Source organism: Domibacillus sp. DTU_2020_1001157_1_SI_ALB_TIR_016, from assembly GCF_032341995.1.
GTDB classification, from domain to species: domain Bacteria; phylum Bacillota; class Bacilli; order Bacillales; family Domibacillaceae; genus Domibacillus; species Domibacillus indicus_A.
In genome coordinates this window covers 2,687,501-2,745,171 of sequence record NZ_CP135439.1, presented here as the reverse complement: position 1 = coordinate 2,745,171, position 57,671 = coordinate 2,687,501, and the positions used below count along the sequence as shown (strand labels likewise).

The 57,671-nt window shown below is 45.5% G+C and carries 49 protein-coding genes, 2 rRNA genes and 1 riboswitch (2 of these 52 running past the window's edge); of the genes, 32 read left to right on the top strand and 19 right to left on the bottom strand.

Annotated elements, in window-relative coordinates; translation table 11 throughout:
* On the top strand, window positions 1–1,657 hold the 3' portion of the coding sequence (locus tag RRU94_RS22120) for an MMPL family transporter (protein WP_315693008.1). The gene continues 425 nt to the left of window position 1, outside the view; the window shows 1,657 of its 2,082 coding nt (coding positions 426–2,082); its start codon lies off the left edge, out of view; it ends in the stop codon at window positions 1,655–1,657.
* Window positions 1,658–2,048: 391 nt separating this feature from the next.
* Window positions 2,049–2,204: a hypothetical protein gene (locus tag RRU94_RS22115; protein WP_315693007.1), complete on the top strand. Its 156-nt coding sequence runs from the start codon at window positions 2,049–2,051 to the stop codon at window positions 2,202–2,204.
* 9 nt (window positions 2,205–2,213) lie between these two features.
* On the opposite strand, the gene metH is transcribed toward RRU94_RS22115, so the two are convergent.
* From metH to RRU94_RS22095, 4 genes are all read right to left on the bottom strand, one after another.
* Window positions 2,214–5,657, bottom strand: coding sequence for a methionine synthase (gene metH / locus RRU94_RS22110; RefSeq protein ID WP_315693006.1), 3,444 nt, complete (start codon window positions 5,655–5,657; stop codon window positions 2,214–2,216).
* Window positions 5,638–7,497: a bifunctional homocysteine S-methyltransferase/methylenetetrahydrofolate reductase gene (locus tag RRU94_RS22105; RefSeq protein WP_315693005.1), complete on the bottom strand. Its 1,860-nt coding sequence runs from the start codon at window positions 7,495–7,497 to the stop codon at window positions 5,638–5,640. Before RRU94_RS22105 ends, metH begins: the two co-directional genes overlap by 20 nt.
* Before the next feature lie 92 nt (window positions 7,498–7,589).
* Window positions 7,590–7,695: riboswitch (SAM riboswitch) on the bottom strand.
* 88 nt (window positions 7,696–7,783) lie between these two features.
* Window positions 7,784–8,416, bottom strand: coding sequence for an SdpI family protein (locus tag RRU94_RS22100; RefSeq protein ID WP_315693004.1), 633 nt, complete (start codon window positions 8,414–8,416; stop codon window positions 7,784–7,786).
* Window positions 8,413–8,688 (bottom strand): autorepressor SdpR family transcription factor, encoded by a 276-nt coding sequence (locus RRU94_RS22095; RefSeq protein ID WP_315693003.1) that lies wholly within the window; start codon window positions 8,686–8,688, stop codon window positions 8,413–8,415. Before RRU94_RS22095 ends, RRU94_RS22100 begins: the two co-directional genes overlap by 4 nt.
* 119 nt (window positions 8,689–8,807) lie before the next feature.
* Here RRU94_RS22095 and RRU94_RS22090 point away from each other — a divergent pair, with 119 nt between their 5' ends.
* Entirely contained in the window at window positions 8,808–9,878 is a 1,071-nt protein-coding gene (locus tag RRU94_RS22090; RefSeq protein ID WP_315693002.1) for a nitric oxide synthase oxygenase, read from the top strand.
* An 87-nt stretch (window positions 9,879–9,965) separates the two neighbouring features.
* On the opposite strand, the gene mreBH is transcribed toward RRU94_RS22090, so the two are convergent.
* Together mreBH and RRU94_RS22080 are read right to left on the bottom strand one after the other, a co-directional pair.
* On the bottom strand, window positions 9,966–10,973 hold the full coding sequence (mreBH, locus tag RRU94_RS22085; protein ID WP_251271980.1) for a rod-share determining protein MreBH: 1,008 nt from the start codon (window positions 10,971–10,973) through the stop codon (window positions 9,966–9,968).
* Window positions 10,974–11,167: 194 nt separating this feature from the next.
* A complete protein-coding gene (locus RRU94_RS22080) occupies window positions 11,168–11,671 on the bottom strand; it encodes an acyl-CoA thioesterase (RefSeq protein WP_315693001.1) in 504 nt (167 codons plus the stop codon).
* Between the two features lie 153 nt (window positions 11,672–11,824).
* On the opposite strand from RRU94_RS22080, the gene argF reads away from it, so the two are divergent.
* Together argF and RRU94_RS22070 are read left to right on the top strand one after the other, a co-directional pair.
* The gene (gene argF / locus RRU94_RS22075) at window positions 11,825–12,778 is read left to right on the top strand and encodes an ornithine carbamoyltransferase (RefSeq protein ID WP_315693000.1); all 954 of its coding nucleotides are present in this window, start codon (window positions 11,825–11,827) and stop codon (window positions 12,776–12,778) included.
* A 235-nt stretch (window positions 12,779–13,013) separates the two neighbouring features.
* Window positions 13,014–13,874, top strand: coding sequence for a LysR family transcriptional regulator (locus RRU94_RS22070; RefSeq protein ID WP_251271978.1), 861 nt, complete (start codon window positions 13,014–13,016; stop codon window positions 13,872–13,874).
* A 131-nt stretch (window positions 13,875–14,005) separates the two neighbouring features.
* Here RRU94_RS22070 and RRU94_RS22065 read toward each other — a convergent pair whose 3' ends face one another.
* Window positions 14,006–15,484: a glutamate synthase subunit beta gene (locus RRU94_RS22065; RefSeq protein ID WP_315692999.1), complete on the bottom strand. Its 1,479-nt coding sequence runs from the start codon at window positions 15,482–15,484 to the stop codon at window positions 14,006–14,008.
* A 17-nt stretch (window positions 15,485–15,501) separates the two neighbouring features.
* Window positions 15,502–20,094 (bottom strand): glutamate synthase large subunit, encoded by a 4,593-nt coding sequence (gene gltB / locus RRU94_RS22060; RefSeq protein WP_315692997.1) that lies wholly within the window; start codon window positions 20,092–20,094, stop codon window positions 15,502–15,504.
* A 129-nt stretch (window positions 20,095–20,223) separates the two neighbouring features.
* On the opposite strand from gltB, the gene RRU94_RS22055 reads away from it, so the two are divergent.
* Complete coding sequence (locus tag RRU94_RS22055) at window positions 20,224–21,129, top strand: glutamate biosynthesis transcriptional regulator GltC (RefSeq protein ID WP_251271975.1); 906 nt, start codon at window positions 20,224–20,226, stop codon at window positions 21,127–21,129.
* Between the two features lie 38 nt (window positions 21,130–21,167).
* Here the strand turns inward: RRU94_RS22055 and RRU94_RS22050 are convergent, their stop codons facing one another.
* A complete protein-coding gene (locus tag RRU94_RS22050; protein ID WP_315692996.1) occupies window positions 21,168–22,397 on the bottom strand; it encodes an aminopeptidase in 1,230 nt (409 codons plus the stop codon).
* Between the two features lie 54 nt (window positions 22,398–22,451).
* Window positions 22,452–22,898, bottom strand: coding sequence for an RrF2 family transcriptional regulator (locus RRU94_RS22045; protein ID WP_242233797.1), 447 nt, complete (start codon window positions 22,896–22,898; stop codon window positions 22,452–22,454).
* 166 nt (window positions 22,899–23,064) lie between these two features.
* Here RRU94_RS22045 and hmpA point away from each other — a divergent pair, with 166 nt between their 5' ends.
* Complete coding sequence (gene hmpA / locus RRU94_RS22040) at window positions 23,065–24,264, top strand: NO-inducible flavohemoprotein (protein WP_315692995.1); 1,200 nt, start codon at window positions 23,065–23,067, stop codon at window positions 24,262–24,264.
* Window positions 24,265–24,306: 42 nt separating this feature from the next.
* Here the strand turns inward: hmpA and RRU94_RS22035 are convergent, their stop codons facing one another.
* Entirely contained in the window at window positions 24,307–25,677 is a 1,371-nt protein-coding gene (locus RRU94_RS22035) for a putative bifunctional diguanylate cyclase/phosphodiesterase (protein ID WP_315692994.1), read from the bottom strand.
* A gap of 206 nt (window positions 25,678–25,883) precedes the next feature.
* Here RRU94_RS22035 and motA point away from each other — a divergent pair, with 206 nt between their 5' ends.
* The 4 genes from motA to RRU94_RS22015 all read left to right on the top strand — a co-directional run bounded on the left by motA (window position 25,884) and on the right by RRU94_RS22015 (window position 29,574).
* Entirely contained in the window at window positions 25,884–26,687 is an 804-nt protein-coding gene (gene motA, locus RRU94_RS22030) for a flagellar motor stator protein MotA (RefSeq protein ID WP_315692993.1), read from the top strand.
* On the top strand, window positions 26,674–27,435 hold the full coding sequence (gene motB, locus RRU94_RS22025) for a flagellar motor protein MotB (protein WP_242233793.1): 762 nt from the start codon (window positions 26,674–26,676) through the stop codon (window positions 27,433–27,435). The genes motA and motB overlap by 14 nt, the downstream gene beginning before the upstream one ends.
* 105 nt (window positions 27,436–27,540) lie before the next feature.
* On the top strand, window positions 27,541–28,059 hold the full coding sequence (locus RRU94_RS22020) for a type 1 glutamine amidotransferase domain-containing protein (RefSeq protein ID WP_315692991.1): 519 nt from the start codon (window positions 27,541–27,543) through the stop codon (window positions 28,057–28,059).
* Window positions 28,060–28,179: 120 nt separating this feature from the next.
* A complete protein-coding gene (locus RRU94_RS22015; protein ID WP_315692990.1) occupies window positions 28,180–29,574 on the top strand; it encodes a methyl-accepting chemotaxis protein in 1,395 nt (464 codons plus the stop codon).
* Between the two features lie 39 nt (window positions 29,575–29,613).
* On the opposite strand, the gene RRU94_RS22010 is transcribed toward RRU94_RS22015, so the two are convergent.
* Complete coding sequence (locus RRU94_RS22010) at window positions 29,614–29,835, bottom strand: DUF1128 domain-containing protein (RefSeq protein WP_251271967.1); 222 nt, start codon at window positions 29,833–29,835, stop codon at window positions 29,614–29,616.
* A 74-nt stretch (window positions 29,836–29,909) separates the two neighbouring features.
* Window positions 29,910–31,259 (bottom strand): alanine/glycine:cation symporter family protein, encoded by a 1,350-nt coding sequence (locus tag RRU94_RS22005; RefSeq protein WP_315692989.1) that lies wholly within the window; start codon window positions 31,257–31,259, stop codon window positions 29,910–29,912.
* Between the two features lie 191 nt (window positions 31,260–31,450).
* Here RRU94_RS22005 and RRU94_RS22000 point away from each other — a divergent pair, with 191 nt between their 5' ends.
* Together RRU94_RS22000 and RRU94_RS21995 are read left to right on the top strand one after the other, a co-directional pair.
* On the top strand, window positions 31,451–31,804 hold the full coding sequence (locus RRU94_RS22000) for a hypothetical protein (protein WP_242233788.1): 354 nt from the start codon (window positions 31,451–31,453) through the stop codon (window positions 31,802–31,804).
* 15 nt (window positions 31,805–31,819) lie between these two features.
* On the top strand, window positions 31,820–32,665 hold the full coding sequence (locus RRU94_RS21995; RefSeq protein WP_315692988.1) for a YihY/virulence factor BrkB family protein: 846 nt from the start codon (window positions 31,820–31,822) through the stop codon (window positions 32,663–32,665).
* 39 nt (window positions 32,666–32,704) lie between these two features.
* Here the strand turns inward: RRU94_RS21995 and RRU94_RS21990 are convergent, their stop codons facing one another.
* A complete protein-coding gene (locus tag RRU94_RS21990; RefSeq protein WP_315692987.1) occupies window positions 32,705–34,612 on the bottom strand; it encodes a heavy metal translocating P-type ATPase in 1,908 nt (635 codons plus the stop codon).
* A 342-nt stretch (window positions 34,613–34,954) separates the two neighbouring features.
* Here RRU94_RS21990 and cax point away from each other — a divergent pair, with 342 nt between their 5' ends.
* The 5 genes from cax (at window position 34,955) to rlmD (ending at window position 40,279) form a co-directional block, all read left to right on the top strand.
* Window positions 34,955–36,007 (top strand): calcium/proton exchanger, encoded by a 1,053-nt coding sequence (gene cax / locus RRU94_RS21985; RefSeq protein ID WP_251271963.1) that lies wholly within the window; start codon window positions 34,955–34,957, stop codon window positions 36,005–36,007.
* A gap of 20 nt (window positions 36,008–36,027) precedes the next feature.
* Entirely contained in the window at window positions 36,028–36,207 is a 180-nt protein-coding gene (locus RRU94_RS21980; RefSeq protein WP_242233784.1) for an SE1561 family protein, read from the top strand.
* Window positions 36,208–36,446: 239 nt separating this feature from the next.
* Window positions 36,447–37,991, top strand: coding sequence for a fumarate hydratase (locus tag RRU94_RS21975; protein WP_315692986.1), 1,545 nt, complete (start codon window positions 36,447–36,449; stop codon window positions 37,989–37,991).
* A gap of 100 nt (window positions 37,992–38,091) precedes the next feature.
* A complete protein-coding gene (gene pdaA / locus RRU94_RS21970) occupies window positions 38,092–38,844 on the top strand; it encodes a delta-lactam-biosynthetic de-N-acetylase (protein ID WP_315692985.1) in 753 nt (250 codons plus the stop codon).
* 58 nt (window positions 38,845–38,902) lie between these two features.
* Entirely contained in the window at window positions 38,903–40,279 is a 1,377-nt protein-coding gene (rlmD, locus tag RRU94_RS21965; RefSeq protein WP_315692984.1) for a 23S rRNA (uracil(1939)-C(5))-methyltransferase RlmD, read from the top strand.
* 102 nt (window positions 40,280–40,381) lie between these two features.
* Here rlmD and RRU94_RS21960 read toward each other — a convergent pair whose 3' ends face one another.
* Window positions 40,382–41,290, bottom strand: coding sequence for a TIGR01777 family oxidoreductase (locus RRU94_RS21960; RefSeq protein ID WP_315692983.1), 909 nt, complete (start codon window positions 41,288–41,290; stop codon window positions 40,382–40,384).
* Window positions 41,291–41,378: 88 nt separating this feature from the next.
* Between RRU94_RS21960 and recX the strand changes: the two genes are divergently transcribed.
* From recX to RRU94_RS21945, 3 genes are read left to right on the top strand one after another with little or no spacing between them, the layout of a single operon-like run.
* On the top strand, window positions 41,379–42,185 hold the full coding sequence (gene recX / locus RRU94_RS21955) for a recombination regulator RecX (RefSeq protein WP_315692982.1): 807 nt from the start codon (window positions 41,379–41,381) through the stop codon (window positions 42,183–42,185).
* Between the two features lie 2 nt (window positions 42,186–42,187).
* Window positions 42,188–42,511, top strand: a complete 324-nt coding sequence (locus RRU94_RS21950; RefSeq protein WP_315692981.1) for a YfhH family protein — start codon at window positions 42,188–42,190, stop codon at window positions 42,509–42,511.
* Between the two features lie 5 nt (window positions 42,512–42,516).
* Window positions 42,517–42,786 carry a YfhJ family protein gene (locus RRU94_RS21945; RefSeq protein WP_315692980.1) on the top strand — a complete coding sequence of 90 codons (270 nt, stop codon included), beginning with the start codon at window positions 42,517–42,519 and terminating at the stop codon, window positions 42,784–42,786.
* Here the strand turns inward: RRU94_RS21945 and RRU94_RS21940 are convergent.
* On the bottom strand, window positions 42,780–43,769 hold the full coding sequence (locus tag RRU94_RS21940) for a metal-dependent hydrolase (protein ID WP_315692979.1): 990 nt from the start codon (window positions 43,767–43,769) through the stop codon (window positions 42,780–42,782). The genes RRU94_RS21945 and RRU94_RS21940 overlap by 7 nt on opposite strands.
* Before the next feature lie 93 nt (window positions 43,770–43,862).
* On the opposite strand from RRU94_RS21940, the gene mutY reads away from it, so the two are divergent.
* From mutY to RRU94_RS21915, 5 genes are all read left to right on the top strand, one after another.
* Complete coding sequence (mutY, locus tag RRU94_RS21935; RefSeq protein ID WP_315692978.1) at window positions 43,863–44,951, top strand: A/G-specific adenine glycosylase; 1,089 nt, start codon at window positions 43,863–43,865, stop codon at window positions 44,949–44,951.
* Complete coding sequence (gene fabL, locus RRU94_RS21930; protein ID WP_315692976.1) at window positions 44,951–45,694, top strand: enoyl-[acyl-carrier-protein] reductase FabL; 744 nt, start codon at window positions 44,951–44,953, stop codon at window positions 45,692–45,694. The genes mutY and fabL overlap by 1 nt, the downstream gene beginning before the upstream one ends.
* 88 nt (window positions 45,695–45,782) lie before the next feature.
* Window positions 45,783–45,974 carry a gamma-type small acid-soluble spore protein gene (locus tag RRU94_RS21925; RefSeq protein ID WP_315692974.1) on the top strand — a complete coding sequence of 64 codons (192 nt, stop codon included), beginning with the start codon at window positions 45,783–45,785 and terminating at the stop codon, window positions 45,972–45,974.
* A gap of 150 nt (window positions 45,975–46,124) precedes the next feature.
* Entirely contained in the window at window positions 46,125–46,655 is a 531-nt protein-coding gene (locus RRU94_RS21920; RefSeq protein ID WP_309091644.1) for a nucleoside tri-diphosphate phosphatase, read from the top strand.
* A 52-nt stretch (window positions 46,656–46,707) separates the two neighbouring features.
* Window positions 46,708–48,453 (top strand): ABC transporter ATP-binding protein, encoded by a 1,746-nt coding sequence (locus tag RRU94_RS21915; RefSeq protein WP_315692973.1) that lies wholly within the window; start codon window positions 46,708–46,710, stop codon window positions 48,451–48,453.
* 32 nt (window positions 48,454–48,485) lie between these two features.
* Here RRU94_RS21915 and RRU94_RS21910 read toward each other — a convergent pair whose 3' ends face one another.
* A complete protein-coding gene (locus RRU94_RS21910) occupies window positions 48,486–49,565 on the bottom strand; it encodes an FUSC family protein (protein WP_315692972.1) in 1,080 nt (359 codons plus the stop codon).
* Window positions 49,566–49,723: 158 nt separating this feature from the next.
* Complete coding sequence (locus tag RRU94_RS21905; RefSeq protein ID WP_315692971.1) at window positions 49,724–51,013, bottom strand: glutamate-1-semialdehyde 2,1-aminomutase; 1,290 nt, start codon at window positions 51,011–51,013, stop codon at window positions 49,724–49,726.
* A 129-nt stretch (window positions 51,014–51,142) separates the two neighbouring features.
* Between RRU94_RS21905 and bcp the strand changes: the two genes are divergently transcribed.
* The 3 genes from bcp (at window position 51,143) to perR (ending at window position 53,142) form a co-directional block, all read left to right on the top strand.
* Window positions 51,143–51,610, top strand: coding sequence for a thioredoxin-dependent thiol peroxidase (bcp, locus tag RRU94_RS21900; protein ID WP_315692969.1), 468 nt, complete (start codon window positions 51,143–51,145; stop codon window positions 51,608–51,610).
* A gap of 13 nt (window positions 51,611–51,623) precedes the next feature.
* Complete coding sequence (locus tag RRU94_RS21895) at window positions 51,624–52,568, top strand: D-2-hydroxyacid dehydrogenase (RefSeq protein WP_315692968.1); 945 nt, start codon at window positions 51,624–51,626, stop codon at window positions 52,566–52,568.
* Between the two features lie 115 nt (window positions 52,569–52,683).
* Complete coding sequence (gene perR / locus RRU94_RS21890) at window positions 52,684–53,142, top strand: peroxide-responsive transcriptional repressor PerR (RefSeq protein ID WP_242233767.1); 459 nt, start codon at window positions 52,684–52,686, stop codon at window positions 53,140–53,142.
* 46 nt (window positions 53,143–53,188) lie between these two features.
* Here perR and RRU94_RS21885 read toward each other — a convergent pair whose 3' ends face one another.
* The gene (locus RRU94_RS21885) at window positions 53,189–53,545 is read right to left on the bottom strand and encodes a YgzB family protein (RefSeq protein WP_251271948.1); all 357 of its coding nucleotides are present in this window, start codon (window positions 53,543–53,545) and stop codon (window positions 53,189–53,191) included.
* 115 nt (window positions 53,546–53,660) lie between these two features.
* On the opposite strand from RRU94_RS21885, the gene RRU94_RS21880 reads away from it, so the two are divergent.
* From RRU94_RS21880 to RRU94_RS21870, 3 genes are all read left to right on the top strand, one after another.
* Entirely contained in the window at window positions 53,661–54,530 is an 870-nt protein-coding gene (locus RRU94_RS21880) for a nucleotidyltransferase-like protein (RefSeq protein ID WP_315692966.1), read from the top strand.
* A gap of 298 nt (window positions 54,531–54,828) precedes the next feature.
* Window positions 54,829–56,380, top strand: a 16S ribosomal RNA gene (locus RRU94_RS21875).
* A gap of 192 nt (window positions 56,381–56,572) precedes the next feature.
* A 23S ribosomal RNA gene (locus RRU94_RS21870) occupies window positions 56,573–57,671 on the top strand (it continues 1,834 nt past the right edge of the window).
* The 16S and 23S rRNA genes sit together here, the layout of an rRNA operon.

Genomic DNA, 57,671 nt, shown 5'->3' with positions numbered 1-57,671 from the left:
CAAAGAGTTTGAGCCGCGTATTAACCAGATCACAAAAATTGCTGGAGAACAATCCAGCAGTAAAGTGTATGTAACCGGGCCAGCCGGTATTGCGGCCGATACGACTGCCCTTTTTTCACGAGCAGATATTGTACTGCTGTTATCAACGGTTGTTCTTATTTTAGTTTTGCTTATTGTGATTTATCGTTCACCGCTGCTTGCGTTTATCCCACTTTTGGCATCCGGTCTCGTGTATGCAGTGACAGATCGGATACTAGGTCTTTATGGAGCCGCGGGGCTTGAGATGAGCAGTCAGGCTCTGTCTATTATGACGATTTTGTTGTTTGCGGCAGTCACTGACTACTCGCTATTTGTACTGGCGCGTTTTCGTGAAGAGCTGCGCCGCCATGAAAGCAAATTTGATGCAATGAAATGGGCTATGAGGGAAACAGGAGAGCCAGTTTTTTTCTCTGGCGGTACCGTGCTTGCAGCGATGCTTGTGTTGTTCTTTGCACATATTCGCGACTATCAAAACTTTGCGCCGCTTTTTGCCACCGTCATGGCAGTGATTATGCTTGCTTCTGTCACACTTGTGCCGGCTTTGTTTCAGTTGTTTGGACGGCGGTCGTTTTGGCCGAAGGTGCCTAAGGCGGGAGAAGGGGAGAAAAAAGAGAGCGGCCTTTGGGGGCGCGTGGCGCGTTTTGTGACAACTAAACCTGTACTCTCCGGCGGTATTGTACTTGTATTTCTTCTTGTCTCGGCTTTTAACGTAGTCAATATTAAATATGAATTTGATACATTAAAATCCTTCCCGGACGATATGCCGTCTCTTGTCGGATATCGTATCATTGAGGATAAATTTTCGGCGGGAGATGTATCGCCGACAACCGTGATTTATGAAGGAAATGGGGATCCGGCTGCTTTAGCTGCAGAGCTTAACAAACAGGAAGGTATTTTATCTGCCATCCCCCAGACATCTGAAGCATCAGGAAATGCACATGAGCTGACCCTCGCTTTCGAAGCGAGCCCTTATAGTGAAGAAGCGCTTGATACGTTGTCCGGTTTAAGAGAGCGGGAGGAGGCGCTCCTTGACGATGCGGGAATAGAAGGCAAGCTGTTTTTTGCCGGGGAAACAGCCGAGAAGCTGGATGACCGGGAGTTGAACGATCGGGATTTACTGCTTATTGTAGCGCTTGAAATTATTCTGCTTTTTATCCTGCTCATCATCCTTACGCGCTCGTGGAAAATGCCGCTTTACATGGTCGGGACGATCGTCCTGTCGTTTTTATCTGCGCTTGGCCTGGGGCTGTTTTTAATCAATGCGCTGTTTGGCATCGACGCCATCAGTACAAGAGTGCCGCTGTATTCGTTCGTGTTCCTTGTTGCGCTCGGCATCGATTATAATATTATTCTCGTTTCACGTTACATGGAAGAACGAAAAAAGCATTCGCTCAAAGCAGCAGTTGAACGGGCTGTAGCTAAAACAGGAGGGGTGATTTCATCCGCCGGTATTATATTGGCTGCTACCTTTGCCGTATTGATGACACAGCCCATTGAAGTGCTGTTTGTATTTGGATTCATCGTTGCAGTTGGCATTCTCATTGATACCTTTTTTGTAAGGGGGCTTTTGCTGCCGGCATTGATTTTATTTTTTGAGAAAGAAAAAAGCCGTCCATAATGGACGGCTTTTCAGCTTGTAGACAAATAAAATCCTTTGTTAAAAGAGCACTTTGTTTCTTTTTCATGCAAGGAGTGCCGATGTTGGGATGAGAGCCGATAAGGAGGCGGGTGCAGCACGGCTTCGCTTTCCATGGGGCAGGCTTAGGCGTAGAGCCAGTTTGTCCCCCATAGAGTTCTTCGCCGCACACCCGCCGCCTGTGCGGTTAAACAAGACTGCACAGCTTAATAGATACACTTGCCCTATCACCAAAGCCGTAAAAACGTATGTGAAGATGCCTTCTTTGCTGCTTTTTCAAAACACATGGGAAAGCCGGCCGGACGAAGACTCCAGCGGGATGCACAGTGAGTCGGGAGACCCCGCAGGCGCGTGCGCCGAGGAGGCTCCCGCATTGCCCGCGGAAAGCGTAGTCCAACCGGCTTCCCCTATCGGCTCTTTTCAAGAAGCGATGTTCCCGAAAAGTCTTCTGCCTTTTTTAACCGTTGAATGGAAAAGGTTAACGGTCAATAACGTATATCGACTGTCAGTTTATTACGAGTTAAAGTAAAAGGTTCTTTTAATGAACGTTAAAATAACGGGCATCCGGATGAGCAAAGACAATGGCGGAAACGGATGCTTCCGGCTCCATCATAAAGCCTTCCGTTAAATGAACACCGATTTCTTCCGGCTGGATCAGGCCAAACAGTTTTTCCTGGTCTTCAAGGTTCGGACAAGCTGGATACCCGAATGAAAAACGCTGGCCCTGGTATTTGGCTGCGAATCGTTCACGCATCGTAAAGTCAACAGGATCCGGGAAGCCCCATTGGTCGCGCATTTCCTGGTGAATACGTTCAGCAAAGCCTTCTGCGAGCTCAAGCGCGGTGGACTGAAGGGCGTGGCTGTCTAAAAACTTGCCTTCCTCGCGCAGCTTAACGGCCGCATTCCGGACACCGAAGCCGGCTGTTACCACAAAAAAGCCAACGTAATCCATTTCGCCGCTTTCGACTGATTTTACGTAATCAGCCAGGCAGAGGAACGGCTCTTTTTCCTGACGCGGGAAAGTGAATCGTTCGATTTCCGTTTTCGCATCCGCCGGGTCATAAACAATTACATCATCACCTTGAGACTGTGCCGGGAAAAATTGATACACAGCTGCTGTTTTTAAGGTGCCCTCGTTCAAAAAGCCTGTCACGGTTTCATGAAGCTGAATCGCTTTTTCATTTTTTTCTTCGAGCAGCTTTTTCACATTGCCTTTCATGCCGAGGTGATGGCCGATTAATGTCTGCATGTTCACATACGGTTTCAAGTGTGAAATTGCATAATCCTTCAGCACGCGGCGGCGTGTATCACGAGGAACAAAAACAGGAACGTCTTCACGGACTGTTTTTACCGGTTTCGGCGCGACGGCAACAGCCTGCTCTTTTCGTTCGTCGCGGTACGCTTCAACCGCTTTTCGTTTTTCTTTTTTCTCTTCAAGCTCCTGCAAAAGCGTCACTTTTTGTTCAGCATTTTGCAGGCGGTTGGCAATATCAAGCCCATCCATCGCATCTTTGGCATACAAAACCGGCCCGCTGTATTCCGGGGAAATTTTTGTTTCGGTAAACCGGCGTGACAGAGCGGCGCCGCCAACTAAAATAGGGACATCAATATCCGCTGATTTAAAATCCTGGGCAGTAATCACCATTTGCTGGGCGGACTTAACAAGTAGTCCTGACAGGCCGACCATATCCGGCTTTTCTTTACGAATCACGTCAATCAATGCCTGTGGTGTTACTTTAATGCCGACGTCAATTACTTTAAAGCCGTTGTTGCTTAAAATGATATCGACGAGGTTTTTACCGATGTCATGCACATCACCTTTGACGGTAGCCAAAATAACTTTGCCTTTTCCTGTATCGTCTTCTTTTTTCTCCATAAACTGCTCGAGGTAAGCAACGGATGCTTTCATGACTTCTGCACTTTGCAGAACCTCGGCAACAATCAGCTGGTTGTCGTTAAACAGCCGGCCAACTTCAGCCATTCCTTTCATGAGCGGGCCGTTAATGATATCAAGCGGATCATCGTACATACCACGTGCCGCTTCAAGGTCAGGCAGAAGGCCTTCTTTTGTACCTTCAACCACGTAATAGCTTAACCGCTCCGGCACGGTTTTCGGCATGTCTGCTTCTTTTTTCTCTTTTTTTCTGTCACGGTAAAAGTCAGTGAACACCGCAAGTGTTTCGTCGGTTGTCGTAAACAGTAAATTATCGGCAAGCTTGATTTCTTCTTCTGGAATCGAGGCATACCGTTCGAGCTTTTCCGTGTTAACAATCGCGTAATCAAGACCTGCCTGCGTACAGTGGTACAGGTACACGGCGTTCAGCACTTCACGGCCGACAGGAGGAAGGCCGAATGACACGTTACTTACGCCGAGAACAGTTAAGCATTTCGGAAGCCGTTCTTTAATCAGGCGGATCCCTTCGATGGTTTCAACAGCAGAGCCGATATACTGCTCGTCACCTGTGCCGACAGGGAAGACAAGCGGGTCGAAAATAATATCTTCTGGTGCAAGGCCCCATTTTTCTACAAGCAAATCATGTGAGCGAATGGCGATCTCTAGCTTGCGCTCGCGTGTAACGGCCATTCCTTCTTCATCAATTGTCCCAACCACTACTGACGCACCATACTTTTTCACAAGCGGCATCACCGCATCAAAGCGTTCTTCACCATCTTCTAAGTTAATCGAGTTAATAATGGCCTTACCTTGTGAAAATTTCAATGCTTCTTCAATGACTTTTTCATCGGTAGAGTCGATTACAAGAGGGACTTTCACTTTTTTAACGACTTCTGCCATAAATGCTTTTATGTCGTCCAGCTCTTCGCGGTCTGGGTTAGCCAGACAGATGTCAATGACATGGGCGCCGCCTTTCACCTGCGCCCGGGCAATTTCAGAAGCTTCCTCGAATTTTCCTTCGACGATGAGCCGCTTGAACTTACGCGAGCCGATTACATTTGTCCGCTCTCCAATGAAAAGGGGACGCATGGAATCGTCATATAAAAGCGGCTCAATGCCCGAAACAGCATGTCCGTGTGGATGTTCAGGCGATACGCGCGGCTGTTTATCCTTGACCGCTTCCCGCATAACCCGGATATGTTCAGGCGTTGTACCGCAGCAGCCGCCAACGATATTCAGCCAGCCTTTATCGGCGAAAGCCGACAATTTTTGCGCCAGTGAGTCTGGTGATTCATGATAACGACCTTCCTCATCGGGAAGACCGGCATTTGGATAACAACTTACATAGCTTGTCGCAAGGTCAGATAGAGAACGAATATGATCGGTCATAAACTCTGGGCCAGTGGCGCAGTTTAAGCCGACAGAGAGCGGCTTAATATGCTCAATTGAAATGTAAAAGGCTTCAATATTCTGTCCGGCAAGCGTCGTGCCCATTGGCTCAATGGTGCCTGAAATCATTACCGGAAGCTCCACGCCCGCTGCATCAAAAGCGCGGCGGATGCCAAGTGTACCGGCTTTTACATTCAGCATATCCTGGCTCGTTTCCATTAAGATCAAATCCGCGCCGCCTTCAATCAGCGCTTTTGCCTGCAGCTCAAAGTCATCAACAAGCGCGTCAAAGGTAATACCACCGGTGACAGACAATGTTTTCGTTGTCGGTCCCATTGCGCCGGCGACAAAGCGGGGCCAGTCCGGCGTTGAAAATTCGTCTACGGCTTTTCGGGCAATTTGTACGGCGCGCAGGTTGATTTCGTATGCTTGATCACCGAGGTCGTACTCATCTAATACAACCGGAGTGCCTCCGAACGTATTCGTCGCAATAATGTCCGCGCCCGCTTCTAAATATTCGCGGTGGATACGTTCGATCACGTCCGGTCTTGTGAGGACAAGATTTTCGTTGCAGCCGTCATACTCTTCGCCGCCGAAGTCCTCTGGTGTTAAATCCGCATTTTGAAGCATCGTCCCCATTGCGCCATCAATGAGGAGGATGCGTTTTTTCAGCTCTTGTTCAATAAGATGTGTGGTCATAAACAGCCCCGCTTTCTTTCTGTGCATCAAGTTCTTTTATAAAGTGAATTAGTTCAATCGACATGTCATAGCGTAAAAATGGCGTAATCAAGTACAAGCCGTTAAACAAGCCGGCTGCTGTCTCAATCAATTCCTTGGCAATTTGAACGCCTTCTTTTGCAGACGCTTCGCGGTCTTCGCCGCAGGCACGCATACGCTCAAGCGTTTCATCCGACAGCTTGATTCCCGGTACTTCGTGGTGTAAAAACTCGGCGTTCCGCATATTGGTCAGCGGCATAATACCGATAAACACCGGTGTTGATAAATGCTTCGTTGCCTCATATACTTCAACAATTTTTTCTTTTGTAAATACCGGCTGTGTAATAAAGTAGTCTGCACCACATTCGATTTTTTTCTCCATCCGTTTAACAGCACGGTCCAGTACGCGGACATTCGGGTTAAACGCTGCAGCAACGGAGAAATTGGATTTCTTTTTCAGCGGTTTACCAGAAAAAGAAATCCCTTCGTTTAATTGTTTAATAAGCTGAATGAGCTCTAGGCTTGAAACATCATACACACTGGTCGCGCCAGGGAAGTCGCCGACCTTTGTCGGATCGCCTGTAATCGCGAGAACATCATGAAGGCCGAGCGCATCGAGACCCATCAAGTGGGATTGCAGGCCGATTAAATTGCGGTCACGGCACGTAATGTGAACGAGAGAACGAACATCATGCTTCATTTTTAGCGTAGCACCCATCGCCATGTTGCTGACGCGTGGGGAAGCAAGAGAGTTATCCGCCATCGTCACGGCATCAATGCCTGTTTTATAAAGTGCGTTCGCACCTTCGATGAACTTGTCCGCTACAAGTGTTTTGGGTGTATCAAGCTCAACGATAATGGTGCGCTCTGTTTTCGCTTTTTCACAAATGGAGACATCTGTCGCCGGTGCCGCTTCTTGAATAATAATGGGTTTTTTCGTTTGTACTTTTTTCTCCGTCAAAGGAGGAAGGCCGGCAAGGCGTTTTTTCGCCGCTTCAATATGCTTTGGTGTTGTGCCGCAGCAGCCGCCAATTAAGCGGACACCTTCATTGCGAAGAAGAACGGCCGCCCGTCCGAAATAGTCGGCTTCTGATTCATAAACAATCCGGCCATCTTCTACATCCAGCAGGCTCGCATTCGGATAAGCGGAAAGAAATGCTTTGCTTGGCAGTGTGACTTCTTCAAACGCCTGAATCGTATGGTAAGGACCGAGACGGCAGTTGACACCGACCACGTCCGCTCCGATGCCTTCAAGCTGAGAAAGAGCATTATTTAAAGTCAGTCCATTTTGCAGAACACCTGGCTCATGCATGGATACTTGGGCAATGATCGGCACATTGCTCATTTGACGAAGAAGCTTTACAGTAGCGGTCAATTCTTCAAAATCATAATATGTTTCAAGCAGCAGTCCGTCTGGATCTCCGGCTAATAAGCTTTCAGCCTGCTCGCGTACAGAAGCGAGAATTTCATCGTTGGTCGCTGTACTTTTACGGATGCCGCGAATGCCGCCGATTGTGCCAAGTACAAACTGTCCGCCCGGAGCCGCCGCCCGTTTCGCGATACGCAGCGCCGCTTCGTTCAATTCACGTGCACGGCTCTCCATTCCATACCGGGAAAGCTTTAAAGCATTCGCGCCATACGTATTCGTTTGAATAACATCCGCTCCGGCTTGAATGTAGTCGCTGTGGATTTTTTCAATGACTTCCGGCTTTTCCGTGTTCAGTTCTTCATAGCAAAAATCGATTCCATAAGAATACAATAATGTACCCATTGCTCCATCGGCAGTCAGCACGCTTGTTTTTAACTTGTCGAGCAGTGTCATGGCGCAGCATCCTCTCTTATACTGAATAATAAAATAAAAAAAGCCTTCTTAATGGCAAGAAGGCTTTTCAACATGTATGTGTTGTCCGTTCCTTCTCATCTTCCAGACCGTTGCAGTCTGCTGGACTTAGCACCTGACCGTACCGGCTGGTTGCTGAAGCGTCATCGGGCCAGTACCCTCGGCTTCTCTTGATAAGAATGAGTTTATAAAATTGCAAGAATAATTAAAAATATCATATCGTCTCTATACGATCCAGTCAAGAGCAATTTTCGCTAAAAGGGATTGGTTAATGATGGCTTTTCTTAAATAAAAGATAAGACTGAAGATAGGGGATAGAGATAATTAAAATGACCACACCAATCAGTGTCGGTATTTTTACAGCAGCCGGCAAAAGAGCCGATGCCATCAGCACAAGCCCGCCTGCAGCAAACAGCCATCCGCCGGTGCGGTGTGTTTTGGTCCAAATACGGTCGTCTGCAAGCGTCCAGGGTGTCCGGATGCCGACAAAATAGCTGGGACGCATACGGGGCATGTAATTTCCAATAATCATAAAAAGAGCCCCGATCAAAAGAGAAACAGCGGTATCCATATGCACTTCATAGCCAAGCCCATTTGTGAGCAGCAGGAGATGAATGACGAAAATAAGAGTCAGTGAGGCATTGGCGATAATGGAATAGCTGCTTTGAAACTTATCGTAATTTTGCCGGCGCGGATCTATTTTAGGAAGAAGCTTAAAAAGACCGCCAATCAAAAGAATTATCGCAGGACCGAAAAGGGCGCCAAACCATTTTGAAGAATAGCCATCGGCTTCTCCGGAGGGACCCCAATGTGTTGCAATTTGATCCGGCAGGTAGGGAAGTGCAGCAATACTGGCAAAAGAAGCGAGTAACATGATCATCCAAAAGAAACGATTTTTCATTTTTCTTTCTCCTTTCCAGATACCGTCAGCATCCAGGCAACAATATCCTGAAAAACGGTTGTATTGAGTGAATAAATAATGTGCTGGCCCTTCCGTTCAGACAAAACAAGTCCGGCATTTTGCAGCGTGTGAAGGTGGTGGGAAATACTTGGTTTGGTCATTTGAAAATGCTCTGCAATGTCACCGGCTGTCATATCCTGTTTTTTCAGCAGCTCGATAATAGAGCGCCGGGTGGGGTCAGAGAGAGCCTTAAATACAAGAGTGGCAGACATGAACAGCCTCCTTATTTAGATTATTGTCTAATTATCTAAATTATAACCGGCTGACACGAAATGTTCAAGGTCATAAAGCCCGCATACTGGTATAATTTTGATAAAGAGAGGGATCGAGCATGAACAAAACACGATGGCAGAAAGCAAAGAAATTTATTATCGATTTTTATCAGGAAACAATCCGGCCAGGTGAGGAGGCGAGAGCGAGGCTCGAGCAGGTTTACCGTGAAATAGAAGAGTCGGGTACATATACACATACCTTTGAAGAACTGGAATATGGAGCGAAACTCGCATGGCGGAACAGCAACCGCTGTATCGGCCGGCTGTTTTGGCAGACGCTCCAGGTGTTTGATGAACGAACTGCCGAAACAGCGCTGGATGTGTTTAGTGCACTTGAGCGGCATGTTGTTTTTGCTTACAATGACGGTAAAATCCGGCCGGCTATTACGATTTTCCGGCCGGATCAACAGGAACAAAAAATTCGAATTTGGAATCATCAGCTGCTTCGCTATGCGGGGTATGAACATGCTGGGGATCCACATTCCCGCACGCTGACCGAAAAGTGTGAGACGCTCGGCTGGCGGGGAAAAGGAAGTGACTTTGATTTGCTGCCCTGGGTCGTCCAAATCGGCAGCAATCCTCCCGTCTGGCAGGATGTTCCTAAGAAATGCCGGGTGGAAGTGGACCTTGTCCATCCGGACATCTTGGCTTTTAAAGAATTGGAGCTTAAATGGTACGCGGTTCCGGTTATTTCAGATATGCGGCTTGAGATTGGCGGTATCGACTACCAAGCTGCGCCATTTAACGGCTGGTATATGGGTACAGAAATCGGTGCGCGTAATTTGGCCGATGAAAACCGGTACAACCGGCTGCCAGCTGTGGCAGACGTGATCGGCCTGGACACGCAGTATGCTTCTTCTTTATGGAAAGACCGGGCTCTTGTAGAGCTGAATGTTGCCGTTCTTTACTCTTTTAAACAATCCGGGGTTACTATTGTCGATCATCATACGGCAGCGAGACAGCACCGCATCTTTGAACAAAACGAAGAAGCAGCCGGCAGAAGGGCAACGGGAGACTGGACATGGCTCATTCCGCCCGTATCTCCTGCTGCCACCCATATTTTCCATCGCACCTATAATAATACGATTCTGTCACCAAACTTTTTTTATCAGGCTGCTCCTTACCAATAAAGGATGGGCAGCTTGTATAGAATAGGCCGAACGCGAAACAACACGTTTAAACAAAACAGGCTGCCGAAAACGGCAGCCTGTTTTTGATTATGACGTTACTTTTTGTAATTTTTTGAGGACATGAAGCGAGCGTCCTGTTCCAATCGCTACAGATTCAAGCGGATTTGGCGCTAAATGAACCGGTACGATAATTTCTTCTGCCAGCCATTCTTGAAGGCCATTTAAAAGCGAGCCGCCGCCGCTGATCACAACGCCGCGGTCGACAATATCGCCGCTCAGCTCTGGAGGGGAAGATTCAAGCGTAACACGGATCGTTTCCAGGATAGCCAGAAGCGATTCACGCAGTGCTTTTTGAATCTCATAAGAGCTGACACGTACTGTTTTTGGAAGGCCGGTTACAAGATCACGGCCGCGCACATCCATATGAAGTTCATTGTGCTCAACCGGCGCATAGCCGATTTCTATTTTTACTTTTTCCGCTGTTCGTTCACCAATTAACAAATTATATTCTTTGCGAATATATTGAATGATGTCTTCGTCCAGTTTATCACCAGCAAGGCGGATTGAATTGCACGAAACGACACCGCCGTACGAAATAATCGCTACTTCTGTTGTCCCGCCGCCGATATCAACAATCAAATTCGCAATGGGTTCTTCTACCGGAAGGTCCGCACCAATTGCGGCTGCGACCGGTTCTTCAATCAAGTGCACCGTTTTGGCACCGCTTGATTTAATGGCATCTTGAATCGCCCGGCGTTCTACACCTGTTGCGCCGGATGGTGTACATACCACAACCGTTGGCTTGCGGATCGTGAATCCAGCCGCTTTTCCTGCTTTTTTCATCAATTCTTTTAACATTTCAGAAGTTACATCAAAGTCAGCAATTACTCCATCTTTCATCGGGCGTACTGCGGCAATACGCCCAGGAGTTTTTCCGATCATTTCTTTGGCGTCCGCGCCAACCGCAAGTACTTTTTTCGTATCCATATCAAGGGCTACAACAGAAGGTTCATTTAAAATGATGCCTTTGTCTTTGCTGTAAACGAGCAAATTTGCTGTGCCCAAATCAATACCGATTTCAGCTTGTCCCAACATAATATCCATTCCTCCAAACGGCATTTTTTCGCCTGCGCCCATTATAAGAAAGAAGGGAAACACCCGTACATGGGACAAAAAGATGAATCTTTGTATATTACAGTCATGACAACGAAAAAAGCCGCTCTTAAAGGGAGAAAGAGCGGTCTTGTTACGAAAACTTAAATTTTGTTACGAAAAAGAGGGTACAAAGGTCATACCTTTTTAAAAAAGGCAGCTAGTTCTTTACTATGATCTTTTCTGGATTTCCTATGAGCGGCCCGGGCAGGCGCTGTTTCAAACAGCCATTTTTCTTCTTCTGTCTCCGGGATAACCTCGCCGACTTCTACGGGCTTGCCGTTTTGATCAATCGCGACAAATGTCAAAAAAGAAAGAGCCGCCACTTCTTTGTCACCTGTAATGAGATTTTCAGAGGTTACCCGGACAAAAACTTCCATACTCGAACGGCCTGTATACGTAACCATGGCCATCAGTGTAACCGTATCGCCTACTTTAATCGGCCGTATAAAGTCAACAGAGTCCGTAGAAGCAGTGACAGTCGGATTGCGTGCAAAGCGTGTTGCGGAAATAGAAGCTACGTCATCAATATGAGCCATTAATTTTCCACCGAATAGTGTGCCGTAATAGTTCGTATCCGGTGGGAATACTTGAGCGGATTTTACCGTGATCGTATCTTGCATTCGTGTTCTTTTTCTCATCCTTTATCACCTTTTCCTTCAGTAAAGAGTATACATGAAGAGAAAGTTTTTAGAAAGAAAAGCAAAAAAATTTGGCAAAGAGGTTGTATTTTAATTCTATATAGTGTATAAATATAAATATAACAACGGTGACGGCACGTCGGGGTGACTTTTATGATCACGATAGAAAAAGTAAAAGAACTCGATTTAAAAGGAAAAGATTTCTTGAAACTTCTCGATTTCAGCGCAGAAGAAGTAGAAGCATTGATCGTTCTGGCTGACGATATGAAAAAACGAAAAGAAGCTTATTTTGATGCTTTAAAAGGACAGATTCTCGGTATGATTTTCGAGAAAAATTCCACTAGAACACGTGTCTCATTTGAAGCAGCCATTCTTCAGCTTGGCGGCAACGGCATGTTTTTAAGCTCAGACCAGCTGCAAATTGGCCGCGGTGAAACCATTGAAGACACGGGTAAAGTGTTATCAGGATACCTGGATGGGATTATGATCCGTACGCACGGCCATGACCGAATCGAAAAGCTGGCAGAAGCAGCATCGGTTCCGGTTATTAACGGGCTGACCGATTTGTACCACCCATGCCAGGCGCTGGCTGATTTATTGACGGTATATGAGCTTAAAGGAAGCTTTAAAGGCAGCAAAATGGTGTATATCGGCGACGGCAATAATGTTGCTCACTCTCTAATGATTGGCGCTGTAATGATGGGCATGGACTTTGCTTTAGCAGCACCGAAAGGGTACGAAGCAGACAGTACAGTCATTCAAAAAACAAAGGAAATTGCCGCTCAAACAGGCGCAGTCGTTACCTTTACAGAAGATCCGGCTGAAGCTGTGCAGGGAGCCGATTTTATTTACACGGATGTTTGGACCAGTATGGGGCAGGAAGAAGAGTCTGCTCTTCGATTGGCAGCTTTTGCACCGTATCAGGTGAACGAAGCACTGCTTGCCCAGGCGAACCCAGAATGCAAGTTTATGCATTGCCTGCCAGCGCATCGCGGGGAAGAAGTGTCTGCCGGCGTGATGGACGGAGAAGCGTCTGTCGTGTTCCAGCAAGCTGAAAACCGCATGCATGCTCAAAAAGCAGTTTTGTACAGCTTAATGAAAAAATAAACACATCTCTTGTTCAGCGGTTATCGGAGAACGGCTGGACGCAACGAGATACTTACTTTCAGCTGTTATTGGAGAATGGCTGATCCCTTTAAAACAAAACAAAGCATTCAGATGTCATTGGAGGACACCTGAATGCTTTTTGTTTGCCTTCAATTCCCTTTTTCCTTCTCAATCATGCTAAAATAGAAACAGCTAATAAAAAGTGAAAAGCAATCACGTATGATGGTGGGCGGATATGGAACAAAAATTAAAGGTTTTTTTAACTGTAGTAAAGCATATGAACTTTTCAAGAGCAGCAGAAGAGCTGTTTATCACCCAGCCGGCTGTAAGCCAGTATATTAAGTCGTTTGAGGATGAGCTTGGCATTAAATTAATTGACCGAACGAACAAAAAAATCCGTTTGACGAAAGCAGGCAGCCTTGTTGCTTATTATGGCGGGGAAATTTCTACGCTAAATGATAAGATGAAGCAGGCAGTGGAGGATTTAGCCGGTGAAGTAAAGGGGAAGCTCGCCGTTGGCGCAAGCTATTCGTTTGGGGAATACATTTTGCCGCACATTGTAGCGGATTTCCTCAATAAGTTTCCTTCTGTTGATCCCTATATTACGATTGGGAACACGCAGGAAATTGCTGAAAAGGTCATCCATAATGAAATTGACCTTGGCGTTGTGGAAGGAACAGTGGCTTCAGACAAGCTGATCGCTGAAAAAATTGCCTCCGATAAAATGTACGTGATCAAGGGAAAAAAAGAAAACAGTGAAAAACGTGTTCATTTAAATGAAGAAACATGGATTGTCAGGGAGCAGGGGTCTGGCACAAGAGAAGCATTTGACTGGTTCGCCGCTAAAAACGGCATTCGGCCGGCTAAGATTTTGGAATTTGGCAGCACGCAGATTATTAAAGAAGCAGTTGAAGCAGGACTGGGAGTGGCTCTTTTGTCGGAATGGACGATTCGAAATGAGCTGGAGCTTGAGAAGCTGAAGATTGTAGGCGGCGGGAATTTGTATTATGAGCGGAATTTTTATGCGATCATTCCAGATGCCCCTTTTATGACGAAAACAGCAGAAACCTTTTTACACTATTTAAGACGGGACTAGCGGGAGCTGGTTCTTTTTTTATGCGCATGTACGGCTCATATAATCGCTGTGACAGCGTAAAGAAGGGCCCTCTATTTTTTATTTTAATATGAAAAAAGCTGCCTCTCGTAAGAGGCAGCTTGGAGAGCTGATTAAGGAAGCTTTGTTTCACCCATAAGGAAGCGGTCTGTTTCACGTGCAGCTTCGCGCCCTTCATGAATCGCCCAAACAACAAGGCTTTGTCCACGGCGCATATCGCCGGCCGCAAAAATGCCTTCTTCGTTTGTTGTGTATTTGCCGTATTTCGCAAGTACAGTATTACGTGCTGTTGTATCTACACCGAAGTGGGAAGCAAGCGGCATGTCTGTTCCGCTGAAGCCAATTGCTACAAGCACAAGCTCAACAGGCCACACTTGCTCACTGCCAGGAATTTCTTCCATTGTATAGCTGCCATCTTCAAGATACGTTTTTTCCATACGAACCGTATGAAGTTCTTTTAATTTGCCATGTTCATCCGCTACAAACTTTGTTGTCGCGATCAAATATTCACGTGGGTCTTCCCCGTAAACAGCAGCTGCTTCTGCATACGCGTAATCCAATTCAAATACATTTGGATACTGTGGCCACGGGTTGTTTTTAGTGCGTCTCACAGGCTGAGCTTCGTGCTTGCCGAATTGAACAACGCTTTTAGCGCCCTGGCGAATCGCTGTTGCCACACAGTCAGCACCTGTATCACCACCGCCAATTACGATGACGTTTTTGCCTTCTGCAGAGATTACCCCTTCCTCAGACTCATTCAACAAGCCTTTAATGCTTCTTGTTAAATAATCCATCGCAAGGTAAATACCTTCTGAATCACGGCCTTCGATCACAATGTCACGGTGTGTTTGCGCGCCCGCACAAAGAATCACTGCATCGTATTCTTCTTTCAGCTGTTCTTTTGTAATATCTTTACCGATTGTTGTGTTCACAACAAATTCAATACCTTCGTTTTTAAGCAGGTTAACGCGGCGTTCAACCGTTTCTTTTTCAAGTTTCATAGAAGGAATACCGTACATAAGCAAGCCGCCGATACGATCGTCGCGCTCAAATACCGTTACAAGATGGCCGGCTTTGTTCAGCTGGTCTGCTGCGGCAAGGCCGGCAGGACCAGAACCAACAACAGCTACACGTTTGCCAGTGCGGCGTTTAGGTGGATTTGGTGTAATCCAGCCTTCTTCAAATCCTTTGTCGATAATCGCTTTTTCAATCGATTTAATCGCAACGGCAGGATCTGTAATCGCGACTGTACAAGATCCTTCACACGGAGCAGGGCAGACACGGCCCGTGAACTCTGGGAAGTTATTTGTTTTCAGCAAACGATCCAGCGCTTCTTTCCAGCGGCCGCGGTATACAAGATCATTCCACTCTGGAATCAAATTGTAAAGCGGACATCCGGACGGTGTACCTCCGATCATCTGGCCAGTGTGGCAGAAAGGAGTCCCGCAGTCCATGCAGCGGGCTCCTTGAATTTGCAGTTCTTTTTCCGGAAGCTTTGTCGTATATTCTCTCCAGTCTTTTATCCGTTCAGCCGGGTTGCGCCCTGGAGCTGTTTTGCGTTCATATTCGATAAAACCGGTAGCTTTCCCCATCAATTCATTCTCCTTTCTTACGCGTTCTCAACGACTGGCATTTTTTTCTCTGTAAATGCTGCGTACTTCGCATCAGCCGTTTTCATTCCTTGCTGTTCATAGTAAGAAATAGATTTCATCATTTCTTTGTATTCGTAAGGGATAACACGGATAAAGTGGTGTTTCTCCGTTTCCCAATTTTCAAGAATAGAAGCGGCAATCGGACTGCCTGTCCATTGTAGGTGACGTGTAACCAATGTTTTTAGTTCGTTTTCTTCTTGTAAGCCGTCCAATGATTCTGTCAGAACCATTTCACGGTTGACGCGGCTTTCAGCACGATCACGCTCTGGCGCGTACAGGTAAGCAATACCACCGGACATACCAGCTGCAAAATTGCGGCCAGTTGGACCAAGAATCACAACGCGTCCGCCTGTCATGTACTCACAGCCGTGATCCGTTACGCCTTCAACCACAATATCAGCACCGCTGTTACGAACAGCAAAACGCGTTCCGGCACGGCCGTTAATAAAGGCCTCACCGCTTGTTGCACCGTATAAGTTTACGTTTCCGCAAATAGCGTGTTCATGTGGTACAAGGTTTGCATCGCTGTGTGGACGAACAATAAGGCGTCCGCCTGAAAGACCTTTACCGAAGTAATCGTTCGCGTCTCCATTCACTGTAAACGTCAAACCTTTTGGAAGAAAAGCGCCAAAGCTTTGTCCAGCAGAGCCGTTGAATGTAAATTGAACGGTATTGTCTGGAAGACCTTCCGCACCGTGTGCGAGTGTTACAGCGGAACCGGTAATCGTACCAGCCGCACGATCGGTATTGATAATATCAAATTCAGCCGCAACGGCTTCTTTGTTTTCAAGCGCTGGGCGAACAGCGTCTAATAGAAGACGGCGGTCAATCGTACGGTCCAGCTTGTAATCTTGATCTGTTGTTTTATATTGTTTTTGGCCCGGCTTAAGCGGCGTCATATAAAGAAGAGGGAACAGATCCAAGTATTTCGCTTTCGGATGCTGATCTTTTCTTGCATGCGGCTTTAATACCTGTTTTTGGCCAATCATTTCATCAATTGTACGGAAGCCAAGCTCAGCCATCAATTCGCGGATTTCGCGTCCCACGAACGTCAAGTAGTTCACCACGTGGTCGGCATCGCCCATGAATTTTTCACGCAGTGCCGGGTTTTGTGTCGCAACTCCAACTGGGCATGTATCCATATGGCATACGCGCATCATGACACAGCCAAGAACAACAAGTGGAGCTGTTGCAAAACCGAATTCCTCGGCACCAAGAAGGGCAGCAATTACTACATCACGGCCGTTCATAAGCTTTCCGTCTGTTTCAAGTGTTACTTTTTCACGCAAACCGTTCATAAGAAGAGTCTGGTGTGTTTCAGCCAAGCCGATTTCCCACGGAAGGCCGGTATGCTTAATACTTGTTTTCGGCGAAGCACCTGTACCGCCTTCGTAGCCGCTGACAAGAATAACATCTGCCAAGCCTTTTGCAACACCGGCTGCAATTGTACCAACACCTGTTTTGGCTACCAGCTTCACGTTGATACGCGCTTTATGGTTCGCATTTTTCAAGTCATAAATAAGCTGCGCCAAGTCCTCAATTGAATAAATATCATGGTGAGGCGGAGGAGAAATCAAGCCGACACCTGGTGTAGAACCGCGTGTTTCCGCGATCCATGGATATACCTTTTTACCAGGCAGATGGCCGCCTTCACCCGGCTTCGCGCCTTGGGCCATTTTGATTTGAATCTCAGATGCTGTATTTAAGTACTCGCTTGTCACACCGAAACGGCCGGAAGCAACCTGCTTAATCGCACTTGAACGGATATCTCCGTTTGCATCTGGTGTATAGCGGTCTGAATCCTCGCCGCCTTCACCGCTGTTGCTTTTTCCGCCCAGGCGGTTCAAGGCAATAGCCAGTGATTCATGGGCTTCTTTACTAATAGAACCATAAGACATGGCACCGGACTTAAACCGTTTAAAGATGCTTTCAAGTGGTTCAACTTCATCGAGCGGAACCGATGGACGGGCAGTGAAATCTAAATCTAGCAATCCACGAAGGAACATAATATTTTCTTCGTTTACAAGCTCTGAGTATTCTTTATAAAGCTCGTAGTTATTTGTTCGTGCCGCATGCTGGAGCATGTGGATCGTTTTTGGATTGAAGGCGTGTTTTTCACCTGTGCGTCTCCATTGGAATTCACCGCTTGAATCAAGAGTCGGATCTGTGAATTCACCTTTACCGAATGCGTCGTGATGGCGGACAAGCGTTTCTTGAAGTACCACATCAAGCGTAATACCGCTTAGCGCTGTTGTCGTGCCTGTAAAGTATGTTTCGATTACTTCGCGTCCAATACCGACCGCTTCGAAAATTTGTGCACCGCGGTAACTTTGAACAGTGGAAATCCCCATTTTCGCCATTACTTTAACGATGCCGCTTGTTGCTGCGTAGTTGTAGTTTTTCTCAGCTTCTTCTGTTGTCATGCCTGGAATTGTTCCGTCTGCTACCATTGAGCGGAGGGAAGCAATCGCAAGGTATGGGTAAATCGCATCTGCGCCGTAGCCGATCAAGCAGCAGAATTGGTGTACGTCACGTGCTTCTGCTGTATCAAGCACAAGGCTGATATTTGTGCGGCGCCCGTTTTTGATTAAATGCTGATGAATACCGCTCACAGCAAGAAGAGCAGGGACCGCTGCTTGTTTGCTCGTTACGCCTCGGTCTGACAAGATCAGAATAGATGCGCCGTTTTCAATTGCTGCATCTGCCTGTTTATACAAAGCTGCCATTGTAGCGGCTAAATCTACTTTTTCTTTCGTATTAAATAGAAGAGAAAGAGTAGCTGTTTGGAATGCAGGGTTTTGATTGTGCACGATTTTATTCCATTCTTTTTCGCCAAGAATCGGTGTTTCTAAGCGAATACGACGGCTGTTTTCGGCTGAAGGAGCCAAAATGTTTCCTTCATTGCCAAGAAGCGTCATCATGGATACAACGTTATCTTCACGAATCGCATCGATTGGCGGGTTCGTTACTTGTGCGAACAGCTGTTTAAAATAGTTGTATAAAAGCTGTGGACGCTCAGACAAAACAGCAAGCGGTGCGTCATAGCCCATTGAACCGATTGGATCGGTTTTTTCTGTCGCCATTGGCGCAATTTGTTTTGTCAGTTCATCGAACGTGTAGCCGAATGCTTTATGAAGGTTCAGCATTTCTTTTTCAGTAAAAGCTTCTTCCTTTGCACCAGACGCATCTTCAAGGTCTGTAATGTGCACTAGGTTTTGATCAAGCCATTCACGGTAAGGCTCTGCTGTTGTGATTTCCTGCTTGATTTCTTCGTCAGAAACAATGCGACCTTCCTCTAAATCAACAAGCAGCATTTCACCAGCGCTGACAGTTTCTTTTTTCACGATGCGCTTTTCATCTACTTCAATCGTACCTACTTCAGATGAGTAGATGATATGATCGTCATCTGTTACGTAGTAACGAGCCGGGCGCAAGCCATTACGGTCAAGGATTGTACCGATTTTGCGTCCATCTGTGAAAGAAATAGAGGTTGGTCCGTCCCATGGCTCCATTAAGCAGCTGTGGTATTCATAAAAAGCAAGCTTCGGATCTGCCATATGCGGATCACGGTCCCATGGTTCCGGAATCAGCATCATCGCTGCATGTGGAAGGGAGCGGCCTGAAAGTGTTAAAAATTCGATGGCGTTATCAAGCATTGCCGAGTCACTGCCATTTGTATCGATAATTGGCAGAAGGTCTTTGTATTGATCGCCAAACAATTTAGAATAGCCGGCTTTCTCACGCGACTGCATCCAGCTTACATTTCCACGGTTTGTATTAATTTCACCGTTGTGAATTAAATAGCGGTACGGATGCGCACGTTCCCAGCTTGGGAATGTGTTTGTACTAAAACGCGAGTGAACAAGGGAAAAAGCAGATTGATAGTCTTCCTTTGCCAGATCAACATAATACTGGTCGATTTGTTCAGGCGTCAGCATTCCTTTATAAATAATGGTCCGTGTTGAAAAGCTTGGGATGTAGAATGAGCCTTTTACATCCGGGTTATTTCCGATCTCATTTTCGATACGTTTTCTCATTACATAAAGCGCACGTTCAAAATCTTTTTCTGTTTCGTGCTTTTTGCTTTTTTCAACAAATAGCTGCATTACATAGGGAGCGATCACAAGCGCTTCTGGTCCAGCTGCTTCCGGGTTAACCGGAACGTCGCGCCAGCCAAGCAATTTTAAGCCTTCTTCGTGAAGAATTAATTCTGTTTCTACTTGAATTTGCTCACGTTCTTTTTCGTTTTTTGGCAAAAAGAACATACCGACTGCATAATCATATGGAGCAGGTAACGTAATGTTTAAATTTTCGCACTCTTTACGGAAAAAATCATCGCAGATTTGCAGCATAATTCCTGCACCATCGCCAGTTGTTCCGTTTAAGTTTCCGCCGCGGTGTTCCAAACGGCAAAGCATATGAATACCATCCTGCACAATTTTGTGGGATGGACGACCTTTTATATTTGCAATAAAACCGATACCGCAGGCATCATGTTCATTTTTTGGATCATATAAGCCCTGTTTTTCTGGGTAACCGTATAGATTCATGTTGTGCACCTCCGCGTTCAAATCATCTTTCTCTGTTATATTTATTGTAGGGTTCAGAAATGATACAATCAATATATTATTAATAAGTTATTGATCTCAAAATGATATGAGTCAGGAGTGTGGATGAAAATGGAAATGAGACAAGTGAAATACTTCATGGAAGTGGCGCGCCAGGAACATATGACTGAAGCCGCTTTTCATCTGCATGTTGCGCAGTCTGCTGTCAGCCGCCAAATTGCCAAGCTTGAAGATGAACTTGGCGTTGAGCTTTTTTTGCGCGAAGGACGCAGCGTCCGCCTGACCCATGCAGGGCGTATTTTTTACGACCATGCTCTTGTAGCGATGGAAGCGATGGATAAAGCAGTAAAAGCAATTGAAGATTATTTAAACCCGGAAGCCGGCAAAATCCGCCTTGGTTTTCCGAATTCCTTAGCCACAAAAACATTGCCCCGTGTCATTTCTGCTTTTCGAAATCAATACTCGGATGTTGGCTTTGATTTTAAACAAGGCTCCAACCGGGAACTGCGTGAACGCGTGGAAAAAGGGGAAATCGATCTTGCCTTTGTGTCACCTGTTCCGGAGCCGACGGCTGAAATCAACACACATGTTTTTTTCTCTGAGCACATGAGAGCCCTTATTCCGACTCACCATCGCTTAGCTAAGCAGTCATCGATTAATCTTCGTGACTTGATGGATGATCAGTTTGTCTTGTTTCGTACAGGATATGATATGCGGGCACTTGTGCTTGATGCATGCAGAAAAGTAAATTTTGAACCGTCTGTGGCTTTTGAAAGTGAGGATATTTACACGATTAAAGGGTTAGTGGAAGCAGGTCTTGGTGTGAGTCTCCTGCCGGAAACACTGCTGATTGACCAAACACCGGTAGGCACTGTCAGTATTCCGGTCAGCGTGCCGCGTGTGACCCGGACTGTAGGAGTCATCATGACAAAATCAAGGATGCTGCCGCCGTCTGAAAAGCTGTTTTATGAATTTTTGATTAAATACTACAACCGGTTAAACGAATTTAGCTTTTAAAAAAGATCCCGAGATTCTCGGGATCTTTTTTTTAGCCGTTATGCCCAGTTGCCGTTGCGGAAAACCGCTTCGCGTGTGCCGTCTGCTTTAATACCATCAATATTCATTTCAGCAGAACCGATCATAAAATCAACGTGAGTGATGCTTGTGTTTAAACCGTTTTTCTCGAGCTCCTCCTGAGACATTTCCTTGCCGCCTTCAATACAAAATGCATATGCACTGCCGATAGCCAGGTGGTTGGAGGCATTTTCATCGAAAAGCGTGTTGAAAAACAGGATACCTGCATTGGAAATAGGAGAGTCATGAGGGACAAGTGCCACCTCTCCAAGATAATGTGAACCTTCATCTGTATCGATCAGCTGTTTTAATACTTCTTCACCCTGCTCAGCCGATACATCCACAATTCGTCCATCCTTAAACGTAACTGTAAAGCCATCAATAATATTACCCGCATAGCTGAGCGGCTTTGTTGCTTTTACGTATCCGTTCACACCGGTTTTAACCGGGACTGTGAAAACTTCTTCGGTCGGCATATTCGCCATGAAGCTATGGCCCTGCTCATTTATACTGCCGGCACCGACCCATAGGTGCGTATCTGGCAGATCAATCGTTAGGTCCGTGCCGGGCGCAGTATAATGAAGCGTTTTAAAATGCTGCTTGTTTAACTCTGTAACTTTTTCTACAAGGCGGGCATCATGATCTTTCCAGGATTGAACAGCATCCTCATGATCCGCGCGTACCGCTTTGAAAATGGCATCCCATAGGGCTGGAATCCGTTCTTCCTGTGGAAGATCCTCAAATACTTTATCGGCCCAATCCTGTGAAGGAGCTGCGATGACCGTCCAGCTCACTTTGTCTGACTGAATGTATTCACGGTACTTTTTCATCGCTGTGCCGGCCGCTTTCTGATAAGCCGCAATCCGTTTTCCATCGACACCTTTTAACAAGTCTGGTCCGGACGAGACGATTGACATAAAAGCGGCGCCTTCTTCCGCGAGTGATTCCATCATTTGTTTGTTCCATGCTGGAAACTCATGAAAAGCTTCTTCCGGTGCAAGTGTGTATTTTAATCTGGATACCGTGTCATCGCTCCAGTCCACATATACGTGCTTGGCGCCTGCCTGGTAAGCTTTTTCTACGATTAAGCGGACAAGCTGTGCTGAATCAATAGCTGCACGCACAACGAGTGTTTGTCCTGGCTGAATATTTACACCGGTTGTAACTGCAAGCTGCGCGTAATTTTGGAGCTGTTCCTCGAAAGTTTTCATCGATATTCTCCTTTGCCTATGTAATATAGACAGTTTATCAAAAAAGGTGATTATTTACATAATAGAAGCGTCGGATTCCAAAAAGATACGGAGCATATCCTTGTCTGCTAAAAAGTCATTTAGCGTATAACGATCCAGTACGGCAAGAAAGGCCTGCAGTGCTTCTGCAAATACGTGGCGCAATCCGCAAATTGGAGTGATCGAGCAGCGGCCGGGATCAACAAAGCATTCAACAATGTGAAAATCATCCTCGGTTTTCCGGACAACTTCACCGATATTAATATCAGAAGGTTTTTTTGCCAGGCGGATACCGCCATTTCGCCCCCGGATTGTTTCGATATAGCCAAGCTTGCCTAATTCATGCGTCACTTTCATTAAATGGTTTTTTGAAATATTATACGCATCGGCAATTTCTTTTATATTAGATAATTCTCCTTCTTCTTTTGCTCCCAGAAAAACAAGCATGCGAAGCGAGTAGTCTGTATAAAGAGTTAGTTTCATCGTTCTCACCTGTCCTATAGGTCTATTATGTCATGTAAGAAGAAATTTGTGCAATTGTGAACGTTTTTTTAAACATACTTTTTAAATATTGTTTTTCAGGGGCAGGTGGCGTATAAATAAGATGTATTAAAAATGTATCTTTTAAAAAGACCCAGGGGGAATTATTGTGCTATCACAAAAAACAATCGATATCGTTAAATCAACTGCTCCTATTTTAGAAACACACGGTGTTGAAATCACAACTTATTTCTATAGAACGATGTTTGAAGCTCACCCCGAGCTGCTCAATATTTTTAATCATGCCAACCAGTCAAAAGGACGTCAGCAAACGGCTTTGGCCAATACGGTTTATGCAGCAGCCAAGTATATTGATCAGCTTGAAGTACTGCTTCCGGCTGTTAAACAAATTGCCCACAAGCACCGCAGTCTTGCCATCAAGGCCGAACATTATCCGATTGTAGGGGAATATTTACTGAAGGCGATCAAAGGCGTGCTCGGTGAAGCGGCGACAGACGACATCATTAATGCATGGGCAGAAGCATACGGGGTTATTGCTCAAATATTTATCGATGTAGAAAAAGAAATGTATGACCAAGCAGAACAGCAGCAGCATGGCTGGAAGGATTTTAAAGAGTTTGTCATTCAAAGAAAAGTAAAAGAAAGCTCATTGATTACTTCCTTCTATTTAAAAGCAAAAGACGGCGAGCCTGTGCCGGCTTATCTGCCAGGACAGTATATTACGATTCGGACATCCATCCCTGGAGAAGAGTTTTTAGTGAACCGCCAATATAGCTTATCACAAGCACCTGGGTCCCATTCTTTCCGTATTTCTGTCAAACGGGAAGCCGATCACAATCCGGAAGGAAAAGTATCTGTTTACCTTCATGACCAGCTGCAAGAAGGCGATACATTGGAAGTCAGTGCGCCAGCCGGTGATTTTTATTTAGAACAAGGCACACAGCCTGTGGCGCTTATTGCGGGCGGAGTAGGGATCACACCGATGATGGCAATGCTTGGCTCGATTGCACAAAATGAACCAGACCGGAAAACGGTTCTGATTCAAGCGGCACGAAACAAAGAGGCGCGTGCATTTGAAGAAGAAGCGGCGGAACAAATAAATCGTCTTTCCAATGGAAAGATGTACGTGGCTTATGAAGAGAAAAAAAATGAGTCGGATGTATGTGATGTAACCGGCTATATTAGTAAAAGCTTTTTACAAGATGCTCTTGATCCGCAAAGCATCTGCTACGTATGCGGTCCGGTGCCGTTTATGCAAGCTGTCGTTCGTCATTTAACCGAGCTTGGCTTTAACGAGCAAAATATCAAATATGAATTTTTCGGGCCGGCAATGGCCTTGCAGGCATAATGAAAAAGCCGCAGCTTCCAACGTGGAGGCTGCGGCTTTTTTTTAGGAACCATATTTTTTTTCCGTAAAATAAGCATCCAAAACATCCGGAAGCTCAGGCCGGCTGATCAAATAACCTTGAATGGAGTCGCAGCCCAGTCTTTGCAGCACGCTCAGCTGCTCTTGTTTTTCCACACCTTCTGCCGTAACGGACAGCCCGAATAAGTTTGCCAGCTGAATAATCATTTCAACAAGTGCTTTGTCTTCAAACGAAGTATGAACTTCGTTAATAAAAGACTTGTCGATTTTAAGTGTATCAATCGGAAGGTTTTTTAAATGCGTCAGTGATGAAACGCCTGTTCCAAAATCGTCCAGTGAAATGGTGATACCTTCTTTTTTCAGCAGAGTGATAATACGGCAGGCATTTTGAAAGTCTTCCATCACTGCTGTTTCCGTTATTTCCAGTTCAAGAAACCCGGCATCCAGCTTACAGTCATGAAGAATATCACGAATCATTTCGGGCAGCCGGTCTGATAAAAACAGCGGTGCAGAAATATTAACAGCCACCCGTTGAAACGTATGATTCGTTTCTGACCATTTTTTCATCTGACGGCAGGCTTCCTGTAAGATCCATTTTGTTAAATCGAAGATAAATCCGTTTTTTTCAGCAACCGGAATAAATAAAGCGGGTGATACTGTACCGTGAACCGGGCTGTTCCAGCGAATAAGTGCTTCAACAGAATCGGTCTTTCCACTGTGAATGCTCAATTTAGGCTGATAACACAAGAAAAATTCGCCGTTTTGAAGAGCGCTTCGGAAGCTCATAGCCAGCTGAAGTTCAAGGTCCTGCCGTTGAAAAGAGGTATTATACAGCACAAGATTGTTTTTTCCATGGTGCTTTACATGGCGCAGAGCCCGCTCAGCATGAAGCAAAAGCGTGTGGCCGTTCCTTCCATCCTCGGGAGCCAGGGCAACACCTGCTGAAAAAGTAAGATGAACCGGAGCGCCGGAAATATAAAATGGACTTTGCAGGGAAAGAAACTGGTCAGCAAGCATCGTCTGAATTCCCTCGCGGCTATATGTGCCGGGTATAGCAAGCGCGAATTTATTTCCTTCAATTCGGGCAGCGAGACTATGGGCAGGAGCGGAAAACGCAAGTCGCTCTGAAAACTCAACCAAAACACTGTCGCCGCTTTCATAGCCATATTCTTCATTGATCCAATTGAAGTTATCAAGATCAATGACCACAACGGCAATTGGGAGATTGAGCGGTGTAGTCCGGGCTTCGATAAACTGTTCGAGGCTGCGGCGGTTTGGAAGGTTTGTTAATAAGTCTGTCTGCTTTCGGTAAAAAGCATATTTTTTTCGCTGAAATCTAAACAAAATGAGTGAAATAACGACAAAAGCAAAGAAAAGAAAGAATGATAGATTCATAAGTGAAAACCTCGTATGAATAAGTTGAATGAGATTAGTTTAGCAAAAGGATGTAAAGCTGGTGCTAAAGTTTTATTAAGTTTAGCCTAAAAAAGAACACACGTGTAACAGTTCTGTCATTCTTTTTCTTTGTCGAAACGTGTAAACTATGGCTGAAGCTGCCGATATAAAGATCAAAGTATATAGAAGTAAGGAGCTAATGTATTGTGGATAAAACATCTCTTGTTGGTATTATTCTAGCTATTATTGCCGTCGGAGTCGGCATGGTCGCCAAAGGAGTAAGCCCCGCTGTTTTAATTAACCCGGCCGCGTTTTTAATTATTATTCTTGGAACAGTGGCAGCTGTGACAATTGCTTTTCCTGGTTCAGAATTGAAAAAAGTTCCAAAACTGTTCGGTATTTTATTTAAGGACCAAAAAAGAATGACTCCGCAGGAAGTGATCGGCTTGTTCACAAGCTGGGCGGAGCTTGCTCGTAAGGAAGGATTGTTATCTCTCGAAACAAAAATGAACGATATTGAAGATGACTTTTTAAAAAATGGTATGAACCTTGCAGTAGATGGACAGAGCGCAGATTATATCCGCGATGTATTAAGTGAAGAAATCGCCGCGATGGAAGACCGCCATACAGCGGGTGCCGCTATTTTTACACAGGCGGGCACGTACGCACCGACACTTGGGGTGCTGGGGGCAGTAGTCGGCTTGATTGCCGCGCTTGGCAATATGAGCGATACAGATGCGCTCGGCCATGCCATTTCCGCTGCATTCGTGGCAACGCTGCTTGGTATTTTTACAGGGTACGTATTATGGCATCCATTTGCAAATAAGCTAAAGCGAAAATCATCACTTGAAGCGAAAACAAAAGAAATGATGATTGAAGGCATTCTTTCGATTCTAGAGGGAGAAGCGCCGCGCGTTCTGGAACAAAAGCTTGCTTCCTACCTGCCTGCGGATGAAAAGAAAAAACTATTAAATGCCGATGGAGGGGGATTAGGAGATGGCCAAGCGTAAACGTCATAAAAAGCATGAAGATCATGTAGATGAATCGTGGCTCATCCCGTATGCGGACTTGCTGACACTCCTCCTCGCTCTTTTTATCGTTTTGTTTGCAAGCAGCTCCATGGACGTGCAAAAGTTTCAAGCCATTGCCTCCGCTTTTAATAATGAGCTTGAAGGAGGCAGCGGTGTTCTTGATTTTCCAAGCCCCGTTTCTGATCCATCGATGACAGAAACGGAAGAACAAGAGGAAAACTTAAAGGCAGCCGATAAAGAAGAGCTCAAGGAAATGCAGAAAAAAATGACTGATTATATAAAAGAAAATAACCTTGAGGACAAAGTAGAAACAGCACTTAACGGCGAAGGGCTTCTGCTTCGTATTCGGGATAATGTTTTATTTAGTTCCGGTGACGCAGAAATCCAGCCGGATCAGCTTGCAAGCGCCCGCGACATTTCAAAATTGCTTGTCATGGATACGCCGCGCAGTATTATTATCAGCGGTCACACAGACAATATGCCGATCAAAACCGCTCAGTTTGATTCGAACTGGGAGCTGAGTGCGATGCGGGCTGTGAACTTTATGAAGGAAATCTTAAAAAATAACCAGCTTGATCCGCGGCTTTTCAGTGCGAAAGGCTATGGTGAATACCAGCCGATCGCGTCGAACGATACGGCTGAAGGACGGGCTCAAAACCGCCGCGTCGAAATTTTAATTTTGCCGCAGGGTGAAACGGAGCAATCCGTAAGTTCTTCGGCAGAATAACAGAAAGAGCCTCGCTCTTTCTGTTTTTTTTGTTTAAAGAAAATTAGACAGGGTAAATCTAAAACGTAAATCATTTGAACTAGTGTAATCGGAAAGGAGCACGTTATGAGTAAAAAAATTGCCGTACTTATTACAGACATGTTTGAGGATGTAGAATACACAGAACCTGCTAAAGCATTCCAGGAAGCCGGTCATGAACTGGTAACAATTGAAAAAGAAGCAGGAAAAACAGTTAAAGGAAAACAGGGCGAAGCATCCGTTTTGATCGATAAAGGGATCGATGAAGTCAATTCCTCCGACTTCGACGCCCTGTTGCTGCCAGGCGGCTTTTCCCCGGATCAGCTGCGTGCAGATGACCGCTTTGTACAATTTACAAAAGAGTTTATGGACGCAAAAAAACCTGTTTTTGCGATTTGCCATGGACCGCAGCTGCTGATCACAGCGAAATCACTTGAAGGACGCGATGCGACAGGGTACAAATCCATTCAAGTTGATATGGAATACGCCGGGGCAAAGGTTCAGGACAAGGAAGTAGTGGTCTGCCAAAACCAGCTTGTCACAAGCCGCCAGCCAGACGATATTCCGGCATTTAACCGTGAATCTTTAAAATTATTGTCCTCGTAAAAAGAAAAGCCGCTTAAGCGGCTTTTTTTTTCGAAAAAAATGATCGTTTTTTTCGGAGTAAAATGTATAATAGGTTATAAGAACTATTATATTTTGCTTATTTTTGAGGGGGTGAGAAAAATGAAAAGCTTACGTGGAAAGCTTTTTGTCAGTTTTGGTTTATTAATCGCCTTAGCATTAATCATCTCAGCTGTAAACTTTATAGCCATCTCAAGCTTAAATCAGAATACAGAAAATCTTCTTTCCGAGACGCTGCCGCCGCTGCTTGAAGGCGGAGATGTTTCATCACAAAGTATCAAACAAATAGCAGAAGAAAGTGAAAGCGTTATCGATTTTGGACAGCGTTCTATGGCTATCAGTTTGATTTTAGGTGCTGCTGCCTTACTTATTGGCATCGTTCTAGCTTGGGGAAGTGTACGTTCGATTATTCGTCCCCTCAAAGAGGCGGCCCAGCGAATGAATGACATGGCTGCCGGCCGTATTCATGGTGAGCCGCTTCACTCCGATGCAGACGATGAAGTCGGCCAGCTTGTACTGGCTATCAATGAAATGAATGAACAGATCGGCTCGATTTTTTCACGGATTAAAAACGTGTCTGGTAAAGTAGAAGAAGAAAGCACCGTGCTGCATGAACAATCAGGCCGCGTCCAGCAGGAAACAAGCCAGATTGCGGCAATGATGGAGCAAATGTCTGCTGGAGCAGAAGAGCAGGCACGCTCTGCTACTGCCTTAACAGAAATGTTTGGTAAGTTTGTAGAGGATATTTCCATCGCGGCAATGGGAGGTGAGGATGTCAGACAGGGAGCAGCTGAAATGGTTTCTTTAACGGACGAAGGCGAGCAGGAAATGAAGCAGTCAGTTGAGCATATGAACACCATATACCAAAACATGACAGACGCCCTTCAAAAAGTAAAAGGGCTTGATACCCGGATGAAAGATATTACAGAGCTTGTCAGCATTATCCGCCAGGTAGCAGAACAAACCAATCTGCTTGCCTTAAATGCAGCGATCGAAGCTGCACGGGCAGGGGAGCATGGCCGTGGGTTTGCAATTGTAGCGGATGAAGTAAGAAAACTGGCTGAACAGGTAGCCCAATCGATTACCGGTATCAACTCGATTATTGCCAGTGTTCAGCAGGAGTCTGCCGAAGTGGTGGTAACGCTTGAAGGCGGCTACGAGCTTGTCGCGGAAGGAACGAACCAGATTACCGGCACCGGCGATAAATTTACTGCAATGAAAGAACGCATCAGTCAGTTAAGCACCCATGTGGCTTCAATCTCAGATTCGCTTTATGTGATTATGGATCACACTGCAAAAGTGAATCAATCCATTTCGAGTATTGCCGCTGTTTCTCAAGAGTCAGCAGCAGGCATTGAAGAAGCAGCGGCCAGTGTTCAGCAGACAAACCAGTCGGTAGAAGCCATTTCTTCTATTGCTGCGCAGCTCGATGAACACGCCAATGAGCTTGGTGATTCAATGAAGCAATTTCAAATCGACGAAAACAGGGGCCAGTAAATAATAAAAACACCCGCTCTAAGGAAGCGGGTGTTTTTATTATTTACGCAAGTTTCCAAGTTCTTCGGCAATTGCCTGCATTTCACTCGGGCTAAAAGACTGCTTGCGGACCACTAATTCATAGATATCCTTTAAATCGTCATAGGAAGAAGTGCTGAAATGCTCAGGGCTGATTGCACCCGTGTTTACCATTCGCAATTTTGTTGTGATTTCATCAACCATATACTGAATATTTTCTGCTGATTTTTTGCTTAAATCCAAGACGTCGTCACCTTTTTCATTTTTAACCATCATTCCACGTTTTAGGAAGGTTGTCAATAAAGGAAAACAAAAGCTTAAACTATATCCTTCTCTTCGCGTATTTTCTTTAAAATAATTCGCGTTTCTGAAACGACAACACCGGAAAGAGCCAGAACGCCGATTAAATTTGGCAATGCCATTAAGCCATTCATAATATCCGAAAACGTCCAAACAAGATCAAGGCTTGCTACCGCTCCAACAAAGGCAGCGAACACAAAAGCAGCCCGGTAATAAGGAATGATTTTTTTGCTGAATAAATAGGTGCAGCATTTCTCGCCGTAATAGGACCAGCCGATAATCGTGGCGGAAGCGAAAAACAGCAAGCCGACGGCGACCACATAAGAACCGGCAGAGCCAAGAAAAGTATTAAAGGAAGCGGTAGTCAATTCACTTCCATGCAGGCCGCTGTTATACTGGCCGGCTAACACAATCGTCAGTCCAGTAATCGAACAAATAACAATCGTATCAATAAATACCTGCGTCATGGAAACAAGCGCCTGGCGTGCCGGGAAATCGGTTTTGGCTGCAGCCGCCGCAATCGAAGCAGAACCAAGACCCGCTTCATTGGAGAAAACACCCCGGGCCACACCATAGCGTATCACGGTGCCAAGAGCACCGCCCGCAGCTGCGTCTCCTGTAAAAGCATCGGCCAGAATCAAGGAAAGCGCTGCTGGAATTTGTTCTGCGTTTATAAACAAAACAATCAAGCCGGCAAGTACATAAAAAACAGCCATAAAAGGAATAAAAAAGGAAGTAACCCGTCCAATGCTTTGAATGCCGCCAAGGAGGACCAGGCCTGTGAAAAGCATCAGTGCGAGACCGGTTCCCCAATTCGGTATATGAAAAACAGACCGGACGACTCCGGAGACGGAATTGGCCTGAACAAGGTTGCCGATACCGAAAGCGGCAATGGCGCCAAAAGCAGCAAACAAAACACCAAGCCATCTTTGGCCAAGCCCGTGTTCAAGGTAGTACATCGGGCCGCCGGACATTTCACCGTTTTCGTCCTGCACCCGGTATTTCACGGCGAGAACGGCTTCTGCATACTTTGTAGCCATTCCGAAAAAAGCACTGATCCACATCCAAAAAAGAGCGCCCGGACCGCCTATTAATATAGCGCTGGCTACACCTACAATATTTCCGGTGCCAATTGTAGCGGCCAGCGCTGTCATTAAAGCCTCGAAATGAGAAATGTCTCCTTCTGAGTCAGAATCCTGGCTTTTACTAAATGCCAGCTTAAGGGAATAAGGAAGCAGCCGTATTTGCAAAAAGCCGATACGCAAAGTGAGGTAAATACCGGTAAGGGTGATTAAAATTAACAGAGGCAGGCCCCAGATAAATGAGCTGATGCGGCTAAGTATCTCTAAAAGGCTGTCTTGTCCCATTTCAGACCTCCATTTCTTTTTTTTGAGACCCATTTGGAAATCAGCTGGCCGGCTAATGGATTTATTTTTTATGAATATGCGTTTTAATCTATTTTATTAAGGGAAAAGCTTGAACATCGAAAAGGAAAACTGGCTTGGCAAGCCGAATACTTTAAAATGCTGAGACAAAGAAAAGAAAGGATGATCATTCAATGGGTAAAGGTAAATTTTTCATCAGTGTAGCAGCAGGAGCTGCAATTGGAGGCGCAATCGCATTATTAGACAGCAGAACACGCCAGGAAATGGCTTCTTGGACAAGTTATGTTATTGCACTCGCAAAAGATCCGGAACAGCTGACAACATCATCACGTGAGCTGATTGACCGCGCAACAGAAACAGCACAAAAAATTAATGAAGACGTTTCTTTCATTAAAGGCAAGGTGGATGACTTAAAAGAGCTGACACCAGAAGTGAAGGATCTTGTCGAAGAAACAAAATCTACCTTTGTGCCCCAAGAGCAGGGACCAGCTGCTTCGTCACCAAGTGCAACTAACCCGACGTTATAACGGAGGAGAGTTCTATTGGCAGATCAAACAGATAAAAAATCAGCGCTTCGCATTTTTATTAAGCACCTGCTCAGGCGCGTAAAGTCGTCCGATGTACCAGGTGTTGCGGCGCAAATGGCTTACTTTTTCCTGTTAGCGCTGTTTCCGCTGCTGATCTTTATGGTCACGCTGCTCGGGTATTTGCCGATTGATCCGAATGAAGTATTTAATGTAATCAAGGACTTTGCGCCTTCCGATTCCTTAAGTCTTGTACAGGACACACTTCAGGAAGTTACATCCAATCAAAATGGCGGCCTGTTGTCCGTCGGGATTTTGGGGACCATCTGGTCGGCATCCAATGCGATGAACGCAGTTATTAAAGGGCTCAACTATGCGTATGATGTAAAAGAAACAAGACCTTTTTATATAGCGCGTGGACTGTCGATCTTGCTGACCTTCGCTTTTATCTTTGTAATTGCGGTCATGCTGATTCTCCAAGTATTTGGCCAGCAGATCGGCGAATTGGCGTTTGAATTTTTAGGCATGGGTGATGAATTCCTAGCCCTGTGGACATGGATTCGATTCCTGCTGCCGCCGGTTGTTTTATTTTTAGTGTTTGCCGGGCTGTACTACCTGGCACCAAACTTAAAAGTAAAATATATAACTGTTATGCCCGGCGCCATTTTCGCTGCAATTGGATGGATTATCACTTCACTCGGGTTTTCATTTTATGTAAATAATTTCGGCAATTATTCGGCCACATATGGAAGTATCGGGGGAGTGATCATTTTAATGATCTGGCTTTACCTGTCGGCGATGATTATTCTCGTTGGCGGTGAAATCAATGCCCTGCGCAATGACCAAAAACGTGGAGCAGCATAGGAAAAGCCCCGCTTGAGACTTTCTCAAGCGGGGCTTTTTTTAAGTGTGTTTCAATAACCGAAGGCCGTTTAAGATAACGAGAATTGTACTTCCTTCATGGCCAATAACGCCAAACGGCAAATCCAGCATTTGAAAAAAGTTAGAGATAATCAAAAGAACAATCACAGAAATGGAAAAGATGATGTTTTGTTTCACAATCTTCTGCATTCTGCGGGACAGCTTAATAGCATCGGCAATTTTCGGAAGATCATTTTTCATTAAAACGATATCCGCTGTTTCAAGCGCTACATCCGAGCCTTCGCCCATTGCGATGCCGACAGAAGCAGAAGCAAGGGCAGGTGCATCGTTAATACCGTCGCCCACCATCGCGACTGTTCCATATGTTTCGAGCAGTTTTTTTACTTGGTCTACCTTATGCTCTGGCAGGCAGTCGGCAATATAAGAATCAAGCGATGCTTCAGAAGCAATAGCGCGGGCCGTTTTTTCACTGTCACCTGTCAGCATAATCGTAAAAATGCCTTCATCCTGCAACGTTTTAAGTGCCTGCTTTGTTTCTTCACGAATGATATCCTGCAGAGCAATAATCGCGGCAATGCCGTTTTCATCGGCTACATAAACCGTTGTTTTGCCTGCCTGGGCAAATTGAAGGGCAGCTCCATCTGCAAAAGCGGCTGCTTGCTCGTTTCCTACAAAATCAGCTTTGCCAATTTTCCAGGTCTTCGTGCCGACGGTTCCTTTTACGCCCCAGCCGGCTGCATCTTCAACGTGCTCCGGTGGAGAGAAGGCGATACCCTGTTCATTTACATAACGGACGATGGCATGAGCAAGCGGATGATTGGACCGGCTTTCAATGGAAGCAGCTGCCCCAAGCAATTCCATATGAGCCACATCATCGCGGATGATCACATCGGTTACTTCTGGTTTACCGCGTGTTAACGTACCGGTTTTATCAAAAGCAATGGCTTTTACATGACTTAAATTTTCTAGGTGGGCGCCGCCTTTAAACAGAATGCCGTTACGGGCGCCGGTGGAGATAGCCGACAGTGTAGCCGGCATAATAGAAGCAACCAGTGCACACGGTGATGCAACAACAAGCAGGACCATAGCGCGGTAAAACGTTTCAGTCCAGCTCCAGCCGAGAAGGTAGTGCGGCAGAAACATCATGAGCACTACAACGGCCAGTACCGCTTTTACATAAATTCCTTCAAACCGTTCAATAAATTGTTGTGAGGGTGATTTCTCACTTTGTGCCGACTGTACGAGATTGATGATTTTTTGAAAAAGAGTTTCATCCGCTCTTTTTGTGACATCAATATAAACCGATCCGGTCATATTGACTGTTCCGGCAAAAACATCCGCTCCGGCTTCTTTGGAAACAGGGATCGATTCACCGGTAATAGCGGCCTCATCAATTGTTGTATAGCCTTTTGAAATCCGGCCATCCGCCGGTACACGTTCACCAGGCTTTACGACAATCACATCGCCGCGCTTTAATTCGGAAACATGAACAGACTCTTCCGTTCCATTACGAACCACAAGTGCTGTATCAGGCTGAATCTCCATAAGGGCAGAAATTTCCCGCTGGCTTTTATTCATCGTATATGTCTCAAGAGCACCGCTCATTGCAAAAATAAAAATTAATATGGCTCCTTCTGTCCAATAGCCAATTGCTGCTGATCCGGCTGCAGCTAAAATCATCAGCATTTCTACATTCAGTTCTTTTTCCTCAATTGTTGCTTCAATACCTTCTTTGGCTTTTGCGTAGCCGCCAATTAAAAAAGCAGATAAATACAAAACAACCGATGCCGTATCACTGCCATTCCGATCCAGCAGCCAGCCAGCAACAATAAGCAGGCCACTGAACAAAGCGGCAATCAATTCGATATGCGGAGTGAGTTCATCAAACCATTTTTTCGCTGCTGGTTGATTCTCAATATGTGTAATCATCTATGTATCCTCCTTTTCTAATTGAGAATGAAGATCACCTTATTGATGATGATTATCATTACCAAAACCTTTATTGATAAGGGATTTCAATTAGAATAAATTAATTTTTATTTTATAATAATTATAATGTATTAATTATCATACCATAATTGAAAAAAGATGCAAGGGGTATATTACAGGCTGTGAACAGGGAAAGGAGAGTTCGGAGAAAGAGAAAAGGAAAGCGAATGTTTAATCGAAAAAAAGGAAAAATAATTCAGGCGATGGTGTTAAATCGGGTAAAGAGCGGGTATGATGACTAAGTATTAAGCTGTTTACTTTGACGCATTGGAGTGTGGGATTATGGGAAAAGTGTTTGCAATTATCATTGCAGCAGGTCTGCCATTGGCGGTTGCAGGTTCACTTTTACACTGGCCGAGTGTGGTCATGTTCGTTATTTGCAGTGCAACCGTGATTGCCCTGTCAAGTTACATGGGAAGGGCTACTGAGAGCTTGGCAATCGTCGTCGGACCGCGCATAGGCGGACTGCTGAATGCGACTTTTGGAAACGCCGTTGAACTTATTATTTCGATCTTTGCTTTAAAAGCAGGACTGATCGGTGTCGTTCTTGCTTCTTTGACAGGTTCGGTACTCGGAAATTTGCTGCTGGTAGCGGGTCTTTCCTTTTTCATGGGTGGACTAAAATATAAGCGCCAGACGTTTAGCGTCCATGATGCGCGTCACAATTCAGCATTGCTTATCTTTGCAGTTGTAGTAGCATTTGTGATTCCGGAAATTTTTTCTCTTAACATGAATGAGGCAAAAACATTGAACTTAAGTATAGGCATTTCGATTGTCATGATCGCCATTTATTTAGCGGGGCTGTTTTTTAAGCTTGTGACTCATCGTGGTGTGTATGCCACTGAAGAAGGGGCAGCTCACCATGAAGAAGTACCGGAATGGGGCAAGAAAAAAGCAATTATTATTTTGCTTGCCGCAACGGCGGCAGTTGCCTATGTGGCTGAAAGTCTGGTTCATACATTTGAAGCGGTTGGTGAACAATTTGGATGGTCTGAACTTTTTATTGGGGTTATCATTGTAGCGATTGTCGGAAATGCCGCTGAGCATGCATCCGCAATTTTAATGGCAATGAAAAACAAAATGGACATTGCGGTTGAAATTGCTATTGGTTCGACACTCCAGGTTGCCATGTTCGTGGCACCGGTGCTTGTGCTCGTATCGCTTCTTTTCCCAACACCAATGCCGCTTGTATTCACCATACCGGAGCTTGTTTCAATGATTACTGCTGTATTTTTGGCGATTAGTATTTCCAATGATGGTGAAACGAACTGGTTTGAAGGGTTGACACTTCTGGCCGCATACTTCATCATGGGCATTGGCTTTTACTTGCTGTAAGGAAGAAAGGAAGAAAAGACTTGAAACCAATTCATGAAAAAGAAAAGCAGGTCGTTTACTTAAAAGAACGGCTCAATATCTTTATGGAAGTGCTGGATTCCATTGATCCAGAAGAAACTGAAGTAGAGGATATTGACCGTTTAATTGAAATGATCGATGATATTGAATTAAAATGTGAACAGTTTCGCAGCCGCGGATAAAAAAAGACGATCCTGATTGGATCGTCTTTTTTTGCGAGGAACATCCGTTGAACTGCACCCGAAACAACAAATCATTCATTGTGCTTCATTTATAATAGAATTCTATTTTTCGAAAGCGAACAAAACATAATACTGAAACCGTTTGCGAATTTTTCTTTTAAACGTTTTGCCACAGGCGTATAATAAGGAAGATGGCAGCTGTTTTGTACATAAGTAAAATCCTGAGGGGGAACTGCACAATGAATTTGGAAACATTTCAGCAAAGCATGTATACATTAATTGTCGAAACATCAACGAATCTTCCGAAAGATGTGCGCCGTGCTGTGAAACGGGCAAAAGAGCGTGAAAACGCCGGCACACGGGCAGCAATGAGCTTGGATACGATCACAACGAACATTAAAATGGCAGACGATAATATTTCACCGATCTGCCAGGATACGGGAATGCCAACGTTTAAAATCAAAACGCCTGTTGGTGTCAACCAAATACATATTCAAAAAGCGATATATGCTGCTATTGAGCAGGCGACAAAGGACGGAAAGCTTCGTCCTAACTCTGTTGATTCGCTCGATGGGTCAAACAGCGGAAACAATCTTGGGCCAGGAACACCGGTGATTAAATTTGAACAGTGGGAAGAAGATTATATCGATGCCCGCCTTATTTTAAAGGGAGGCGGCTGTGAAAATAAAAATATTCAGTACAGCCTTCCGTGCGAGCTTGAAGGGATTGGAAAAGCCGGCCGCGACTTGGACGGCATTCGTAAATGCATTATGCATTCTGTTTATCAGGCGCAGGGTCAGGGCTGTTCAGCCGGCTTTATCGGTGTCGGTATTGGCGGCGACCGTTCATCCGGGTATGATTTAGCGAAAGCACAGCTTTTCCGCGGCGTAGAGGATGTAAATGAAAATGAAGAGCTGCGCAAGCTTGAAGAATATGTACTTGAGCATGCAAACGAGCTTGGCATCGGTACAATGGGCTTTGGCGGCGAAACGACACTGCTTGGCTGTAAAATCGGCGTGATGAACCGGCTGCCGGCGAGCTTCTTTGTTTCTGTTGCGTACAACTGCTGGGCGTATCGCCGTTTAGGAGTAGCGGTAAATGCAGAAACAGGCGGAATTAACGAATGGTTTTACCAGGATGGAGACGAGGTATCATTTGAGTCAGCCCAGCCTGAGGAACAGGAAGTAAAATCAGAAAGCCGTGTTGTAACGCTGGAAGCGCCGATTACAGAAGAACAAATTCGTGAGCTGAAAGTCGGCGATGTGGTTCAAATTAACGGCATGATGTATACAGGCCGTGATGCGATCCACAAACATTTAAGTACTGCCGATAGTGCGCCGGTTGATTTGAACGGACAGGTGATTTATCATTGCGGTCCGGTAATGCTTAAAGATGAAGATGGACAGTGGCACGTAAAAGCAGCTGGTCCGACAACATCTATTCGTGAAGAGCCGTACCAGGGTGATATTATGAAGCGTTTCGGTATTCGGGCTGTAATCGGAAAAGGCGGTATGGGTCCAAAAACGCTGCAGGCGCTGCGTGAGCATGGCGGCGTGTATTTGAATGCGATTGGCGGTGCCGCACAGTATTATGCAGACTGCATCAAAGGAGTAGAAGGCGTTGACCTTATGCAGTTTGGTATTCCAGAAGCGATGTGGCATTTGCGCGTAGAAGGATTTACCGCTGTTGTAACGATGGATTCACATGGAAACAGCCTGCATGAAGAAGTGGATAAAACATCACTCGAAAAATTAGCGAAATTTAAAGAACCTGTTTTTGCTTAAGAAAAGCCGGCCTTGGGCCGGTTTTTTTTGTTTGAAATATCTTTCCACGGATGAAGAATTCTTATACAGCACATCTTATTCATAAAAGGATGGTGCTGAGATGAGACAATTTATTATGTTTGTCGTTTTTCTTTTTATGCTGCCGGTTATTGCCGTGTCGTCAGAAGCCGTTCATTGGGGATTTAAAAAAGCGTCAGACGGACGCCCTGCCGAAGCAGGCGCCCAGCTTGACGAAATGCTGGCGAAATACGACTCCTTTTATAAAGGGGATACAAAGAAAAAAGTCGTCTATTTAACCTTCGACAATGGATATGAAAATGGCTACACGAAAAGCATTTTAAATACGCTGAAAAAAGAAAAAGTGCCTGCCGCTTTTTTTGTAACAGGTCATTATGTGGATAGTGCACCTGATTTGCTGAAACGGATGGTAAAAGACGGACATATTATCGGCAACCATTCCTGGCATCATTATGATTTAACAACAGTACCAAGCAGCACAGTCATCGAAGAGTTTAAATCGGTTGAAAAAGAAGTAGCCAAAGTGACCGGACAGAAAAAAACAAAATATGTCCGCCCGCCGCGCGGAATTTTTTCTGAAAATGTGTTGAAAACCGCCCAAAAAGCCGGCTATACACATGTGATGTGGTCATTGGCTTATGTGGATTGGTATGCTGATCAGCCGAAAGGAAAGCAATATGCCTATGATGAAATTATGAAGCAGATTCATCCGGGTGCCGTCATCATGCTGCACAGCGTATCAAAAGATAATGCCGAGGCGCTGCCGGATGTCATCCGTGATTTGAAAAAGAAAGGCTATACGTTTAAATCTCTCGATCATCTTGCCGGCGCTTAATGCCCGGCTTCTTTTGATTGGCATGGTTCTGTGATACAGTTAAATATGAGGTGAAGAAATGAAAAACGGGATTGATATGAAACCGGGACAAACGTTCCCGCTTACGATAAAACGATTAGGAATTAATGGGGAAGGCGTTGGCTATTTTAAACGAAAAGCTGTTTTTGTACCGGGTGCCCTGCCGGGAGAAGAAATCACAGCTGAGGCTGTAAAGGTTATGCCCAAGTTTACAGAAGCTGTCGTGAAAAAACTGCGCAAGCCTTCACCGGACCGTGTAACACCGCCATGCTACATTTATGAGGAGTGTGGAGGCTGCCAGCTGCAGCACCTCAGCTACGAAGGGCAGCTGCGGGAGAAAAAAGAATTGGTTGTCCAGGCGCTTGAACGCTATACTTCTTTTAATATTGAAAAACTGCCGATCCATGACACCATCGGAATGGAGGAGCCGTGGCGCTACCGAAACAAAGCGCAGTTTCAAACAGGTGTACAAAAGGGTAAAATGGTCGCCGGCTTATACAGTACAAATTCAAATCAGCTTGTAAATATTGAGAAATGTATTGTACAGCACCCTGTTATTGATGAAACAATCCGCCTGTCCAAAAAAATTATGAATAAGCTATCTATTCCGGTGTACAGCGCTAAAAACAAACAAGGCGTTAAAACGATCGTTGTCCGGTACGGGTTTGAGACGGGAGACGTACAAGCTGTGGTCGTAACCGGAGATAAAACGTTTCCGAAAGCAGAAGAGTTTGCTAAGCAGTTGATGGAGTTAAAGCCTCGTGTGAAGTCAGTTGTTCATAATATAAATCCAGGCAAAACACACCTCGTAATGGGTGATATTTCAAAAACCATCGCTGGCAGCGATACGATTTCTGAAGAGCTGGGCGAGTTTGAATACGAATTGTCTGCCCGCGCATTTTTTCAATTAAATCCGGTACAGACGAAAAAACTGTATGATGAAGTTAAAAAAGCCGCAAACGTGCAGCCATCCGATAAAGTAGCTGATGCTTACTGCGGTTCCGGAACCATTGGTCTTTGGATTGGAAAGAATGCAGCGGAAGTGCGCGGAATGGATACGATTGCGGCATCCATCAAAGATGCCCGTGCCAATGCGGAAAAGTACGGTGTGAAAGCAACATACGAAGTCGGTCCTGCTGAAAAGTGGCTGCCGATCTGGAAGGAAAAGGGCTGGGTACCGGATGTGCTCGTGACCGACCCGCCGCGTACTGGACTGGACCCGAAACTGATTCAAACGATTAAGCAGATTCAGCCATCTGTATTTGTTTACGTATCCTGCAATCCATCTACGCTGGCAAAAGACTTAGTGGCACTGGCCCCTGTGTACAAAATCGACAGCATTCAGCCAGTTGACATGTTTCCGCAGACAGCGCAAGTAGAGACAGTCGTAAAGCTTACAGTAAAATCGAAATCATGATGGTAAAATAGTTCATTTTTCGAGTTATCCTGAAAATGAATGGTAATGGGCAGTTTAAAGAAGAGCAAAAAGCACGACACAATATTGTGTCGTGCTTTTTCTTTAATTTGGATATAAGTCGTTCAGCGCTCCACGGAGAAGAGGAAATTGAAAAACAAATCCAGCCTGGGTGAGTTTGTCCGGGAGTACACGCTGGCCGTCAAGGACAACGGTGCTCATTTCACCAAGTGTCAATTTTAACGCCGGCTCGGGAACAAACAGCCAGTGCGGTCGGCCAAGCACTTTGGCAAGTGTTTTCCCAAGGTCATTCATTCTGACTGGGTTTGGGGCTGTAATATTCATAGGTCCTTCTATCGCTTCATGTTCAGCCGCAAACCGAATAGCACGGGCGACGTCCCATACATGAATCCAGGATACCCACTGCTGGCCAGAGCCGAGTTTGCCGCCTGCGCCGATTTTATAGGGAAGAGCCATTCTCGGGAGTGCACCTTCTTCTGTACCCAGCACGACACCAAACCGGGCAAGAACGGTCCGGATTCCCGCTTTGTCCGCTTCAATCGCTTCGCGTTCCCAAATATTGACGACCTGGCTTAAAAAACCGCTGCCAGCGGCGTTAGATGATTCGGTAAACGTATCCATATCAGAAGAGGGGTAAATCCCTACAGCACTTGCATTGATAAACACTTTTGGCTTTTGCTTGAGTGCCTTCATGATGCGGACCATTTCACGGGTAGCGGTGATACGGCTGTTTAAAATTCTTTGTTTTCTTTCTTCTGTCCATCGTCTACTGTTAATGGATTCGCCAGCCAGGTTAATAAAAACGTCTGTTCCCTCTAACACTGCTTCCGGTTCTGCTCCATCTGCGAGCCACTTTACGTAATGAAGGCAGTCTTCTTCTTTCTTATTTTCGGGATTTCGCGTTAAAATAGTAACATCGTATCCATGACGGATCAGCTCATTTGTTAATTCTTTGCCGACAAATCCGGTTCCGCCTGCGATCACTGTTTTCATCATTAAGACCTCCCGCTTTTTACTATATAGTATTTTACCTGTTTCATTCGAAAAACAAACTAGACGAATGTGCCAAGGAGGGGTGTAGATGGGCGTTATTACGAAAATATCGGTACAGCAAAAGCGGATAGACCGTTATAATATAGAGGTGGATGGCAGCTACGCGTTCAGTGCCGACGAAGCGGTTTTAATAGAATTTGAATTAAAAAAAGGGCGTGTTCTGGCCCAAGCGGACATTGAAGCGATTACTGTGCGGGACGGTGTTTATCGCGGTGTCAACACAGCCATTCAGTTTTTATCTCTTCGCATGCGTGCCAAAAAAGAAGTGCTCGACTATTTAAAAAAGAAGGAAATCGAACCAGGCGCATGGGATGAAATTATGGAGCGGCTGGAAACGATGGGTTATTTGAATGATAAACAGTTTGCAGACGCATATATAAAAACACAAATCCAAACAACAGAAAAAGGGCCGAAGCTGATTTTGCGCGAGCTGAAAGAAAAAGGAATTGATGATCATACGGCTTCTCTCTTGATCGAGCAGTTCACAGAAGAAGACCAGGTTGAAAAAGCAGCCGCGCTATTTGAAAAGCAGCTTAAAAAATTCAAACGCGATTCCGCATTCTTGCAGCAAAAAAAAGCCGAGCAGTACATTATGACAAAAGGCTATTCTGCTGATATTGTAAAAAAAGCAGCCACTGCCGCCGAACCGGATGAGGAAGCGGAATTGGAAGCTCTTATGCATCAGGCGGAGAGAGCGCACCGGCGCTACCGGTCCTTTGAGGAACGGGAATACCGGCAGAAAATGAAAGCGGCTCTTTATCGAAAAGGGTTTGATTTATCAGATATTGACCGGGCGATTGACCGCCTGTTAGAAGAACAAAGAGGAGACGAGTGAACATGGAGCAGGAAAAGCGATACAGTGGCATGAGTGAAATAGAATTAAAGCAGGAAATTGCCCGGCTTCGGGAAAAAGCGCGAAAAGCCGAGCAGCTCGGTATTGTAAATGAGTTTGCGGTATATGACCGGAAAGTGACGATGGCGCAGGCTTATTTGATGAATCCGGATGATTTTAAGCCGGGCAAGATGTATGAATTAACGACTGATCCAGGTCAATACTTTAAAGTGGAGTATATGAATGGTGTTTTTGCCTGGGGATATCGATTAAACGGGGATGGAAAAGAAGAAGGTATCCCGATCTCATTATTAAATAAAGGAGTGTAATCAGCATGGAAGAAACATTTCAAGCATTAACAAAGCGGCTGCTTCAAAAAAACAGCCGCTTGTCTGTTGCCCGCGCGAGAACATGGGTAGAGCTTTTATGGGAAGACTTTGAAGCTACATACGCCAAAGCGGGCTATGAGTATCAGGGAAAAGAGCGGACAGAGAAAATGGTGACCCAGCTCATTGACAGCTACGGGGCCAACCTGCATGAATTTGCTGCCCGCAATCCGAAATACAAGCATTTATTAGATGATTCTAATGATCTGACTCATTGATCGCCAGGGACAAAGGTAAGTTTTTTTCGCAGCTTTTCTTCGCTGAAAATCCAGCCTGTATAGGAGCCAATAATGTTGTAATCCATATCAAGCTTTACAACCGCCACAAATGGATAGTACTCTTTGCTGCGATAGCGGAGGTCAATAAACTTTACTTCGTAGCAGTCATCGTATTCAGCCATTTCCCACCGGTAAACAGGTGAAAAGTGAAGAAAAGCATCCAGGTTTTTATCTTTTTTGGCCGCTTGGAACAAGGGGGTATCCGGCACAGGAACACGTTTGTATTTATCAAGAATCGTGACAGAACGCCGGTACCCTCTTGCTACATAAAAGTGTTCGGGAGATTTAACCGCAATCCGCCATTGATTAAAACGCATGGTTGGTGCGATAATAATTTCTTCTGCGTCCGGGATCAAGCGGCGGACGGACTCGCGTACGGCTCCCTGCATTTGAAAGCGGAGAATGTAATAAATAAACAGAACCGCATACACGATGATAAATGTAGGGGCAGGATCAAAGCCGGCCAGCCACCAAAGCAGGAGCCCGATCACATGCATCGTGAAAATAAAGGAATCAAACGTGTTGATGACCCCAAGGGCTACCCATCTTGAAGAAAACGGACGGAGCGCCTGTGTCCCGTATGCGTTAAAGATATCAACGAACACGTGGAGAAAAACCGCAATTTGCGCCCAAAGCCAAAGATGAAAGACGTCAGCGTCACTAAAAAGCAGAAACAACGCACCTGTAATAAGAAGGGGCCACATTACAACAGCTGGAATAGAATGAGTAGCTCCCCGGTGATTTCGGATATAAACCGCATTGTTGCGGAGTTTCAAAACGGTATCAATATCAGGGGCCTGCGAACCGATGACAGCGGCTGTCATAACGGCATATTTTGTAGCGGGATCTGCCGCAACGACCGGATCAAGCGTCGCAAGACCGCCGAGCGCAAAGCCCATGACAATGTGGGTGCCAGTATCCAATAAGGACAGCCTCCTTTTAAAAAAAGTTTCATGTAAGTGGTATTCCCGAATTCTAGTCTATTGTAACATGGAGAAAGCGGAGGGACAGTTAATTTGCCGGAAAACAGTGCACTACAGAATATAAACACCAAGAAATTTCAACAGGATTTAGTCGGCTGGTATGAAGCAGAAAAGCGCGATCTCCCATGGCGGCGCGAGCGTGATCCTTATAAAATATGGGTATCCGAAATTATGCTTCAGCAAACAAGAGTGGATACCGTTATTCCATACTTTAACCGGTTTATGGAACAATTCCCAACTGTTGAATCACTGGCATCGGCAGACGAAGATGCCATTATGAAAGCATGGGAAGGGCTTGGGTATTACTCACGTGTTCGCAACTTGCAATCAGCCGTTAAGGAAGTAGCAGAGCGCTATGGCGGTACAGTGCCGTCTGACAGGGATGAATTTTTGTCCCTAAAAGGCGTAGGACCTTACACGGGCGGTGCAGTGCTGAGCATTGCGTATGGACTTCCTGAGCCGGCAGTAGACGGAAATGTCATGCGGGTGCTTTCCCGTATTTTAACGATATGGGATGATATCGCTAAGCCGTCGACACGCAAAGTGTTCGAAGAAGCCGTTCGCCACTTAATATATAAAGAAGATCCCTCTTCCTTTAACCAAGCATTGATGGAGCTTGGCGCCATGATTTGCACTCCTTCATCACCATCCTGCTTATTATGCCCCGTTCAAAATCATTGCCAGGCATTTGAGGAAGGGGTTCAGCGTGAGCTGCCAGTAAAGACAAGGAAGAAATCAGATAAGAAAGTCCGGATGGGCGCTCTTGTTCTGCAGGCACCGGACGGAACGGTTCTAATTGAAAAAAGACCGGAAAGCGGTCTGTTAGCAAAATTGTGGCAGTTTCCAAATATGGAGCTGCCTGTGGGAATCAATCCGCGCGGGGCACTGGCTTCCTATATGGAAACGGAATATGGAATGACCGTTCAGATCGATCCGGAAAAAGTAACAGACATTACCCATGTTTTTACCCATTTAACGTGGGAAATCGATGTGTATGTAGGAACAGTCGATGTAAAAGTACAAAAAGACCGAACGGCATTTGTGCCGGCTCACGAGGTAGAAACTTACGCGTTTCCTGTTTCTCATCAAAAAATTTGGAAGCACGTGAAAGGACTGGACTAATGAAAACAGCTCTTGTAACAGGATCAAGCCGAGGCGTCGGCAAAGCTATTGCCATTGCGCTTGCAAAGCAGGGATATGATATCGTGGTAAACTACGCTCGCAGCAAAACGGCGGCGGAAGAAACCGCAAAAGAAATCGAATTGCTTGGGCGCCGGGCTTTGGTTATTAAAGCAAATGTAGGAGATACAGCAAAAATCAAAGCCATGTTTGAAACGATTGCGCAGGAATTCGGCCGATTAGATCTTTTTATTAACAACGCTGCCTCCGGTGTGCAGCGCCCGATTATGGAGCTTGAAGAAAAGCATTGGGACTGGACGATGGACATTAACAGCAAGGCTCTTTTATTTTGTGCGCAGGAAGCGGCAACATTAATGGAAAAAAGCGGCGGCGGTTCCATTGTCAGCATCAGCTCGCTCGGATCGATTCGCTACTTGAAAAACTACACAGCAGTCGGTGTATCAAAAGCGGCAATGGAGGCGCTGACCCGTTATCTGTCTGTGGAACTGGCGCCAAAGAATATCGTGGTAAATGCGGTATCAGGCGGAGCGATTGACACGGACGCTTTAAAGCACTTTTCAAACCGTGATGAAATTTTGGCAGACGCCAGGGAAAACACACCAGCCGGACGTATTGTCGAAATGGATGATATCGTGCAAACCGTCTTGTTTTTAGCATCGCCAGGCGCCTTTATGATCCGCGGGCAAACAATTATTGTGGACGGCGGCCGCTCACTTCTTGTTTAATTTTTTGTGCATAACTCTCCCCCTTTTTGGTCAATATAATCAACGTGGAGAAGGTCAAAGCCACAAAAAAACTGCAGGGGTGAAGAATATGCCAAACAAGCGTAATAAAACAGTAGCCGGCACAGACGTAAACGTAGTGAAAAAGCAAAACGCTGCATCTGCTCAAGGTCAAGGTCAGCAGTATGGAGAAGAGTTTGCTTCTGAAACAAATGTGCAGGAAGTACAAAAACAAAACGCTAAATCTGCAGCACGCAAGAAAAACTCCACAACAAACGGCTAAAAAGCCAAACAAATGGGGCCCCGGCAATGATGCCGGGGCTTCATTTGTTTTCATTTGGCTTGTTAATCGGTATAATATAAAAGAAACGTTTTATCGTTTGAAAAAAAAGGGAATAAAAAAGCAGGTGACGCTGGAAAGTAGGGGACAACGATGGAGATTCCTGCAGAAGGTGAATCGGTTCAGATTCACAGCTACAAGCACAATGGCCACATTCATCGGGTGTGGGAAGAAACAGTTGTCGTAAAAGCAACTGAAAATATTGTAATCGGCGGAAATGATCGGACGATTGTAACAGAATCAGACGGACGTACGTGGGTCACCCGCGAGCCGGCGATTTGTTACTTTCACACACGAAAATGGTTTAATGTGATTGGGATGCTGCGTGCAGATGGTATTCACTTCTATTGCAACATCAGTTCACCATTCGTATTTGACCAGGGAGCGCTCAAGTATATTGACTATGATCTTGACGTAAAGGTTTTTCCCGATATGACGTACATTCTGCTGGATGAAGATGAGTACCGACAGCATAGCCGTGAAATGAATTATCCGGAAGTGATCGATAAAATCCTGCGGCGGAATATGGACCATCTGCTTTATTTGATTGAGCAGAAAAAAGGCCCTTTTTCTCCTGGATTTATTGAACGCTGGTACGGGAAATATTCTCAGCTGTGCCGTTAAATGCCTGTTGAAGTATTCAACAGGTTTTTTCGTGGTGGATGGGAGGTTAAGTATGGATGTAATTAAACGGTATATGCATTTTGTCAAACCATACAAATGGCAGATAGCCGGCACACTGATCATCGGTATATTAAAATTTGGGATACCGCTTTTGCTGCCTATACTCATTAAATACGTAATTGATGATATTATTGGCGGCTCGATGAGTGCCGCCGAGAAAAAGGAACAGCTTTACCTGGTGATTGGACTTATGCTCGTTTTGTTTATCATTGTTCGTTATCCGGTGGAATATTACCGGCAGTACTTTGCCCAGTGGACAGGAAGCAAAATATTATACGATATCCGTGACCAGCTGTTTGCGCATATTCAAAAGCTCAGCTTTAAATACTATGCCAACACACGCGCAGGCGAAGTGATTTCACGTGTGATCAATGATGTGGAGCAGACAAAAAACTTCGTAATTACCGGCTTGATGAACGTCTGGCTGGATGCAGCGACCATCGTGATCGCTGCCATTATTATGATGACAATGGATGTAAAGTTAACGCTGGTGGCGCTTGTTGTGTTCCCGTTTTACGGACTGAGCGTAAAGTATTTCTTTGGCAATCTGCGCCGTCTTACACGTGCCCGCTCACAGGCGCTCGCCGAGGTGCAAAGTCATTTGCATGAGCGTGTGCAGGGAATGCCGGTTATTAAAAGCTTTGCTATAGAGCCGGTGGAACAGGAGCGTTTTCAAAAGCACAATCAAAACTTTTTGCAAAAAGCGCTTGATCAAACAGCCTGGAATGCCAAAGCGTTTGCCGTTGTGAATACCTTGACTGATATCGCGCCGCTTTTAGTCATAGGATATGCCGGCCTGCAGGTGATTGATGGAAACTTAACCGTCGGAACAATGGCGGCTTTTATTGCTTATATTGATCGCTTATACAACCCGCTGCGCCGTCTTGTGAATTCATCCACTACGCTCACACAATCCATTGCATCAATGGACCGTGTATTCGAGCTTCTCGATGAAAAGTATGATATTACCGATAAAGAAGGCGCGGTGGAATGCCAAAATGTAAAAGGCGATATTCTATTTGAACATGTGAACTTTCGGTACGATGAGAAAGAAGAGCTCGTTTTAAGGGATATAGATCTCCATGTAAAAGCAGGAGAAACGATTGCCCTTGTTGGTATGAGCGGCGGCGGCAAGTCATCTCTTGTCAGCCTGATTCCCCGTTTTTACGATGTAACAGGCGGCCGTATATTACTCGACGGTACAGATATTCGAGATTTTAAAGTGCGCTCTCTTCGCGATAAAATCGGCATGGTGCTGCAGGATAATATTTTGTTCAGCGACTCAGTCCGGGAAAATATTTTGCTTGGACGCCCCGATGCGACGGAGGAAGAGGTCGTAGAAGCGGCTAAAGCAGCCAATGCGCATGATTTTATTACGGCACTGCCAAACGGCTACGAAACAAAAGTCGGTGAACGTGGTGTAAAACTGTCTGGAGGCCAAAAGCAGCGTGTTGCAATCGCGCGTGTGTTTTTAAAAAATCCGCCGCTGCTTATTTTAGATGAAGCAACATCCGCTCTTGATTTGGAAAGCGAGCATTTAATTCAGGAAGCGGTTGAAGCGCTGGCAAAAACAAGGACCACCTTTATTGTAGCGCATAGATTGTCGACGATTACTCATGCAGACCGCATTATTTTAATTGAACACGGTGAAGTGGTCGAAGACGGCTCGCACGATGAGCTGATGAAAAAACAAGGCGGTTACTGGAAGCTGTTCCAAGTTCAGCAATTAAACCAATAAAAAAGCAATGCCCTATTCGGGTATTGCTTTTTTTATTCTTCTTCGTACTCCGGTGCTTCATCATCTGTATGGTACTTATAAAAGCTTGTCATCAGATGATCGAGATGCTCAAGCTTTTCGCCATACTCCAAAATCGAAGAAACAATATGAAGAAGGTGGATGGAAGAGGTAATTTCATCCGAATTATTTTTGTAAATTTCATCTGTGAACATGTGCATAAATTCATCGCGGTTCATACATGGTTCAAACAGTTCCTCTGATGTTTCCGTAGTTTTTGCTTTGCCGACAAACCGGAGAAGCAGGTGCTCATGATAGCTAACAAGACAGTCAAGATGATCCTGCATCGTACGCAGCAGTTGAGGATTTAAATGGTGAAGTTCATTTTCATACTGGTTGAGCCGCTGCAGAATATCCATACTCCGTCGTGTTGTTAAAATCAATTTCCGGTACAGAACGATTTTCCGCTGCTTTGCGCGAAGATTTTTCTTCAGCGGTGTCGTCCGGTCTTCTTTATAAAGTAAGAACATATTATCGATTTTAATTAACTTTTCACGCTGTCTGATAATATCTTTTTTTAATAAATATGACTCAGATGCGTTCCGTGACGTAATACGAATCCATTTCAAGACGTCTTCATTCAATTGATTAATTAATGAAAACAGCTTTGTTTCGTACTGCGGCGGCAGAAAAATCAGGTTCACTAAAAAAGAAGATAAAACACCGATTGAAATATTAAACATGCGAATCATGGAAAACTGGACGAACTGGTCATTTTGCACTTCCATAATGGCGACGATGGTTACAAGAGCGATTGGAATAGATTTCTCAAGCTTAAATTTAAGCAATAAAATAATAGCGATGATAACGGCCATACCGACAATAATAATATGGTTGCCAAAAACAAGGACAAAAAGGATAGCCAGAACAGCCCCGATAATATTCGCTTGAATTTGTTCAATGACGGTTAAATAAGATCTGTAAATATTCGGCTGGATAGCAAATATCGCAGCAATTCCTGCTAAGACCGGCGACGGCAGGTTAAGCCACTCTGCGAGGTAAAGAGCCAGTACAATAGCAATTCCCGTTTTGAATATGCGGGCACCAAGCTTCATTGGATCAGTAATTCCTTTCCTAAAGAATTGTATAAATACGTATTTACCGCAAATTTTTGCGAGTGAAACAAACTGTACTATACAACGGAAAAGAAGGCATTGCAAGTGAAAGAAAAATGAAAAAGAAACGCCTTCAAATTGAAGGCGTTTCCTTATGCTTAAGACAGTGCAGCGAAGGCTTCTTCCGCCGCTTTTATGGTCGTTTGAATATCTTCTTCTGTGTGGGCTGTCGTCAGGAACCAGGCTTCATATTTAGACGGAGCAAGATTAATGCCACGGTGCAGCATTTCCTTGAAAAACTTAGCGAACTGCCCGCCGTCTGTTGCTTCTGCCTGCTCGTAATTTACGACTTTTTGATCAGTAAAGTAAACAGTCAAAGCACCTTTTAAACGGTTAATGGTGATAGGGACATTGGACTTTGCTGCTGCCTGAAGAAGTCCTGCTTCAAGCATTGCACCAAGGCGGTCCAGCTGCTCGTAAACGCCTTCCTGCTCAATCACTTCCAGACACGCAATACCAGACAGCATGGAAGCGGGATTTCCAGCCATCGTTCCTGCCTGATAAGCCGGTCCAAGTGGTGCTACTTCTTCCATAATATCAGCTCGTCCGCCGTAAGCGCCGATTGGCAGGCCGCCGCCGATAATTTTCCCAAGCGCTGTTAAATCCGGTGTAACGCTGAGTAAATCCTGCGCGCCGCCATACATAAAGCGGAAAGCAGAGATAACTTCGTCAAAAATAAGCAATGAGCCGGCTTCGTGGGTGAGCCGTTTAACTTCTTCTAAAAAGCCTGGTTTCGGTTCAACGATGCCGAAATTGCCGACGATCGGCTCGATCATAACGGCTGCTACATTGTCGCCCCATTTTTCGAGTGCTTCTTTTAATGGTTCGGTTTCATTAAATGGGACGGTAATGACTTCCTGCGCAATACTTTTTGGTACACCGGCAGAATCAGGCGTACCCAGTGTAGACGGTCCGCTTCCGGCTGCAACAAGAACAAGGTCGGAGTGGCCATGATAGCAACCGGCAAATTTGATGATTTTATCGCGTTTCGTATAAGCACGCGCCACACGAATCGTCGTCATAACTGCTTCCGTACCGCTGTTTACAAACCGTACCTTATCCAGTGCGGGCATTGCCTTCTTCAGCTTCTTAGCAAACGTTACTTCATGCTCGGTTGGGGTACCAAAGAGAACACCGTTTTGTGCCGCTTTCGTAATGGCTTCGGTAATATGCGGGTGGGCATGTCCGGTAATAATCGGTCCATAGGCCGCTAAATAGTCAATGTATTCATTTCCATCTACATCCCAAAATCGGGCGCCGGCACCGCGTTTCATGGCAACAGGCGACCCTCCGCCTACCGCTTTGTAAGAGCGGGACGGACTATTTACGCCGCCGACAATATGTTTGAGTGCTTCTTCATGAAGCGCTTCTGATTTTGAAAAATTCATTATGACAAGCCTCCTGGTTTGGTTTCCTGTTTTATTGTAGACCTCTTGAAGAAAGGAATCAATGCATCGCTTTCGGGTTGCTAATTTCGATTTGATTCGCTACGCTAAAAGAAAAAAGGGGGAAACAATATGTCCAATTTAATAGGGAAGCCCGCTCCAGCTTTTGAGCTGCCGGACCAGGATGGCGGGATGGTAGACCTTGCCGGCTTAGCAGGGAAGAATGTAGTGCTTTATTTTTATCCGAAAGATATGACGCCCGGGTGTACAACCGAAGCATGTGATTTTCGGGATCAAAACAGTTTATTTGCCCAGTACGATACGGTCGTGATCGGTGTGAGTTCGGATCCGGCTGCGCGGCATCAAAAATTTATTGAGAAGCACCAGCTGCCTTTTACGCTGCTTGCAGATGAAAAACAAGAAGCAGCAGAGAAATATGGTGTCTGGACGCTTAAAAAAAATTTCGGCAAGGAATATATGGGTATCGAACGCTCTACCTTCTTGATTAATAAAGAAGGCATAGTTGTAAAAGAATGGCGGAAAGTGCGTGTAAAAGGGCATGTAGAAGAAGTACTGGCGGCTGTGAAAGAGTTGAGCTAAGGAGGGGTATGCATTGAACATCGTTTTTACATTCCGTCCGCCTAGAATGATTCAAGCGGACCTTCAAACAAAATTTCCAAATGAAACCTTTTCATTTTATAAACACATCGACGAAGCACGCCCGCTCCATGAAGCGGAAATTCTCGTTACCTTTGGCAGCGACTTGACGAAAGAACATATTGACGAATGTAAGTCATTAAAATGGATTATGGTCGCATCAGCCGGTATCGAGGAAATGCCACTGCAGGCGATCAAAGAACGAGACATTTTAGTCACAAATGCGCGAGGTATACATAAAACTCCAATGGCGGAATTTACAATTGGGTTTATGCTGAATCATGTAAAACGGTTTGCCGAGCTGCGAAAGCTTGAACAAACGGAAACGTGGAACAAGCAGCTTCCGCTTGGAGAACTTTACGGGAAAGAAGTGACTGTTCTTGGAACAGGCGCAATCGGCCAGGAAATCGCCCGTCTTGCAAAAGCATTTGGCATGACAACAACAGGGGTTAATAAAAGCGGCCATGCAGCGGAGGGATTTGACCGCGTTTTCTCTATTGATGAATTGATATCAGCTGTCCGTGAAGCAGATTTTATTGTCTCGGTGCTGCCAAGTACGCCTGATACGGTGAACGCTTTGGGGACAGAGCATTTTGAAGCAATGAAAAGCACAGCTGCGTTTATCAATATTGGACGCGGTGACCTTGTTTCAGAGACGGTTTTACTTTCAGCCATTAATGATGAGGAAATTGCCCATGCTTATCTTGATGTGTTTGTGAAAGAACCTCTTCCAGAAGGCCATCCATTCTGGCGGCATCCAGACATTACAGTCACACCACATATTTCCAGCGTAACGGAGAGATATGTTCCCCGGGCGATAGAGATCTTTGAGCATAATCTACACTGTTTTATGGATGGCGGCGAGTATGCAAACGTTATCGATGTTACAAAAGGTTATTAAACCGGCGATAAGCCGGTTTTTGTTTACCATTGACAATGGGACTCATTTGGCTGTACACTGTTTATAAAGATTATAAAGTAATAATCCTTTTTATAAAGAAAAGAGGTGTCTGTCCTTGTCACATACACATGTACATGAATCTCAGGATCAGCTAAAGGCAGCGCTTGATACCTTGAAGCAAACGGGTGTCCGCATTACGCCTCAGCGTCACGCAATTCTTGAGTTTCTCGTTGAGTCGATGACACATCCAACGGCTGATGATATTTATAAAGCACTTGAAGGAAAATTCCCAAATATGAGCGTGGCTACTGTATATAACAATTTGCGGGTATTTCGTGAAGTAGGTCTTGTAAAAGAGCTGACATACGGTGATACGTCTAGTCGTTTTGATTTTGTTACGACAGAGCATTATCATGTGATTTGCGAAGAATGCGGCAAAATTGTTGATTTTCACTATCCAGGATTAGATGAAGTTGAGCAGCTGGCAGCGCATGTAACAGGCTTTAAGATTAGTCACCACCGTATGGAAGTGTACGGAACGTGTGCAGAATGCAGCCAGAAAGATCTGCATTAAAAAAACCTCCACACCCTTTTGGGATGGAGGTTTTTATGTATGCTGATTAATCAAAGCGTTTCCTTTGGTTATACTTTTCATCAAATTCTTTTCCTTCTAAAGAAGCGTCTAGCGTCAGAGGTTCACGGCAGTGCATGCACATATCAACGCGCCCAAGCATTTTCGTCGGCTTCTGGCAGGTTGGGCAGACCACTTGGACTGCTCGGGTCGACAGCATGCCGATCCAAAAATAAACAACCGTGCTGGCGACAATACATAGAAGGCCAAGCAGCATAAAAAGCGTCATAACAAGCGCATTTTCCCGAAAGAAAATCCCGCCGTACATGACAACAAATCCGATAAAGATCAGGCTCAGAGCAAAAGTGCGAATCTTATTAATTTTGCTGGAATATTTTTTAGCCATTTCTCATCCCCCTAGAGAACACTATACCATATAATCTCTGTTTGCTTGAGGGAGGAATTCGACATTTTATGTCGAAACTAATCAAAACGAAATTCAAATGTCTGGAGGAAAAGAAGTGGAAGATCTTTTGCGTCCTTTATATCAAGAGCGGACAAGTCAGCAAAACACGCTCGGGGTGCTGGCCGTGCAAAAAAACGAACAAAATCGGGCGTTTACCGAAAACTTTGATTCTATCCTGCTGATTATCGTGAAAGAAGCGGATGAGCCCGTTTTTATTAAACATTATGTAGATCGAAATGAAGAAACAGCCTCCATGTATATCATAACAGAAGCGCAACTAAAAGAATGGCTTCTTCTAGGCTCAAATCGAAAAGTCATTGAATGGTTGTATCATGGCCGGATTTTATTTGACCGTAATGAATATGTGCAGGAATTAAAAACAGAAATGCGCGATTTTCCATTTTACGGCCGTAAAATTAAAATGACTATTGAATTTGCTAAATTGATCAAGCGATATACAGATGGAAAAGCATTTTTCAATGATGGTCATTTTTTAGATGCCTACAATCACGTACTTCATTCTCTGCACCATCTTGCGCGGCTTTCTGTCATTGAAAATGGCTTTTATCCAGAACTCACTGTCTGGAATCAAGTGCGGCATATTGAACCGGAAATTTACAAACTATATGAAGAGCTTTTAACAAGCGATGAAAATCTTCAAAAAAGACTAGAGCTGCTGTTTTTAGCGAGCGAATTTTTGATTCACTCTCGGACTGAGCGGGGAGCGGAGCATTTATTGTCCGTAATGAAAGAAAAAGAATGGTGGACAATCAGCGAGTTACTGACTCATGAAGAAGTAATGCATTATGCAGTTGATCTCGTTACATTAATAGAATATTTAATCGACCGGCAGCTTGTTCAAGTTGTTTCTGTTCAAACAAAAGGGCAAGGTGTATTTCATCGTTATTATCAAGCGAAAAAATAATTAAGCTTTTTTCAAAAAGTAATTGACTCTTGGGTGGAACCAATGTTATATTAATTAGCGTCGCTGATAGGTAAACAAAAAACAGCTGAAAAAAATAAAAAATAATGATTGACGGAAGATACTTGTCATGGTATTATTTAAAGGTCGCTGTTCGAAGTTTTAATACATCGACGCTAAGTTAAATTGAACATTGAACATTGAAAACTGAACAAAATCAATAAAAACGTCAACGTTTTAATTTTTATCTCCCATTAAAAACACCCCGTGTTTTAATGGGAACAAATGAGCAAGTCAAACTTTTTTGGAGAGTTTGATCCTGGCTCAGGACGAACGCTGGCGGCGTGCCTAATACATGCAAGTCGAGCGGACAGAAGGGAGCTTGCTCCCGGAAGTCAGCGGCGGACGGGTGAGTAACACGTGGGTAACCTGCCTGTAAGACTGGGATAACTCCGGGAAACCGGGGCTAATACCGGATAATATCAAGAGCTGCATGGCTCTTGATTGAAAGGCGGCTTCGGCTGTCACTTACAGATGGACCCGCGGCGCATTAGCTAGTTGGTGAGGTAACGGCTCACCAAGGCAACGATGCGTAGCCGACCTGAGAGGGTGATCGGCCACACTGGGACTGAGACACGGCCCAGACTCCTACGGGAGGCAGCAGTAGGGAATCTTCCGCAATGGACGAAAGTCTGACGGAGCAACGCCGCGTGAGTGAAGAAGGTTTTCGGATCGTAAAACTCTGTTGTCAGGGAAGAACAAGTATGGGAGTAACTGCCCGTACCTTGACGGTACCTGGCCAGAAAGCCACGGCTAACTACGTGCCAGCAGCCGCGGTAATACGTAGGTGGCAAGCGTTGTCCGGAATTATTGGGCGTAAAGCGCGCGCAGGCGGCCTTTTAAGTCTGATGTGAAAGCCCACGGCTCAACCGTGGAGGGTCATTGGAAACTGGAAGGCTTGAGTGCAGAAGAGAAGAGCGGAATTCCACGTGTAGCGGTGAAATGCGTAGAGATGTGGAGGAACACCAGTGGCGAAGGCGGCTCTTTGGTCTGTAACTGACGCTGAGGCGCGAAAGCGTGGGGAGCGAACAGGATTAGATACCCTGGTAGTCCACGCCGTAAACGATGAGTGCTAAGTGTTGGGGGGTTTCCGCCCCTCAGTGCTGCAGCTAACGCATTAAGCACTCCGCCTGGGGAGTACGGCCGCAAGGCTGAAACTCAAAGGAATTGACGGGGGCCCGCACAAGCGGTGGAGCATGTGGTTTAATTCGAAGCAACGCGAAGAACCTTACCAGGTCTTGACATCCCGCTGACCTCCCTGGAGACAGGGCTTTCCCTTCGGGGACAGCGGTGACAGGTGGTGCATGGTTGTCGTCAGCTCGTGTCGTGAGATGTTGGGTTAAGTCCCGCAACGAGCGCAACCCTTGATCTTAGTTGCCAGCATTTAGTTGGGCACTCTAAGGTGACTGCCGGTGACAAACCGGAGGAAGGTGGGGATGACGTCAAATCATCATGCCCCTTATGACCTGGGCTACACACGTGCTACAATGGATGGTACAAAGGGCTGCAAGACCGCGAGGTTTAGCCAATCCCATAAAACCATTCTCAGTTCGGATTGCAGGCTGCAACTCGCCTGCATGAAGCTGGAATCGCTAGTAATCGCGGATCAGCATGCCGCGGTGAATACGTTCCCGGGCCTTGTACACACCGCCCGTCACACCACGAGAGTTTGCAACACCCGAAGTCGGTGGGGTAACCCTTACGGGAGCCAGCCGCCGAAGGTGGGGCAGATGATTGGGGTGAAGTCGTAACAAGGTAGCCGTATCGGAAGGTGCGGCTGGATCACCTCCTTTCTAAGGATATTTACGGAAATAGGAACTTTGTTCCTGGCACGTTGACGTTTGATTTTGTTCAGTTTTGAAGGTTCAATCCTTCTAGAGCCTGCATGATGCAGCTCGAAACTGAAACTGTTCTTTGAAAACTGGATAGAAGCAACACATTGTATGACCAAAGCAAAAAACCGAGTAAGATACACCGCCATTTTAGGTTAAGTTAGAAAGGGCGCACGGTGGATGCCTTGGCACTAGGAGCCGAAGAAGGACGGGACTAACACCGATATGCTCCGGGGAGCTGTAAGTAAGCTTTGATCCGGAGATTTCCGAATGGGGAAACCCGCCATCCGTAATGGGGTGGCACCCCTGCCTGAATACATAGGGCAGGAGGAGGCATACCCGGGGAACTGAAACATCTAAGTACCCGGAGGAAGAGAAAGCAAACGCGATTCCCTGAGTAGCGGCGAGCGAAACGGGATATAGCCCAAACCAAGAAGCTTGCTTCTTGGGGTTGTAGGACACTCTATACGGAGTTACAAAGGAAGAGGATAGGTGAAGCGATCTGGAAAGATCCGCGGTACAAGGTAACAGCCCTGTAGCCGAAATTCTCTTCTCTCTTGAGTGTATCCTGAGTACGGCGGAACACGAGGAATTCCGTCGGAATCCGGGAGGACCATCTCCCAAGGCTAAATACTCCCTAGTGACCGATAGTGAACCAGTACCGTGAGGGAAAGGTGAAAAGCACCCCGGAAGGGGAGTGAAAGAGATCCTGAAACCGTGTGCCTACAAGTAGTTAGAGCCCTTTAACGGGTGATAGCGTGCCTTTTGTAGAATGAACCGGCGAGTTACGATTTCATGCAAGGTTAAGCTGATAAGGCGGAGCCGCAGCGAAAGCGAGTCTGAATAGGGCGCATGAGTATGAGGTCGTAGACCCGAAACCAGGTGATCTACCCATGTCCAGGATGAAGGTGAGGTAACACTCACTGGAGGTCCGAACCCACGCACGTTGAAAAGTGCGGGGATGAGGTGTGGGTAGCGGTGAAATTCCAATCGAACCTGGAGATAGCTGGTTCTCTCCGAAATAGCTTTAGGGCTAGCCTCAAACGAAGAGTACTGGAGGTAGAGCACTGTTTGGACTAGGGGCCCATCCCGGGTTACCGAATTCAGACAAACTCCGAATGCCAGATACTTATGTTTGGGAGTCAGACTGCGAGTGATAAGATCCGTAGTCAAGAGGGAAACAGCCCAGACCACCAGCTAAGGTCCCAAAGTATACGTTAAGTGGAAAAGGATGTGGAGTTGCCCAGACAAC

What these genes read in the sequence shown, in the direction of transcription:
- fabL (WP_315692976.1), top strand. Translation starts at nt 44,951, where the DNA reads ATGAAAACAGCTCTTGTAACAGGATCAAGCCGAGGCGTCGGCAAAGCT.
- argF (WP_315693000.1), top strand. Translation starts at nt 11,825, where the DNA reads ATGATCACGATAGAAAAAGTAAAAGAACTCGATTTAAAAGGAAAAGAT.
- motB (WP_242233793.1), top strand. Translation starts at nt 26,674, where the DNA reads ATGGCCAAGCGTAAACGTCATAAAAAGCATGAAGATCATGTAGATGAA.
- cax (WP_251271963.1), top strand. Translation starts at nt 34,955, where the DNA reads ATGGGAAAAGTGTTTGCAATTATCATTGCAGCAGGTCTGCCATTGGCG.
- RRU94_RS22090 (WP_315693002.1), top strand. Translation starts at nt 8,808, where the DNA reads ATGAACAAAACACGATGGCAGAAAGCAAAGAAATTTATTATCGATTTT.
- gltB (WP_315692997.1), bottom strand. Translation starts at nt 20,094, where the DNA reads ATGAATCTATACGGTTACCCAGAAAAACAGGGCTTATATGATCCAAAA.
- RRU94_RS21950 (WP_315692981.1), top strand. Translation starts at nt 42,188, where the DNA reads ATGGAGCAGGAAAAGCGATACAGTGGCATGAGTGAAATAGAATTAAAG.
- RRU94_RS21905 (WP_315692971.1), bottom strand. Translation starts at nt 51,013, where the DNA reads ATGAATTTTTCAAAATCAGAAGCGCTTCATGAAGAAGCACTCAAACAT.
- RRU94_RS21945 (WP_315692980.1), top strand. Translation starts at nt 42,517, where the DNA reads ATGGAAGAAACATTTCAAGCATTAACAAAGCGGCTGCTTCAAAAAAAC.
- bcp (WP_315692969.1), top strand. Translation starts at nt 51,143, where the DNA reads ATGTCCAATTTAATAGGGAAGCCCGCTCCAGCTTTTGAGCTGCCGGAC.
- RRU94_RS21885 (WP_251271948.1), bottom strand. Translation starts at nt 53,545, where the DNA reads ATGGCTAAAAAATATTCCAGCAAAATTAATAAGATTCGCACTTTTGCT.
- RRU94_RS22005 (WP_315692989.1), bottom strand. Translation starts at nt 31,259, where the DNA reads ATGGGACAAGACAGCCTTTTAGAGATACTTAGCCGCATCAGCTCATTT.
- RRU94_RS22070 (WP_251271978.1), top strand. Translation starts at nt 13,014, where the DNA reads ATGGAACAAAAATTAAAGGTTTTTTTAACTGTAGTAAAGCATATGAAC.
- RRU94_RS21975 (WP_315692986.1), top strand. Translation starts at nt 36,447, where the DNA reads ATGAATTTGGAAACATTTCAGCAAAGCATGTATACATTAATTGTCGAA.
- mreBH (WP_251271980.1), bottom strand. Translation starts at nt 10,973, where the DNA reads ATGTTGGGACAAGCTGAAATCGGTATTGATTTGGGCACAGCAAATTTG.
- RRU94_RS21910 (WP_315692972.1), bottom strand. Translation starts at nt 49,565, where the DNA reads ATGAAGCTTGGTGCCCGCATATTCAAAACGGGAATTGCTATTGTACTG.
- RRU94_RS21915 (WP_315692973.1), top strand. Translation starts at nt 46,708, where the DNA reads ATGGATGTAATTAAACGGTATATGCATTTTGTCAAACCATACAAATGG.
- metH (WP_315693006.1), bottom strand. Translation starts at nt 5,657, where the DNA reads ATGACCACACATCTTATTGAACAAGAGCTGAAAAAACGCATCCTCCTC.
- pdaA (WP_315692985.1), top strand. Translation starts at nt 38,092, where the DNA reads ATGAGACAATTTATTATGTTTGTCGTTTTTCTTTTTATGCTGCCGGTT.
- RRU94_RS22105 (WP_315693005.1), bottom strand. Translation starts at nt 7,497, where the DNA reads ATGACACTGCTCGACAAGTTAAAAACAAGCGTGCTGACTGCCGATGGA.
- RRU94_RS21920 (WP_309091644.1), top strand. Translation starts at nt 46,125, where the DNA reads ATGGAGATTCCTGCAGAAGGTGAATCGGTTCAGATTCACAGCTACAAG.
- RRU94_RS22035 (WP_315692994.1), bottom strand. Translation starts at nt 25,677, where the DNA reads ATGAATCTATCATTCTTTCTTTTCTTTGCTTTTGTCGTTATTTCACTC.
- RRU94_RS22065 (WP_315692999.1), bottom strand. Translation starts at nt 15,484, where the DNA reads ATGGGGAAAGCTACCGGTTTTATCGAATATGAACGCAAAACAGCTCCA.
- RRU94_RS22015 (WP_315692990.1), top strand. Translation starts at nt 28,180, where the DNA reads ATGAAAAGCTTACGTGGAAAGCTTTTTGTCAGTTTTGGTTTATTAATC.
- RRU94_RS22095 (WP_315693003.1), bottom strand. Translation starts at nt 8,688, where the DNA reads ATGTCTGCCACTCTTGTATTTAAGGCTCTCTCTGACCCCACCCGGCGC.
- RRU94_RS21960 (WP_315692983.1), bottom strand. Translation starts at nt 41,290, where the DNA reads ATGAAAACAGTGATCGCAGGCGGAACCGGATTTGTCGGCAAAGAATTA.
- RRU94_RS22045 (WP_242233797.1), bottom strand. Translation starts at nt 22,898, where the DNA reads ATGAAACTAACTCTTTATACAGACTACTCGCTTCGCATGCTTGTTTTT.
- RRU94_RS21990 (WP_315692987.1), bottom strand. Translation starts at nt 34,612, where the DNA reads ATGATTACACATATTGAGAATCAACCAGCAGCGAAAAAATGGTTTGAT.
- RRU94_RS22020 (WP_315692991.1), top strand. Translation starts at nt 27,541, where the DNA reads ATGAGTAAAAAAATTGCCGTACTTATTACAGACATGTTTGAGGATGTA.
- RRU94_RS22055 (WP_251271975.1), top strand. Translation starts at nt 20,224, where the DNA reads ATGGAAATGAGACAAGTGAAATACTTCATGGAAGTGGCGCGCCAGGAA.
- recX (WP_315692982.1), top strand. Translation starts at nt 41,379, where the DNA reads ATGGGCGTTATTACGAAAATATCGGTACAGCAAAAGCGGATAGACCGT.
- RRU94_RS22050 (WP_315692996.1), bottom strand. Translation starts at nt 22,397, where the DNA reads ATGAAAACTTTCGAGGAACAGCTCCAAAATTACGCGCAGCTTGCAGTT.
- RRU94_RS22100 (WP_315693004.1), bottom strand. Translation starts at nt 8,416, where the DNA reads ATGAAAAATCGTTTCTTTTGGATGATCATGTTACTCGCTTCTTTTGCC.
- RRU94_RS21925 (WP_315692974.1), top strand. Translation starts at nt 45,783, where the DNA reads ATGCCAAACAAGCGTAATAAAACAGTAGCCGGCACAGACGTAAACGTA.
- rlmD (WP_315692984.1), top strand. Translation starts at nt 38,903, where the DNA reads ATGAAAAACGGGATTGATATGAAACCGGGACAAACGTTCCCGCTTACG.
- RRU94_RS22000 (WP_242233788.1), top strand. Translation starts at nt 31,451, where the DNA reads ATGGGTAAAGGTAAATTTTTCATCAGTGTAGCAGCAGGAGCTGCAATT.
- RRU94_RS22080 (WP_315693001.1), bottom strand. Translation starts at nt 11,671, where the DNA reads ATGAGAAAAAGAACACGAATGCAAGATACGATCACGGTAAAATCCGCT.